Genomic DNA, 56427 nt, shown 5'->3' on the forward strand with positions numbered 1-56427 from the left:
GAATCGCGCGGCCGCGTCCTCGTCTACTTTCTGGCGATCGGTTTCGGCTTCATGTTCATCGAGATTGCGTTCATCCAGAAGTTCGTCCTGTTCCTGAGCCACCCGCTCCATGCGGTCGCGGTCGTGCTGTCCGCGTTTTTGCTGTTCGCCGGAATCGGCAGCCGCGTTTCCGGGCGCCTGGCAGAAGGCACCAGGGCCATGCGGCACCCGGCGGCAGTGGCGGGCGCCATTTGCCTGTCGGCGGTGCTTTGCCTGGCCCTGCTTCCCTGGCTGTTCCGGCACGCGATGGGGCTGCCGGACGCGGCGAGAATCCTGATCTCGGCCGCCCTCATCGCCCCGCTGGCGTTTTTCATGGGCATGCCGTTCCCCCTGGGTTTGGCCAGGGTGGAGGCCATCAATGCCCGGCTCATTCCCTGGGCTTGGGGTATCAACGGCTGCGCGTCGGTCATCGGAGCGGTGCTGGCCACGCTGTTCGCGATCCATGTCGGATTCACCGCCGTGGTCATGGCGGCGCTGGTTCTGTATGGGGTTGCGGCGGCGACCCGTCCTTGACACGTCATGCGCGCCACACGCCGTTCCGCCACGGTAGAACAGCAAAGCGGACCGTCGCGATTGAAAGCCTGCCCGACTGCGGGGTCAGCTCCCGTTCCTCCGAATCAATCAGGGCGGGAATATCGTGTTGGACAAGGCATGGATGCTGAACATGCGCCGGCCAGGCCAGCGTCAGGCTACGGCCTCCGGGTTCTCAGGTCAACAAACTCACCGCCGCCGAGAAGCTGAAAAACGCCAGCACCGTCGACAGCAGAATGATCCGCGCAATGCGCCCGTTGTCGGCGCCGAAACGCTCGGCCAGCAGGGCGACATTGCTGGCACTGGGCAGGGCGGCCACCAGGATCACCACGGTCAGGGCGAAGCGGTCCAGCGGCAGGCCGGCGGCAATCGCCCCGAAGCCGATCAGCCCGACCAGCACCGGATGGATCACCAGCTTGATGAGCGCCACCGGCACATAGTCTCGCAAAGGCACGGACTCCGCGGTGTTCATCTGGGAGCGCGCCAGCACGGCACCGATGGTGAACAGTGCCACCGGCGAGGCGGCATCGGCCAGCAGCCCCAGTGTCTGCATCACCGGCGCGGGCAGGCTGAGCCCGAAGCCCGACGACAGGGCGCCCAGCACAATGGCCCATGGCATCGGATTGAGCGCCACGCCGCGCAACGCTTTTTGGGCGGCCACCTCAGCGCCGTGGATATCGGCCGAGTCCAGCCGCGACAGCGCAATGCACAGCGAGCTGGTGACCAGCAGGTCCACCACGATGGTCACGATCGCCGGGCCGGCCGCCTTGACGCCGAGCAGCGCCACCAGCAGCGGCACGCCCATGAATCCGGTGTTGGGGAAAGTGGCCACCAGCGCGCCGAAAGAGGCATCGTTCCATCCGATACGGCCCTTGGGACGGTCCCGTGTGACCGCAATCGTGAACGTCACCAGCAGCAGCGCGCACAGCAGGTACACGGCGACCAGGCTGGCATCGAGCAGCTGGGCAACCGGCGTGCTCGCGCCAAAGCGGTACAGCATGCATGGCAGCGCGAAATACAGCACAAAGGTGTTGAGCCCCGGAATCGCGAGCTGCGGCAGCAGTGCGCGGCGGGCGGCGGCATAGCCGCACAGCACCAGGGCAAAGAAGGGAAAGGTGACCAGAAGAATGCTTAACACAGGGCGTATTGTCACCGGCCAGCCGGGCATGCCGGTGACTGGCTATGATTCCCGCTGCCTTGTGCTTTTTTTTCGGTCCCCTGATCCAGATTACCGATTACCGATTCCTTCACGCCAATCCCCGCTTACCCCACGCCGCTTCCCATTTTCTCCACGCGTCCTGCCTGCATGTCGTCCCCCGCCCCTGTTTCCCCCATCTCCACTGCTGCGCCGTCTGGCGCTTTTCCCGCCAGTACCGGGCTCAACCTCGCGCAGCAGGAAGCCGTCAACTACCTGCACGGCCCCTGCCTGGTGCTGGCCGGTGCCGGCTCGGGCAAGACGCGGGTGATCACGCACAAGATCGGCCGGCTGATCCAGTCCGGGCTGAAGGCCGAGCAGATTGCCGCCATCACCTTCACCAACAAGGCGGCCGCCGAGATGCGCGAACGCGCCAAAAGCCTGATCGGCAAGCAAGCCAAGGGCGTGCTGATCTGCACCTTTCACGCACTGGGCGTGCGCATGCTGCGGCAGGACGGCCAGGCGCTGGGCCTGAAGCAGCAGTTCTCTATCCTGGACAGCGATGACGTGACCAGCATTTTGAAAGACGCCGGCGGCAGCACCGACGTGGCAACGGCGCGCCAGTGGCAGTGGACCATCAGCGCCTGGAAAGGCCAGGGCCTCAATGCCGCCCAAGCCGCAGCCCAGGCCAGCAACGACGAAGAGCGCCTGGTGGCGCGCGTCATGGCGCACTATGAAGAGCGCCTGACGGCCTACCAGAGCGTGGACTTTGACGACCTGATCGGCCTGCCGCTCAAGCTGCTGCGGGAGCACGAAGCGGTCCGCAACAAATGGCAGCAGTCGCTGGGCCATGTGCTGGTCGACGAATACCAGGACACCAACGCCACGCAATATGAGGTGCTCAAACTGCTGGTGGGCACGCGCGGCCGCTTCACGGCGGTGGGCGATGACGACCAGTCGATCTACGGCTGGCGCGGCGCCACGCTGGACAACCTGAAGAAACTGCCGGAGGACTACCCCAACCTCAAGGTGGTGAAGCTGGAGCAGAACTACCGCTCGACCAGCGCCATCCTGCGCGCCGCCAACAACGTGATCGGCCCCAATCCCAAGCTGTTTCCAAAGACCCTGTTCTCGGAACTCGGCGAGGGCGAGCCGGTGCGCGTGGTGGACTGTGACAGCGAAGAGCACGAGGCCGAGCGCGTGGTGGCCCGCATCCAGAGCCTGCGCGCGGGCGGCGAGCTGCAGGCGGTGGGCAGCCAGTACAAGGAATGGAAAGATTTTTGCGTGCTCTACCGCGCCAATCACCAGGCCAAGCCGCTGGAAAAAGCCTTTCGCAAGGCGCAGATCCCGTACAAGGTGTCGGGCGGGCAAAGCTTTTTCGACCGCGCCGAGATCAAGGACCTGTGCAGCTGGATGGTCCTGCTGGTCAACAACGATAACAACCCGGCCTTCATGCGCTCGGTGACCACGCCCAAGCGCGGCATCGGCCACACCACGCTGGGCACCTTGGGCACCTTTGCCGACCAGTACAAGCTCAGCCTGTTTGAAGCGCTGTTCAGCAACTCATTGAGCTCGGTGCTGCCGGCCAAGGCGGTCGGTTCGCTGCAGGAATTCGGCCGCTACCTGAACGAGCTGGAATACCGTGCCAGGCGCACCGTGGGCGCGGAAGATGCGCGCACGTTTCTGAACGACTGGCTCAAGGAAATCGACTACGAAAAACACCTCTACGACGGCGAAGACAGTGAAAAAGTCGCGGCCGCGCGCTGGAGCAATGTGATGGATTTTTGCGACTGGATGGCGCTGCGCTGCGGCGGCCAGATCGACGACACCTCGGGCGCCGTGGTTGAAAGCGAAAAGAAAACCATGCTCGAAGTGGTGCAGACGATTGCGCTGCTGTCCACCATCAGCGAGCGCGAGGGTGACCAGAATGTGGTGACACTGTCCACCCTGCACGCCTCCAAGGGCCTGGAGTGGCCGCATGTGATGCTGGCCGGCTGCAACGAAGGCCTGCTGCCCTTCAAGCTCGAAGAAGACGACGGCAGCAACACCGACAACATTGCGTTGCGCCTGCAGGAAGAGCGCCGCCTGATGTATGTGGGCATCACCCGCGCCCAGCGCACGCTGGCGGTCAACTGGCTGCGCCGGCGCAAGAAGAACCGTGACACCATCGCCGGCATCCCGAGCCGGTTTATTGCCGAGATGGCGCTGGACAAGGCCACGGTGAAAGAAGACCCGCGCGAAAAGCTCAAGGCCCTGCGGGCCGAGTTTGCCAAAAAATCAGCCGATGGACTGGCCGCCGCGGCGGCCTCGGAACTACGTTAGTGCAGTGTTGCAGTGCGTAACTCAGGCCCGTGCCGTCAAATGCTCAGCCACTTGCCCAAGCCGATCAGGGCGGCCTGGTCGGATACCAGAAAGCCCTGGACATTCAGTGCGGCCAGACGCTTTTTGCCTTCGGAATTTTGGTCCAGCTCGATGAAGTAGCTGGTGAGCTGGGCGCGCTGCGCTTCAGACAGCTTGCTGCTGGCAATCATGTGCTTGATGGGGACCGGCTTGCTGCTGGCCAGCACCTTGCCGCCTTTGTCCTGCCAGTTTTTCACGACGGCGCGCGATGCGCTGACGCCAGCCGCCACAAAGTTGTTTTCAATCATGAAGGGGACCGCCTCCTGCAGCTTGACATAGGTGGCGGGCAGCGGCTGCGCGCCCAGTGCGTCACGCAAAGTGGCGCGCATGATCACCGAGGTGATGGAGTCTTCGTCGGGCGCGCCGATCTTGCCCGACTTCAGGTCGGCCAGGGTTTTCAGCGTCGAGTCGCCGCGCACCATGAACGAGGCCTTGTACTCGGTGAAGCCCTTGGTCAGCGCCACGAGGTGGTAGCCGCCGCTGGTCATGGCGCGGATGGAATGGTGCGCCGGATGCACATAGGCCAGGTCGTAGCGCTGCTCGGCCAACCCTGCCGCAAGCTCCTTGTAGTCGGTGACAGGCTGAACCTTGACCGGCCGCTTGAGCAGTTTGCTCAGGTCTTCCGAAATCTCCCGAAAACGCTCGACGGTGGCGACGGGGTTGACGCGGTAGGTCACGCCCTCGTTCACCGCGAACAGCAGCGGACCGCCCTGGGCCCAAGCCGACCCGGCCACCGCACCCAGCCAGAGAGCCAGCGCACACAGACACTTACGAATGCTCATGAAATTCTTTCGGATAATAGGAACGTCCGGCGATTATCACGTTACAAATTCTTGCACTCCCTCGGGTTAACCTGCATACCGCGTTGCCGCCACGCCCGCGCTTGCTCTTGATGCCCTTGCCCGTGAAATAGTGCACAAGTTCATCCAAGCTCAACCCACTGCGCGTTGTTTTTAAACTCAAACCGACTTCGCGCATTGACAACTTAAATCCTTATTCCAACCGCGATCCTTCGTCCCCTTCGTCCCTTTGCGCGGCCGGTGCCGCCGGCATGCAGCCCTCGCCGCGGCCTGGCGCCAACCTTGGGCACGAATCCATCACTTTCATTGTGTGCCGCTACGCCCTGGTTGCCGTACCAGCGCCAGAGCGGTCTAACCAGGACATTTACCCAGTCATGACGTCAAAGATGCTCCGACTCACGCTCTTGTTCATCGCTGCCTGTACCCATTTTTCCGGGGTCAGCGCCCAAAACACGACGAAAGCCGCATGCCCGCCCGCCCACGCCCTGAAGGCCGAGCAGCTGCACGGCCTGTGGGCTGTGCGCTTCAGCCAGCCGCCTGCCGGCTTGCCGGCCCGCGCCACCATGCGGCTGGAGCGGCATGCGGAATTCACGGAAAGCCTGGCCGGCACGGTCAGCCGTGAACTGCGCGGAACCAAAGACGCGCCTAAGGCTGCCGGCCACGCCGCGAAAGCCGCGCTGGCAGGCGATCTGGAGGATGGCCTGCTGCTGCTGGATGAGTCGTCCGACAACATCAGCATCACCGGCACCTGGAATGGTGAAGCGGTGGAAGGCTCCTGCGGCCGGATGTTCCGGGGCACCTGGAAAGACACCAGCAGCAGCGCACCGGCCAACGCGCCCGACGTGCCCTTCACCCTGACCCGATTACCTTGAGGATTTCACCCGCCGTGATGACTGACGCCATGTCCCTCCCCCTGCCTCTCCAACGATTCACTCCGGCCCGCCGCCTGCCCTGCGCCCTTATGCTCGCCGGCCTGCTGACCGGCGCGGCGCAGGCCCAAGCCGTGCCGGCGGCCGGTGTGCCGCTCCAGCGTCCGGCCAGCGAGGGCTGGCAGGCTTGCCAGGCCCTGAAAAACGATCCCGCGGCGCAGCTGACGTGTTTTCAGCAATGGGCGGACTCGCAATCGCCCGCCGCAGCGCCTGCGGGCACGGCAGCCGGCAAGCCGGCACCCACGCTGACCACCGCACCGGCCAACCCGGACACGGGCCAGCCGGCCATGCCGGTGCTGGTGCTGCCCGCCATGAACAGCGATGCACCGGACGGCAAACCGCTCGGCTGCAAAAACGACCAGTACGGCGTGCTCTCCAGGTTCTGGGAACTGCAGCGCGGCACCGACTGCGATACCTTTTCCCTGCGCGGCTACCGGCCCACCTCGCTGGCCGTCTCGGCCTCCGACAGCGTGAACACCCAGCCGTCATCGACGGCCGCCGGCCACACGGCCCTGACGGCGCAGGCCTATGGCCGCACCGAGAACAAAATCCAGCTGTCGGTCCGCACCAAGATCGCCAAGGGCCTGCTCAAAAGCGGCCCTGCGGACCAGGACGACCACGACTCGCTGTGGTTTGGCTACACCCAGCAAAGTTACTGGCAGCTGTTCAACGGCGGACTGTCACGCCCGTTTCGCAATACCGACCATGAACCCGAGCTGATCTATATCTACCCGCACCAGATTCCGCTGGCCGGTGGCTGGAACTACCGGCTCTCCGGGCTGGGGCTGGTGCACCAGTCCAACGGGCAGTCGCTGCCGCTGTCACGCAGCTGGAACCGCGTCTACCTGATGGGTGCGGCCGAGAAAACACTGGCCGGCGACTCCAGCCTGACACTGCAGGGCCGGGTCTGGGACCGGCTGCGCGAGTCGTCCGGCAATGACGACAACCCCGGCATCGAAAACTACGTGGGCCGCGCAGAACTGACCGGCGCCTGGCAGATCAACAAGGCCCACAGCCTGGGCCTCACGATGCGGCATTCGCTGCGCAAGGAGGCCCGTGGCTCGGCCCGCCTGGACTGGATGGTGGGGCCCGCGTCCTCATCCAGCTACACCGGCCTGCGCTACCACGTGCAGTTGTTCAGCGGCTATGGCGACAGCCTGCTGGACTTCAACAGAAAGCGCACTGTGTTGAGCCTGGGCCTGAGCGTGGTGGATTGGTAGTCCTCCTTCGCTGCAGCTTCAGGGCGCCCCGATCTTGCCGTGCGCCCGCACCAGGCAATCGTGAAAGGCCTGTACCACGCGCGACGGCTGGGGGGAACGCCTGAGCAGGCTCACAAAAGTGCAGGGGTAGCGGAACACGGCGGGCTGCACCGCCCGCATCTGGCCGCGTCGCTCAAACCCCTCGGCGTAATGGTCTGGCAGGAAGCCGAGAAATTTCCCCGAGAGAATCAGGGTGGCAATGGCCTCCTGGTCAAACCCCGTGGCCTTGCGCGACAGGCCGGCGCTGTGGCTTAAGGCCATGTTGGGCGAGTGATAGCCCAGCCCCGCGAAATGATAGGCCTGCAGCCCGTCCCAGGTCAGCGAAGACCCCGGGTCGGCGCCAAACAGCGGATGCTGCGCGCCGCAGTACAGCAGCATGGTCTCGCTGAACAGCTCGGCATACAGCAGACTGTGAGAAGTGCGGTGGGCCGGAATGATGCCCACCTGGTAGCTGCCATCCATCACGCCACGCTCGATGGCGTTGATTGAAGCCACATGCAGTTGCAGGTGCACGTCGGGCGCCTGTTCGGTGAATTCGGCAATCGCCTCACCAATGTGGGCCCGCGGATTGCTGGCGGTCTTGTCGAACACTGCGACCGCCAGCGCTCCCCCCATGCGTGAGTGGATATCGTCGATGCTGTTGCGGAAACCCTCCACCGAAGCCAGCAAGCGCAAAGTCTCTTCGTAGACCCGTTGCCCCTCGGGCGTGAGGGCAAAACCGGCCCGGCCACGGCGGCACAGCACCAGGCCCAGCCGGGTCTCCAGGTCCTTCACATGGCGGCTCACCGTGGACGTGCCGATGTTGAGCTCCAGCTCAGCCGCGGCCATGCCACCGCAATCCACCACGCTCTTGAACACCTGCAGCAGCCGCAGGTCCATGTCGCTCAACTGCCCCAGCACGGCGCGCTTCACTTGCATAAAACCTCAAGTAAACATTGATATTGCATGCTTTTAGAGGTTAACAGAACACTCCAGAATGTCCTCATCGCCTCGCCAAAGGGCTCGCGGGCTCTCGGGCTCTCGCGAGAGGCCGCTCCCCACCATTTCCTGACCCTAAACACCGGAGAAAGCACATGCGCTTCACTGACCTTGAGCAACCGACAACGGCCGCCGGCCCCCGCATGGATGCCGCCTGGCTCGACGCCCACTGGATGCCCTACACCGCCAACCGCAGCTTCAAGGCCAACCCGCGCATGGTGGTGGAGGCCAGTGGGGCCTACCTGACGGATGCCGGGGGACGCAAGATTTTTGACGGCCTTTCGGGCCTCTGGTGCTCGGGCTTGGGCCACTGCCGGCGCGAAATCACCGAGGCCGTGAGCCGCCAGGTCAGCAAGCTCGACTACGCACCGGCCTTCCAGTTCGGCCACCCGCTGGCCTTCGAGCTGGCCAACAAGATCAAGGAACTGACGCCCCAAGGGCTGGACTACGTGTTCTTCACCGGCTCGGGCTCCGAGGCGGCCGACACCTCGCTCAAGATGGCGCGGGCTTACTGGCGCGCCAAGGGCCAGGCCGGCAAAACGCGCCTGATCGGCCGCGAGAAGGGCTACCACGGCGTCAACTTCGGCGGCATTTCGGTCGGCGGCATCGCGGCCAACCGCAAGCTGTTTGGCCAAGGGGTCGAGGCCGACCACCTGCCGCACACCCAGCCGCCGACCGGCTCCTTTCACCGCGGTATGCCGCCCACCGGCGCCGAGCTGGCCGACCGCCTGCTCGACGTGATCGCGCTGCACGACGCGTCCAACATCGCCGCCGTGATCGTCGAACCCTTCTCCGGTTCGGCCGGCGTGGTGATTCCGCCGCAGGGCTATTTGCAGCGCCTGCGCGAGATCTGCACCGCGCACAACATCCTGCTGATTTTTGACGAGGTCATCACCGGCTTTGGCCGCTGCGGCGCCTGGACCGGCGCCGAGGCCTTTGGCGTGGTGCCCGACATCATGAACATCGCCAAGCAGGTGACCAATGGCGCGCAGCCGCTGGGCGCCGTGGTCGCGACAAAAGACATCTACGACACCTTCATGGACGCGGGCGGCCCGGAGTACATGATCGAGTTCCCGCACGGCTACACCTACTCGGCCCACCCAGTGGCCTGCGCCGCCGGCGTGGCCGCGCTCGATGTGCTGCAGAAGGAAGACATGATCGGCCGCGTCAAGGCGCTGGCGCCGCATTTCGAGAACGCCGTGCACAGCCTCAAAGGCAGCAAGCATGTGGCCGACATCCGCAACTACGGCCTGGCCGCCGGCTTCACGATTGCCGCGCTGCCGGGCGAGCCGGCACGCCGCCCCTACGAGATTGCGATGAACTGCTGGAAGAAGGGCTTCTACGTGCGCTACGGCGGCGACACCATCCAGCTGGCCCCGCCCTTCATCAGCGAAAAGGCCGAGATCGACCGGCTGATCAACGCGCTGGGCGATGCGCTGGCCGAAACGGCATAAGCAGCCCCTCACACTGCACACATACTGCACGCGCACTGCACGCGCAGCGTTCGCTGCGGTAATTCGCTATTGTTTTTAGCATCTCCTTCGCATACCCTGATCAGGCGGGCTTCGCCGGACGCTGTTGTTGCACAAAGCGCCGGTCGTGCCTGCCCAACCTGGTGCGCAAGGAGACGTCATGACCCGCAAAACACCTATTGAACGCTACCGCAACATCGGCATCAGCGCTCACATTGACGCCGGCAAGACCACCACGACCGAGCGCATCCTGTTTTACACCGGCGTGAACTACAAGCTCGGCGAGGTCCACGAGGGAACGGCCACCATGGACTGGATGGAGCAGGAGCAGGAGCGCGGCATCACCATCACGTCCGCCGCGACGACCGCCTTCTGGAAAGGCATGGCCGGCAACTACCCGGAACACCGCATCAACATCATCGACACACCGGGCCACGTCGACTTCACGATCGAGGTCGAGCGCTCCATGCGCGTGCTCGACGGCGCGGTGATGGTCTACGATTCCGTCGGCGGCGTGCAGCCGCAGTCGGAAACCGTGTGGCGCCAGGCAAACAAGTACAAGGTGCCGCGCATTGCCTTCGTCAACAAGATGGACCGCGTGGGCGCCGACTTTTTCCGCGTGCAGCGCCAGATCGGCGAGCGCATGAAAGGCGTGGCGGTGCCGGTGCAGATTCCGATCGGCGCCGAGGATCACTTCCAGGGCGTGGTCGATCTGGTGAAGATGAAAGCCATCGTCTGGGACGACATCAGCCAGGGCCTGCATTTCGAATACCGCGACATTCCGGACGAGTTACTCGCCACCGCCAGGACCTGGCGTGACAAGATGATCGAGGCCGCCGCCGAAGCCAGCGAGCCCTTGCTGGAAAAGTACCTCGCCGGCGAAGCGCTGAGCGAAGACGAAATCCGGCAGGGAATCCGCCAGCGCACCGTCGCCAACGAGATCGTCCCGATGCTGTGTGGCAGCGCCTTCAAGAACAAGGGGGTGCAGGCGCTGCTCGATGCCATCATCGACTACCTGCCCTCACCGGTCGACGTGCCGGCCATCCTCGGCCACACCGAAGACGACAAGACCGCCGAGCGCCACCCCGGCGATAACGAGCCATTTTCGGCGCTCGCGTTCAAGGTCATGACGGACCCGTTTGTCGGGCAGCTGATCTTCTTTCGCGTCTACTCGGGCGTGGTCAAGACGGGCGACACCGTGTACATCCCGGGCAAGACGCGCAAGGAGCGGCTCGGGCGGCTGCTGCAGATGCATGCCAACGTCCGCCAGGAAATCAAGGAAGTGCACGCCGGTGACATCGCGGCGGCGGTCGGCCTGAAGGACGTGACCACCGGCGACACCCTGTGCGACCCGGACAAGGTGATCATGCTGGAGCGCATGGTCTTTCCGGAGCCGGTGATCTCCCAGGCCGTCGAGCCCAAAACCCAGGCCGACCAGGAGAAGATGGGGGTGGCGCTGCACCGGCTGGCCCAGGAAGATCCCTCGTTCCGGGTGCAGACCGACGAAGAATCCGGCCAGACCATCATCTCGGGCATGGGCGAGCTGCACCTGGAGATTCTGGTCGACCGGATGAAGCGCGAGTTTGGCGTCGATGCGACCGTCGGCAAACCCCAGGTTGCCTACCGCGAGACGATCAAGCAGGCCGTCAAGGACGTTGAAGGCAAGTTCATCAAGCAGTCGGGTGGGCGCGGCCAGTACGGCCACGCCGTGCTGAACGTCGAGCCGCAGCCACCGGGCAAGGGCTATGAATTCGTCGACGCCATCAAGGGCGGTGTGGTGCCGCGCGAATACATTCCGGCGGTGGACAAGGGCATCCAGGATGCGCTGACGGCAGGCGTGCTGGCGAGCTACCCGGTGGTTGACGTGAAAGCCACGCTGGTCTTCGGCTCGTCGCACGACGTTGATTCGAATGAAAACGCCTTCCGCATGGCCGGCGCCATCGCGTTCCGGGAGGCCCTGCGCCGCGCCAGGCCCATCCTGCTCGAACCCATGATGGCGGTCGAAGTCGAAATGCCGGAAGACTTCATGGGCCATGTGATGGGCGACCTGTCCACGCGCCGCGGCATGATCCAGGGCATGGAAGACATCGCCGGCGGTGGCGGCAAGCTGGTGCGCGCCGAAGTGCCACTGAGCGAGATGTTCGGTTACTCCACGACGCTGCGCTCCCTGACGCAAGGCCGGGCCACCTACACGATGGAGTTCAAGCACTACACGGAAGCCCCCGCCGATGTGTCCGAAGCCATCATTCGCGGAAAAGGAATGGGCCGGCAATAAGCAGGGTCGCCGCGGCGGGCGCCGCTGTGGGTGCAGGCCTGGCTGAACCACAAACGGGTTTGCTTTAAGCTGTGCCAATGACCAACACAGCATTTTTCGCAGGCAGGCGACGGCAGAACCCGGCCCCACCATCCCGCCATGCTTGAGCCGGCCGATTTCACCCTGGGCTGCATCATCGTCGGCGCGCTGCTGATCGTGATGACCCTGAGCGGCTCCTTCATTGCACGCCTGCCGCTGAGCGCGGCGATGCTCTACCTCGGTGTGGGCGTGGCCATCGGGCCGATGGGTCTGGGCCTGCTCAAGCTTGACGCGCTGAAGAACGTGGCGCTGCTGGAACGGCTCACCGAGGTGGCCGTGCTGATATCGCTGTTCACCGCGGGCATGAAGCTGAAACTGCCGCTGACAGACCCGCGCTGGCGCATCCCGGTGCAGCTGGCCACGGTGTCGATGTTGGCCACGGTGGGCGCCATCACGGCACTCGGCGTGTGGGGACTGGGCTTGCCGCTGGGGGCGGCCGTGCTGCTTGGCGCGATTCTGGCCCCCACCGACCCGGTGCTGGCGTCTGACGTGCAGGTGGCCAATGTGGGGGACCGGGATCGCCTGCGCTTTGGCCTGACCGGCGAAGGCGGCCTCAACGACGGCTCGGCCTTCCCCTTCGTCATGCTGGGGCTGGGCCTGCTGGGCCTGCACGAACTGGGCGACGGCGGCTGGCGCTGGTGGACCGTCGACGTGCTGTGGGCGGTGGCCGGCGGCCTCGGCCTGGGCTACCTGATGGGCACGCTGATCGGCCGCGTCATCCTCTACCTGCGCATGCGCCATCGCGAGGCGCTGGGCTCTGACGAATTCATTGCCCTGGGGCTGATCGCCCTGACCTACGGCCTGGCCCTGGTCAGCCAGACCTACGGCTTTCTTGCCGTGTTCGCGGCCGGGCTGGCGCTCCGGCGCATTGACGAGTTGCCGCAAGTGCCGGTCGCCCCGCCTGCGCCCGAGCTGAGCGCCGCAGAACAGCATGCCTCTGGCGCCGAAGCTCCCGCCCACATGATGAACGAGGTGCAGCGCTTCAACAGCCAGCTGGAAAGCTTTGTCGAGGTGGCCATGGTGCTGACCGTGGGGGTGCTGGTTGCCACGGTACGCTTTCACAGCGAAGTGCTGTGGTTCATCCCGGTGCTGTTCCTGGTGATTCGCCCGCTGGCCGTGTACCTTGGCCTGCTGGGCACGCCCGTGAAGGGCGCGCAGCGCCGCCTGATGGGCTGGTTCGGCATTCGCGGCATTGGTTCGCTGTATTACCTGCTCTACGCGATCAGCCACGACATTGAAACAGCACTGGCGCAGCGCCTGCTGTCCATCACGCTGGCCGTGGTCATTGCCTCGGTCATTGCGCACGGCATTTCGGTCACGCCGCTGATGAAGCGCTATGAGGCGCGCAAGACATCGCGCCGGGGCCCGGACGCCGACCGGCCGGCGTCCGGCACGTCACCTGAGTAACAGCCGCAGCGCTCCGCACAGGGGGCCGCTGCAACGTGTATCAAGTTATTCGTAACCAACCCCCGACTCCCCGACTGCTGAAGCAAGAGGGCGCAAGCAGCCATTGTTTTGCAGCAACTGCCACGCAGTCCCCGACCGTACCTGAGCGATTTTTGCAAGGGCCTGGACGATCTCTGCGCACCCACCACATACAAAGAAAAAGGCCCCGGAACCTGTTACGGCGCCGGAGCCTTTGCGTGAGTACACCGTACACCGGGGGTGCCAGCCTGGAGCGGGCACCTGCCGTGTCTCACTGGCGTCGCTTATTGCTGGACGGACTTCACGACGCCGACAGCACCTTGGGGCGCAGTGCCAGACGTGTCGCCACTGGACGCGCCCGGGTTTTGCTGGGTCGTTGCACCGTTGGAGCTGGAACTGGCCGTGGCCCCTCCACGCTGCCCCTGCAGCACTTCGGCCTGGACTTCGGCACGCGTGCGGGTCGACGGCGCTTTCATCTGATCCCACAGATAGGAATTGAAGGTTTCAGCCGATGCGGCTACGGAAGTCAGGGCGGCGACAGCAAGCACAGCGCTGGCGATCAATTTCGATTTCATGATGAAGTCCTCTCAGAGTTTTTTTGACGTTTCCGGGCATGGCGGGCTCATCCATCCCGTCTGTCCAGCCTCGGTGAGTCGCCTTACAGGGGGGCTCCGGCTCATCGATGGACGAACTTTATTCCACTCAAGCAAATCAAAAAACAGCAAAATTAACAATTTATTGCTGCTAAAACAGCAATAATGAAGCGAAAAGCAAGGGTATTCCATGGACCGGCTTCAATCAATGCGCGTGTTTCAACAGGTGGTGGACGACGGCAGCTTTGCCGCTGCCGCCCGTAAATTCGACCTGTCGTCGGCCGTGGTGACCCGGCTGGTCAGCGACCTGGAAGACCATCTGGGCGTGCGGCTGCTGCATCGCACCACCCGGCGCATGGCACTGACGGATGCAGGTGTTGCCTACCTGGCTCGCGTGCGCCACATCCTGAGCGACATCGACGAGGCCCACGCGGCGGCGCAGGCGCATGCCCAGGAGATGTCCGGCGTGATCCGCATCCTGACGCCGCCCATCTTCGGTGTGCATGTGCTGGGGCCGCTGGTGGCCGAGTTCGGGCGACGCTATCCCAAGGTCGTGCTCGATATTTACGTCGACTCGCCGCTCGTGCCGCCGGTGGAAGACTACGACCTGACGCTGCTGGGCGCGACCGATACCTTTGACGCCAACATCATTGCGCGGCCGATTGCCTCGTCGGACGGCATCCTGTGCGCCTCACCCGACTACCTGCGCCGCAATGGCATTCCGCAGCAGCCCGAAGACCTCGCCCGGCACCGCTGCCTGCGGATCAAGGCACCGGCGAACCGGCACCGCGTCTGGCGCCTCATCAATCCCGACGAGAATAGGCGCGAACTGGAAGTGCCGATCGAGCCCGCCATGCTGGTCAACCATTCCGACACGCTGATACGCGCCGGTGTCGACGGAGCCGGCATCATCAGCCAGTCGATCGACCTGGTGGCCAACCACCTCCACAGCGGCGCGCTGAAACGAATCCTGTCGCCCTGGATCACGGGCACCAACACCCTGTACGCGGCGCTGCCCAGCCGCAAATTCATTCCGGCAAGAACCAGCGTGTTTCTGGAATTCATGACCGAGTACACGCGAACTGTGATCAAGAAAATGGACGCGCGGCACGACTGAGCTGAGCCTTTACCGCGCACACAAGGCCATCGCCCCGCGGCCGCGGCCGGTATGGAAGACCGGCCATCAGTCCCCATATGGCATGAGGGACTGGCACGTCCTTTCTGCAGAGAATCCGGCATCGACCGATTTCGCGATGTGCAATCAACGTCGCTGCAACGTAGCTGCGCTTGATGAGGCAGCGACGCAGAACTTTTAGCGCGTCAAAAAGTTCCAGCATCTCGCGCTTTCATTGTTCCAGTTTTGACAACGGAATGTTCTGCCAAAGCACACTTGTCTATCGACGATGCGGAACAAGGTTCAGTACATCGATGAGCCACCAACCTAACAGCGACTCAGCGACGAAGGCCTCTCGGGCAGACAGCCCGTCCGACCGGATATTTCAAAAACATTCTCAAGGAAATTCATCATGAAATCGAATCTTGTCTCTGCCGCCACTCTTGCCATCGCCGCGCTTGCCACGTTTGGATCAGCCAGCAGCTTTGCTGAAGGCCGCGACCCCTATCCGCTGGATCGCCTGGAGCAGGTAAGCGCCGCCAGCACCAAAACACGTGCTGACGTTCAGGCCGAGTTGCTGCAGGCACAGCGCGCAGGCTACAGCGTGAACATCGCCCGCACCTTCCAGGACCCGACCTTCGACAGCAAGCCTGACAGCGCCAGGACCCGTGCAGAGGTCAAGGCCGAAGCGGTGTCAACGGGATCCGCCGTATCGGTCAGCGCCCTTGAGCATGCCTATCCTGCTGCTCAATAAACAAGCACCCTGAGCACCCGGCTTCGGCCATTGGCGGTGCGACAGCCACGCACCCCGCTGCGCAAAAGCGCAGCGGGGTGCACTCATTGGGGTGCCTGCATTGCGCGGTTGTCCTAACTCGTTCGCCTTCCGGCAAAGTCTGTCCAGCATTGCCGCTCGAAATCGTAGAGCTTGCAGCGCCGGGCCGTCTGGAAATACCATGCCCATGAAAACGGCTGGATCACGATCCGGCCCGGCAGTTTTTTCTCGAGCAGCGCCTGCGCTTTCTTGAGGCGATACAGCGGCAGGCTCATGTCGACATGATGCGCCGTGTGTTCCATGATGTGATGCAGCGCGGTGCCGATGCCTGCACCGAATGTCAGGTGCACCGTGGTCGAAACAAAAGGGCTGGCCGCCGACCAGTCGTTTTTTTGCTCGTACCAGGCAACGCTGGTATGCGTGTGATGGACATAGACGACAAAGCCCATCAAGGCGTTCCACACAATCAGCGGCAGCAAGAACGCGACACCGAGCAGCCACGCCACCGATTGACCGGTAGCGGATGCCGCATAGACAAGCGCGGCAAGCCAGGCGGCCGCCACCGCCGTGACCAACAGACAGTCGGCCGTGAAAATGCCGCGGCGTGTGGGCATCACCGCCCTGGACGGGAAGTACATCCGCTTCCACCAGATTTCAACGCCGTAGTAAAGCCACGGTGCCCAGCCGCTTCGGTACATGCGCTCGCACATCCTGCGCCAGGCGGGCATGCGCCGGTAGGCTTCGATCGAATACGGTTGCCACACAAAGTCGAAGTCCTTGAGGTTGGTGTAGCCATGATGGACCACGTTGTGGCCGACGTCCCAGAGGCTGTAAGGCGTGAGGGACGGCATGAACACCAGACGCCCCAGCCACCGGTTGAGCCTGCGGTGCGGGGTCAGGCTCTGGTGGCAGGCGTCGTGGCCCAGGATGAAAAGACGCCCGATGACCAGGCCGCTCAGAATGGCCGCCAGCACCTGCAGCACTGGCTGGTCCAACAGCACGGTGGCCGTGATCGCCAGCGCGAACAGGACGAGATCCGACACCACCAGGAACAGGGCATACGCGGTGTTTTTGGTGGCAATGGGTGCAAGCCAGGAACGGATGATTTTTCGGTGCGGGATAACTTCGGTGAGATCAGCAGGCATGAAATTTCGGCAGGTTGTGGTTGATGCGGAAAAAGTGCAGGACAGCAGGACGTACAGGAGATATCGGCCAGATTCAGACGTCCGGTCCGCCCGGCGCCGGCGACGGCTGCATTGACGCAGAAGGGATGAGTGGACGGTCAGGCAGGCACCCGCCCATCAGGCCGCGGCAGGGTCGTGGGTCAAAGCGTGTCAGCTTAGCGGGCCTGCCCCGGCGGCGCTTTGATTCACATCAACCGCCCGCGCTTCAATGACCTGCGAAGCACTCAATGCACATGCATCTCGAACGACCGCGTCAGACCGTCCGGATCGGTAATGCGGATGTGGCGCTTGTCGACCTCCAGCAGGCGTTTCTGCTGAAAAGCCGAAAAGGTCCGGCTCACGGTCTCCAGCTTCATGCCCAGGTAGCTGCCGATTTCGGCCCGGGACATCCTCAGGTGGAACTCGTTGGCCGCGTAGCCGCGGGCCCTCAGCCGCTGCGACAGGTTCAGCAGGAAGGCCGCCAGGCGCTCCTCGGCATTCATGCTGCCCAGCAGCATCATGAGGCTGTGCTCGCGCACGATTTCACGGCTCATCAGCCGGCTGACCAGATTCTGCGTGCCCGCATTGCCCGCCGCCAGCTCGGTGAGATGCGCATAGGGAATGGCGCAGATTTCGGTGTCCTCCAGCGCCGTGGCGCTGCTCGCGTGTGTGCCGTGGGCCACCCCATCCAGACCCATCAGTTCACCCGCCATGTGGAAGGCGCTGACCTGCTCGCGGCCATCCGCCAGCGTGAGGCTGGACTTGAACGTGCCGCTGCGCACAGCGTAAATGAACTGGAAACGGTCACCCTCGCGGTAGAGGGCCTCCCCAGTCCTGACCTTGCGCCGGCCGAACATCAAACTGTCCAGGCGGGCCACATCGATGCCCGTCATTCCGCAGGGCAGGCACAAGTCACGCAGATGGCAACTGGAGCAAAGAACTTTCAGCGGTGCGACAGCCCCGGACCGGGCGGAAGGCTGCCGGGATACAAAGCGGATCGGGGAAACGGGAGTTTCAAGGGTCAGGCCTGACATGCATTTCTCCTGCGGGTCGGTTGGTTTCATTGCACAGCCCTCTCAGACGCGGACGCCACGGTCTGCGCGAGCTGGTCGAATTCGGTGCTCTTGTCGAGGAAACGGTAGGCGCCCTCGTCGAGATAGCGCTTGCGGTAGGCCAGGGCCGAGTTGTTGCTGAACACGACGAAGGCAATGCCGGGAGCCGCCAGGCGAACGGCCCGCATGACCTGCATGCCGGAGCCGCCCTCGAGCTGCACATCCAGCACCACCACATCGGGCCACGCGGAAAGAATCCCGTCGATCGACGCCTGCGGCGTGGCGGCCTCACCCACCACGGTAATGGCGGCCGCGCCCAGCAAAACGGCAATCCGCTCGCGGATCATGGCGGAGTCCTCGGCGAGGAAGACTTTGATGGCGGAAGCGGGGCGCTGAAGCATGCCTCTACTGTGCCCGCGGCACGAATGCCAGACCATCGGCGCCGGTGGAAAATGCCCCTCGGCGCGTCCCTAAAATCGCCTCGGCCGGCGCCTCAGTGCGCCTAGGAATTTTCCGAGCGGGCTAGGGCTCGAACTGGTCGGTCAGGCCGTGCCGCATCGCGTAGCGGATCAACTCGCTTTGGTTATGCAGGCCCATCTTGTGCATCAGGTTGGCCTTGTGCGTGCTGACGGTCTTGACCGACAGGTTGAGCCGACCCGCAATCTCGGTCACCGACACCCCCGCGACCAGCAGGCGGAACACTTCGAATTCACGGTCCGACAGGCTTCCGTGCGCGGCGACCTCGCTGCCCGGCATGGCACCCAGGGCCAGCTGCTCGGCGACTTCGGCACTGATGAAAGCACCGCCGGCGGCGATCTTGCGGATGGCCTGCTCCAGCTGCGCCGGCGCGCTCTCCTTGGTCAGGTAGCCACTGGCGCCGGACTTGATGGCGCGCACGGCGTACTGCAGCTCCTGGTGCATGCTCAGCACCAGGATGCGCAGCTTGGGCTTCTCAGCACGGACCAGCTTGATCAACTCCATGCCGCTGCGCCCCGGCATGGACAGGTCCAGCATCAGTACGTCGAAGGCCAGTTCGCGCACGCGCTGCATGGCCTCGGCGCCATTGGCGGCTTCGCCCGCCACCTCCATGTCGTCGGCCGAGGAAATGATGCGTTTGAGACCTTCCCGCACAATGGCGTGGTCATCCACAATGACGATCCTGATCAATCCGCAGCTCCCACTTCCCGTATCGGGATCCGCACATCAATACGGGTTCCCTGCCCCGGCTGGCTGTCAATGGTGACCGCCCCCTTGAGCAACTGTGCGCGCTCGCGCAAGCCCAGAAGTCCCAGGGAGTTGGGGTTGCGCGGTGCGGCCAGCGAAAAACCCCGGCCGTTATCGGCGACACGCAGGGTGACCGCCTCCACCGTCCGCTCGATTTTTACTTCGACACGCGAGGCTTCGGCATGCTTGGCCACATTGGCCAGCGACTCCTGCACGATGCGGAACACCGCGGTGGCATAAGGCTCGTGCAGTTCCACCTCGTCATCCACCGAGAGCGTGCAGGCCACGCCGGAGCGCTGGCTGAAATTTTGAGCCAGCCATTCGATAGCCGGCCCCAGGCCCAGGTCGTCCAGCAACAGCGGGCGCAGGTCCGAGGCGATGCGGCGGGTGGCGGCGACCGTGGTGTCCAGCATAGCCAGCATGTCACCGAGCTTGGCTGCGGCCGCCTGCGCTCCCTCTGGCAGCTGGTCGCGCACCCAGATCGCGTCCATCTTGAGGGCTGTGAGCGACTGGGCCAGCTCGTCGTGCAGTTCCCGCGCAATGCGGGTCTTCTCGCCTTCGCGAATGGTGTGGGCCGCAGCGGCGAAGGCGCTCAGTTCTTCCTGGGCGCGCACCCGTTCGCTGACATCGCGCAGGATCACGGTGAACAGCTTGCCGTCCGCCGTGTCCAGTTGGGAGATGGAGGCCTCCATCGGGAATTCTTCACCGTTGGCGCGCTGCCCGTAAAGCACGGTGCCGTCGCCCATGCGCCTCGACGTGATGCCCGTGGCGGTAAAACGGCGGATATGCCCGGCATGGCTGGTGCGAAAGCGCTCCGGCATCAGCTTTTCCAGGTGTTCCCCCATCGCCTGTGCGCTCGGCCAGCCGAAGATTCTCTCAGCCGCACGGTTGTACAGCACGATGCGCTGTTCTTCGTCCACCGTAATGATGGCGTCCATGGCCGAGTCGAGCAGGCCCGCCAGCCGGGCGGCGGTGGCGTCCATTGCACTTGCACCTGCGGGACGCTGGACAGCTCCGCCGCCGGCACGGGCCAACTCGGGCGCGGCGGCCACCGACGGCAGGGACACGGTGGCGTCACCGACCCGCTCACGGCTGGTTGAGCTTGCTTTTCCCGGCGTTGTTTGGTTGAACACACGGTGATCTTACAACTCATGTCCGCCGAGCCTCCTGCCGCCGGGCTGTCGTCAGGAGGAAAAGAGGATGCTGAACGCATGCACAGTACCCCGCAGCCTCCCGGCGGCGATCCGGCCAACAAAGTATTTCCCCGCTTGATCGACATCAACCCGGCCCGACGGCAAGCGCTCCACACTGCAGGCATCAGGCCATCACCAGCAAAGGAGCCCCACCATGTACAAACGCATTCTCGTGCCCGTCGACGGTAGCGAAACCTCCAACAAGGCCCTGGTCACCGCATTGCAGTTCGCCAGGGACTTCGGCGGCCGGGTGCGGCTGGTCCATGTGGTGGAAGATCTGACCTACGTCACCGGCAACGACCCCTCTGGCTACTCGGGGGAACTGGCCACCGTCATGCGCGAAGCCGGCGAAAAGATCCTGGCCGGCGCCCTGGCCATTGCCCAATCGGCCGGCGTGGAAGCCGACTCCATGCTGTTCGACAAACCCGGCGAGCGGCTGGCGGAGACCGTGGCCGATGCGGCCAAGCGCTGGAACGCAGACCTGATCGTCGCAGGCACCCACGGCCGGCGCGGCCTGGGCCGCGTGCTCATGGGCAGCGGCGCGGAGCAGATTGTCCGCCTGGCACCGGTGCCCGTGCTGGTGGTGCGGCTACCTGAGAGCAGCCCGCCGTCACCCGCCTGAACCCCGTGACCCGGTGAATATCACGGCTCCTCAGCGACAGGGCAGCACGCCCTGCCTGCCGACCTGCTACTGCAGCTACTGCTGGGGGCAGCCGTCGGGCCGCTCGCCCGACGCCAGCGGGCAGCAGTTGACCTCGGCGGGCGGCATGCCCAGCAGCGCCGTCAGGGCACACGATGCGGCCCCCACTGCCCAGAAAACGAAGAAGCTCGCCGTATAGACGCCGGTGCGCGACCAGCCCAGCGCCGCCCCGGCCCAGCGCAGCTCGAACGGATCCACCACCGCGAAGACCAGCAGCTCCAGAATGCAGGCCGACAGGAAAGCGGGCCAGGCGACCCGCATGAGTTTCTGACTCCACATGGCATGTCTCCTTTTATTCCGGTCTATCGCGGTGCCGGGGCCGGCGGCGTGGCCGCATGGTTGCGCCCCTGCAGGGCCGGCATCAGGGCCTTGTCCCTGGCGAGGGTCTTGTTGATCTCCACGCCGCGCCGGTAGTAGTCCTCTGCGACGACCGGGTCAGGGCTGCGCACCGCGATCCACACCGTGACCAGGCCGGCAACGACCACCGCCACGGGGCCGGCGATCACCAGCCAGACAAGGCCGTGCCTCCACCAGGGAGGAGGAATGGCTTGGGGCAGGTCGTTCATGAAATATCTCCTAGCGGGGCACAAGGAACACGGACTTCTCGCTCACATGGGCATCACCCGCGATGTCGCCGATGCTGAACTGGATGGGGTGCGAGCCGGGGGTGGCCGAGCCGTAGGGGATTTGCAGCCGCACGGCGACCCAGCGGGATTCTGCCGGGCCGACCACGACCTCGGCATCCGAGGCCAGCGCCAGGCCGTCAAGTCCGTCGGCGGCAATGCGGTAGTGCTGCGGCTGCTCGGTGGCGTTCATGATCTGCAGCCGGTACACGTTCTCCAGCTTGCCGCCAGCCACGATGCGTGACAGCGCCGCGCGGTCGCGCACCACGTCGACCTTGAGCGGCATGCGGGCGACCAGGCTCCACAGCAGGCCCACGCACAGGGCCAGCAGGATGGCGCCGTAGACGAGCACGCGCGGACGCAGGACCTGCCGCCACATCTGCAGCCGGTTCCAGTGTTGGGCCAGCGCGTTCTGGGTGGTGAAGCGAATCAGGCCGCGCGGGTAGTTCATCTTGTCCATCACGCCATCGCAGGCGTCGATGCAGGCGGCGCAACCGATGCACTCGTACTGCAGGCCGTTGCGGATGTCGATGCCGGTCGGGCAGACCTGCACGCACAGGGTGCAGTCCACGCAGGCACCCAGCGACAGGGCGGCGAGGTCGGCCGTGCGGGAACGCGCACCGCGCGGTTCACCCCGGCCGCCGTCATAGCTGACGATCAGGGTGTCGCGGTCGAACATGGCGCTCTGAAAGCGCGCATAGGGACACATGTACTTGCACACCTGCTCGCGCAGGAATCCGGCATTGCCGTAAGTGGCCAGGCCATAGAAGCACACCCAGAACACCTCCCAGCCGCTCATGCGGGTTTGCAGGAACTGCATTCCGAGCTCGCGGACCGGCACGAAATAACCGACGAAGGTGAAACCGGTCCACATCGCCAGCCCCAGCCACAGGATGTGCTTGAACCACTTCTTGACCAGTTTTTCCAGCGACATCGGCGAGCCGTCCAGCCGCATCCGCAGGGTGCGGTCGCCCTCGACCTTGCGCTCTATCCACAGGAAGATTTCGGTGTACACGGTCTGGGGGCAGGCGAAGCCGCACCACAGGCGTCCGGCGACGGCGGTGAACAGGAACAGCGTGAGTGCGCTGACCACCAGCAGCCCGGTGAGGTAGATGAAATCCTGCGGGTACAGGACGTAGCCGAAGATGTAGAAGCGCCGCGCGCCCAGGTCAAACAGCACCGCCTGCCGCTGGCCCCACTCCAGCCAGGGCAGGCCGTAGAACACCAGCTGGGTCAGGATGACGCAAGCCACGCGCCAGCGAGCGAACAGGCCCGTGACCGAGCGCGGATAGACCTTCTTCTGCGCCTCGTACAGCGACTCCGTCTGCCCATGCGCCGCTTCGGGCACGATGGGTATGACTTTGCGACGTGTGGAAGATTGCAAGCGAAACTTTCTCTTCAGGATCTTTTCAGGGTCTCTTCAGGGTTTGGCCGGAAGGGGCTTGTTGGACATGCCCCAGATGTAAGCCGTCAGCACATGAAGCTGCGCTTCAGTCAGCTTGCCGAGCTGGGCCGGCATCTCGCTGGTCTTGCCCTTGTTGATCATGTTGATGATGGCCTGCTCGCCCCATCCGTGCAGCCAGACGTCATCGGCGAGGTTGGGCGCGCCCAGGGCCGGGTTGCCCTTGCCATCCACGCCGTGGCACGCGGCGCAGGCGCCGAACTTGCTCTTGCCCAGGGCCCCGCGCACGGAGTCGTGCGGGCTGCCCGACAGGCTCAACACATAGTTGGCGAGATTCTTCACATCGTCGGGCGTGCCCACCGCTGCCGCCATCGGCGGCATCTGGCCCTGCCGGCCGCGCGTCAGCGTTTCGGTGATCTTGTCCGGCGTACCGCCATGCAGCCAGTCGGCGTCGGTCAGATTGGGAAAGCCCTTGCTGCCGCGTGCGTCGGAGCCGTGGCACTGGGCACAGTTGTTCATAAAGAGGCGCTCGCCCACCGCCATGGCATTGGCATCACCGGCCAGTTCCTCGGTGGGCTTGGCGGTGAACTGAGAATACAGGGGGCCAAGCTCCTTGTTGGCGCGCTCTACTTCGACGGCGTACTCGCCCCGGGTGCTCCAGCCGAGCTGACCCTGATAAGCGCCCAGGCCGGGATAGGCCACCAGGTACGCCAGGGAAAACACAATGGTCAGCACGAACAGCCACACCCACCAGCGCGGCATGGGGTTGTTCATTTCGCGCAAATCGCCGTCCCACACATGGCCGGTGGTGTTGTCGGCGCTGGAGACAATCCGCTTGCGCGCAGTCACCCACAGCAGGACCAGGCAGGCCACGATACCCAACAGGGTCAGCGCCGCCACATACAGCGACCAGAAATTGCCGGTGAAATCACTCATCTAAAAACTCCCGGAGTCAGTCTTGTTCAAATGGCAGGCGCGCCGCTTCGTCGAAACGCTCGCGGTTGCCCCGTGAATACGCCCACCAGACAATGCCCAGGAAGGTGACGAGCGAGGCCAGGGTGGCCACGATGCGCAGGCTGTTGACGTCCATTTGTATTGCTCCTTATTTCAGGGCCAGGCCCAGCACCTGCAGATAGGCGACCAGGGCATCCATTTCGGTCTTGTCCCTGACGTCCTGCGCCGCCTCGGCGATCTGCGCATCGGCGTAGGGAACACCCACGCTGCGCAGGGCCCGCATCCGCGGCGCCATACCGGCGGCGTCCACCGTATTCCGTTCCAGCCAGGGGTAGGCCGGCATGTTGGACTCCGGCACCAGGTCGCGCGGGTTGTTCAGGTGAATGCGATGCCATTCGTCGCTGTACTTGCCGCCCACGCGGTGCAGGTCCGGCCCGGTGCGCTTGCTGCCCCACTGGAAGGGATGGTCATAGACAAACTCGCCGGCCACCGAATAGTGGCCATAGCGCAGGGTCTCGGCGCGAAACGGCCGGATCATCTGGGAGTGGCAGTTGTAGCAGCCCTCGCGCAGGTAGACGTCGCGCCCTGCCAGCTGCAGCGCCGTATAGGGTTTGACGCCCGTCACCGGCGCGGTGGTGGAGGTCTGGAAGAACAGCGGGACGATCTCCACCAGCCCGCCGACGGCGATGACCAGCAGGATCAGGACGATCATCAGGAAATTGTTGGTCTCGACCTTCTCGTGCGAGAAGCCGGCAGAGGCAGGGGCGGAAGCGGAAGAAGAGTGGTTATCGCTCATGTTGTGGGCTCCATCAGGCGGCTTGAGGCAGGGGGACGGCGGTGCGGACCGATTGCCCCTGCGCCACGGTCATCCAGGTATTCCATGCCATCACCAGCATGCCGCCCAGGTAAAGCAGTCCGCCCATGAAGCGAATGACGTAGAAGGGATAGGTGGCCTTCACCGACTCGACAAAGGTGTAGGTCAGGCTGCCGTCGGCATTGAGGGCGCGCCACATCAGGCCCTGCATCACGCCGGCGATCCACATGGCGGCGATGTACAGCACGATGCCGATGGTGGAGCCCCAGAAATGCACCTCGATCGCCGGGACGGAGTACATCTTCTTCTGGCCGAACAGGCGCGGAATCATGTAGTAGAGCGTGCCCATCGTGATCAGGCCCACCCAGCCCAGCGCGCCGGCGTGCACATGGCCCACCGTCCAGTCGGTGTAGTGCGACAGGGCGTTGACGGTCTTGATGGACATCAGCGGCCCCTCGAACGTGGCCATGCCATAAAACGACAGGGCGACGATCAGGAAGCGCAGGACCGGGTCGTCGCGCAGCTTGTGCCAGGCGCCGGACAGCGTCATGATGCCGTTGATCATGCCGCCCCAGCTGGGCGCCAGCAGGATCAGCGAGAACACCATGCCGACCGACTGCGTCCAGTCTGGCAGCGCCGTGTAGTGCAGGTGATGCGGGCCGGCCCACATGTAGGTGAAGATCAGCGCCCAGAAGTGGACGATGGACAGGCGGTAGCTGTACACCGGCCGCTCGGCCTGCTTCGGAACGAAGTAGTACATCATTCCCAGGAAGCCGGCGGTGAGAAAGAAGCCCACCGCGTTGTGGCCATACCACCACTGGATCATGGCGTCCTGCACACCGGCATAGGCCGAGTAGGACTTCATCCAGCCGGCGGGCACGGCCGCGCTGTTGACGAGGTGCAGAACGGCCACCGCCAGAATGAAGGAGCCGTAAAACCAGTTGGCCACATAGATGTGGCGAACCTTGCGCATACCGATGGTGCCGAAGAAAACGATGGCATAGGACACCCAGACCAGCGTGATCAGGATGTCGATGGGCCACTCCAGCTCGGCGTATTCCTTGCCCGAGGTATAGCCCAAGGGCAGGCTGACGGCGGCCGCGACGATGACGGCCTGCCAGCCCCAGAACGTGAACGCGGCCAGCTTGCCGGCGAACAGCGGGACATGGCAGGTGCGCTGCACCACGTAGTAACTGCTGCCGATCAGCGCACAACCGCCGAAGGCAAAGATCACGGCATTGGTGTGCAGCGGCCTGAGCCGGCCGTAGCTGAGCCAGGGAATGCCGAAGTTGAGTTCAGGCCAGGCCAGCTGGGCGGCAATGAACACGCCTACCAGCATGCCCACCACCCCCCAGACCACGGCCATCAGCGAGAACTGCCGCACGACCGTGTCGTTGTACTGGGCAGCGGAAGTTGGTTGATCGTTCATGGAGCACCTTTTTCTGGACGCTCCAAGTGTCCCCGCCGGGGGTGAAGGCCGAATTGATGAAAATCAATCCGATCGCAAAATGCGCTCGGCCTCCTGGTCGAGCGCCTCGAACTGGCCACGCCAGACAGCCCAGCCCAGCGCGCCGAGTATGAGCAACGCCAGCACGACCGACAGCGGAATCAGCAGGAAGAGGATGTCCATTCAAGCGGCTCCGGGAATACGCGCCAGCCGTGCCGAATTCAGCACCACCAGCAATGAACTGGCCGCCATGCCCAACCCGGCCAGCCAGGGTGGCATGAATCCGAGCACGGCCAGCGGCACGCAGACCGCGTTGTAGACGGCGGCCCACAGCAGGTTTTGCCGCACGACGGTCCGCGTGCGGCGCGCCTGCAGCAGCAAGGCAGGCACATCGGACAGCCGGCTGCCCAGCACCACGAAGTCGGACTTCGCCTGTGCCAGCGGCACGGCGTGCCCCATGGCCACCGACAGGTCTGCGCAGGCCAGCACCGGCCCGTCGTTCATGCCGTCGCCCACCATCGCAACGCGCCGGCCGCGCAGTTGCAGGGAGCGCACATGCGCCAGCTTGTCCTCCGGTGTGCGCTGACCGTAGGCCTCATCGATACCAGCGCGGGCGGCCAGCCGCAACACGGCACCACCCTGGTCGCCCGAGAGAAGCAGCACCCGCAGGCCCATCGCCTGCAGCCTGCCGACCGCAGGCCTGGCATCGGGCCGCAACGCCTCCTCAAATTCGAAGCTGGCCAGCCAGCCCCGCTCGTCGGCCAGGTGCACCTGCGGGCCATGGGCCGGCGTATCCTGCAGCGGCGCGCCGCAAAATGCGGCCGAACCCAGCCGCAACACGCGCCCTGCCGCACCCCCGGCGATCTGGCCCTGCAGTCCATGGCCGGCTATCTCCGTGATGTTCTCCGCGCCTGGTACTGCGCCAGCAACGGCCTGCACAATCGCGCGAGACACCGGGTGGTGCGAATGCTGCGCCAGCGCGGCCGCAAGATGCAGGGCCTGTGTCGGGTCTGTGCCCGGGCGGACCCGGCGCATGAGCACCGCCATACGGTCCTCGGTCAGCGTGCCGGTCTTGTCGAACACCACCGTGTCCACCGATGCGCCGGACTCCAGCGCCTGCAGGCGGCGCACCAGCACGCCGCGGCGCGCCAGCGCGCCTGCCGCGGCCAGCGTGGCGGCCGGCGTGGCCAGCGACAGCGCGCAGGGGCAGGTGACGATGAGGACGGCAACCGCCACGCTGATGGCATGCGCCGGATCCACCGGCCACCACCACAACGCCGCAGCGGCGCTGGCCAGCAGCACCCCCAGCAGGAAGGGGTTGGCAATGCGATCGGCAACCTGGGCCAGCCGCGGCTTTTGCACCGAGGCCTGCTCCATCAGCGCCACGATGCTGGCATACCGCGTCTCAGCACCCACGCGCTCCACCCGCACCAGCAGCAGGCCCGAGAGGTTGTGGCTGCCGGCGATCACCGCGCCACCGGCGCACCGCTGCAGCGGCGTGGATTCACCCGTCAGCAGGGCTTCGTCCACCCGGCTGTCGCCCGCAGTCACCGTGCCGTCGGCGGGAATGACTTCGCCCGGCAGCACACGGATCAGATCGCCCACGACGAGGCGCCGCAGGGCCACGCGCTCATACTGGCCGTCGGCCCCTTGCCGCTCCACACTGTCGGGCAGCCTGCGCATCAGCGCCTCCAGCGAGCCGGCCGTGCGGTCACGCAGGCGCTGCTCCAGCAGGCGGCCGGACAACAGGAAGAACACGAACATGGTCAACGAGTCGTACCAGACCTCGGCACCCCACGGCCCGGAAGCATCGAAGGTGGCGGCCGTGCTGGCACCAAAGGTGATGAGGATGCCCAGCGCCACCGGCACATCCATGCCGATGCGCCGGCCGCGCAGGTCACGCAGCGCCGTGGCAAAGAACGGCCAGCAGGAAAACAGCACGACCGGCAACGTCAGCACCCAGGAGGCCCAGCGCAGCAGCGCCTGCACATCCGGCGTGATCTCGCCGGGGCCGGCCACGTAGGCGGGCACGGCATACATCATCACCTGCATCATGCAAAAGCCCGCGACCAGCCAGCGCCAGAGCATCAGGCGCTGGGCCTGCAGCCGCGGCGCGGCCAGCAGCATGTCGCCCGCCGGCAGCGCCGTGTAGCCGGCCCGCTGCAGCGCGGCCATCCAGGCCGAGGGGCGGGTGCGCCCGGGCCGCCACACGAGGCGCGCCATCGCGGTCGCCCCATTGACCTGTACGCCGTCGACGTCCGGCAACTGGCCGAGTGCTTCCTCCACCGTGAGCGAGCAGGCAGCGCAGTGCATGCCGTCAATCGCGAGGTACGTCTCCCACCAGCCATCGCGCCCGGCCACGGGCCGGCTGAAGCCCTCCCATTCGGCGCGCTCGTCCAGCGCAGCCCAGGCGGCATTGATCGGGGCAACAGGCTCTGTGCCCAGGGCAAGGGTGGCAGTTTGCATGGGGCAAGGTTAACCAGCGCATCGAACCGTCCCGTTGATCTGGATCAATCCGGAACCGGACCCGTGCGCCTAAGCTGAAGGCGCTACCCAAAAAAAAGGAGAAGAACATGTACCAACGCATTCTTGTCGCAACCGATGGTTCCCCCCTCTCGAAAAAGGCCGTCCGCAGCGCGATCGGGCTGGCCACCGCGCTTGACGCCGAGCTCGTGGCGCTCAATGTCGTGCCACGCTATCCCATGAGCTATTTCGAGGGCAACGTGTCGATCTCGCTCCAGGAGGTCGGCCGCATCGAGAAGCAATGGGCCACCGAGGGCCAGGCCATGGTTGATGCGGTGCAGCAGGCCGCGCAGGCCGAAGGGCTCCGGGCCAAGGCCGTCGTCACGCGCTCCAACCTGGTGGCCGAGGCCATCATGGCCGCCGCCAGAAAACACAAGTGCGACCTGATCGTCATGGCCTCGCACGGCCGCAAGGGCATCAAGCGCGTGCTGCTGGGCAGCGAAACGCAGCATGTACTGGCGCACAGCACCACGCCCGTGTTAGTGTTGCGTTGAATTTGGTCCACCTGGAGGAGAAAAAAAATGAAAGTCCTGTTCGCCGCTGATGGCAGCAAATACACCAAGAAGGCCCTGGCCTTCCTCGTTACCCATGAAAGCCTGACCGGCCCCTCCGACGAGGTGGTCGTGCTCAATGTGCAGGCGCCGGTGCCGGGCCGCGTCAAGACCATGGTCGGCGCGGCCACGGTCAGCGCCTACCACAAGGACGAAGCGCTGAAGGTGCTGGATCCGATCGAGCGCTTCCTCAAGCGCCACAAGCTGCAGTACCGTGTGACCTGGACCATCGGATCGCCGGCGGCCGAAGTGGTACGCGCAGCGCAGCGCGAGAAGGCACACATGATCGTCATGGGCACCCACGGCCACGGCCTGATCGGCCGCGCCGTCATGGGCAGCGTGGCCCAGCGCGTGGTCACCGAAGCCGACATACCGGTGCTGCTGGTCAAGTAGACCGTTCAGCAATTGCCGCGATGCCGGCGGCTTGCTGATCTTGCCGATTCGTTTGAAGGGTCACCCTGCAGCAAAACAACGCTCGAAGTTCATTCGCGTGTTGAAGCGTTGCGGTGACGCCGTAGCGGGAATCCAGGATATCTTCAAGGGTCAAACGTGAAAGAGTTTCGCCTCTTCGCCCTCAAGCCCTAAGCGGTTGATCCGCCTGAGCCCAATCAAAGACTTGGGCTCCAACCTGCAGCCAGTCGTCCCAGTGTGCAGATGTCTTCATGCGCTCAATCTGTTTTGGAATACTGATGATGTCGCAATAGTCGAGAAACCGTTGAAGAACTAATGGGCCGATGCCTGGAACGATTCTGCAATCGCAAGGATGACTTGCACACTCATCGCCGCAGACCCTATCTTCAACGTCGCACTCGTTAACAACCTTGGACCAGAAACTTCTACGCTCTAAATTTGACTCGCGCGGTGAAGCTATCGAACCTGAAGTTCCTTGCTTCATGTCCATGTATTTCAAGATGTCTGGCCGCTTCGCTGCTGCAGAGGCAATTTCACCCAGCGGTTCAAACAAGCTAGCGTTCTCATTCGATGCCATGATCGAGTCGTACACCAGGTTGAACGGAAGCAGATTTTCCATTTCCCTAGAGGGCAGATCGAAGTGCATGCAAATCCAAGTTGCAGCGGCGGATTCGGCTGCGCATTCCCGACTTATGTGGCCGGGGCCCGCAGTGGGATGATCTCTGTCAGAGTCGGTAACCGCACAAGTGAATTTCTCGCGGGCGCTCAAAGTTTCTTGAAAGCAGTTCAATATTTCCGAGCCGCCTCCGTTGTGCGACATCAATGCCACTTCAAACGCGGAAAAATCGTTGGTCTTTCTATAGTGCAGCGCTGCATACTTCAACGCCGCGACATCTCTCGTGTTCTCAGCGAGAACCTCTGCCCGGAGCATCGGAACACCAGTCATGCGTTGAATTGGAGCGTGCCAGTTACCTTGATCGTCTCTGAACACTTGACTGCCTGAAGCTTCAATGATCAGCTTGGTACGAACAGATTGACGAACAGAACCTTTCACTGCGGAGTTAGAGCGAGCTCGTCTAACGGCTGCCTTTGCAGGCCCACTTAAATCTTGCTTAAGAAGCCAGGACAAAGTCCCGTTTGAGCCGTAAAGCACATGCCGTCCGTGAAACGACGCATCGGCAACCGCCTGCAACACAGAGCATGTAAGCAAATCAGGCTGAGGAAATGCCTCTGGTAACGAGTCAGAAAGTTCAATCCACATCACTCGATCTCCGGTTCAAAAAAACCGTAGGGCCAGTTTTGTAGCACCCCCTCAGCTGAAAAACTTGAGATTCTGACTTTGGTTGACGGTGAAGGTCCGCCGCTGGACTCGAAAAGAATGATTGAAACATCCTCTGCAGCTAGCCGCCCACTCTCCACAAGTTGACCAAGCCTGTTGACCAAGTGTTGACTGTGCGTTTCAACCAGGATCGATGGGGTTCTTGGTGATCGTGGGTTGGTTGCGCCGATAGTGCCCGCAAATACGTCGGCCAGTCTGGCCTGCGAATCAGGGTGTAGGTGCAGTTCAGGCTGCTCAAGAACAACCATCGAGGTCAACTGAGTCCAGCTCCCAGGCCGGGTTGTAGCCCAAAGCTGAGCGGCTATGGGCAGTACCTGAGAAATACCGAAACCCATGTCCGCAATATTGAATGGCTTGGGATCATTTTTCCCTTGGGCCATCACCATAACTTGATCACCTTGACGCTTAGGGAAGGCATCAACGTCGAGAAAAATTCTCACCCAGCTCCGAAAGTTCTTCAAGTCCGCTTCGCTAAGACTGTCGAGGAACATGGGAAGATTGCTGCCGTCCGCTTCGATCTCCGAGACGGAAAGGTCCAGCTTGCGGTAGTAGCGCTCGGCTGTCGCCCGCAATGGCTTTAGGTACCGAACTCCTTGAAAATAAGATCGCAGCGCGGCGTCTACTTGCCGGAATATTTCATCTGTGTGAGATACCAACAACGCGTGATGTAGCTGTGCAGCAATACTTTTTGTATTGCCTGACTGTGCAACCGCTCTCCAGCTGGGCGGCCCCGGAATTTCTACTAAAGCCTTTTCAATTTCCTCAACTGTACCCACTGGCACACGATTAGCGATTTTTCTGCATGTCACAGCGCTCGTATTCGAATGCACATGACGTCGGATGACTTGGGTAGGAAGGTCTTCCCAATGGTTTGCGGACTGTACCCAAGAGGCTGTACCCTTTGGGTCTTTTTGGTACAAATAAAAATAAATGAGAGGAAGAATGTCGCCTTGGAAAGTGACGGTGCCATGATCCTTTGTGATTGGGTCATACCTCTTACCGTTCACGAAAAACGGCGTGTTCATTGAGACTTCCTTACTCGGATCGATCGAGATTTCACCACCAAGCAACTTCACAGTCACATTCTTCGCGTGGCCGGTCTGCTGGGTGTCCTCCACCAGGGTGATCGATACCTCTGCCAAGGTCTTTCCGCGGCGTTGATGCCAAGGCACCGTGCCTTTTTTGGTCGGTCGCTCCACGTCAATGTGAAAAGTAAACCCGATCTCTTTTTCACCCTCGGTAACTGAGCGCTCCAAGGACCCGAAGTCCACTAGGTCGCCGAACCATAGAACGGGGGACTTTTTCTTCCGCTCAGAACTCTGGCGGAACAATGGAAAGATTCTGGCGAAGGTGCTTTTGCCAACACTGTTCCGTCCTAGCAGCACTGTGATCGGTGCAATACGCACTGCGGGCACGCAGCGCAGGCTTCGCAGATTCTTAACGCCTAAATGGCTTAACCCTCCCATACGATTCCCCTTTTTTCGCCATGTTACAGGATGTCACCGGGAAATATTGATGCGTGGATCCACTAGGTTGGTGCCAAATTCAAGGGCGCCACTGGCGGGGCGATGAATGAAGGCTGCGTGTGTGCAATCGGTTGTGACGGTTAGTGGGAGGGGTAAAAGCTCGCTACGACACTCCGCCCACTGGACTTACCCCCCACGTCTACCCCCACAAGATGCGAGCTTTGAAGACGCTATACCAATCCGCGTGAGACACAAAAAAGCCCCAAGTCATTGCTGGACTTGAGGCTCTGAATCACAGGAAAACGTCCTGAGACATTTGAGCGATGGCTGGGGCTGGATCGAAAACCACCTCGGAGGCCGCACCACCGCTAGTTCTCTCCCGCCGTCCGCCTCTAGGGGTACACCAAACTAGCGATTTCGCGGCATCAATGCGGCCGCAGCGTGATTCTGCCAGTGGCTGCAGATTTGAACAGCTCCAGATATTGCTCGCATTGACTGCGTTACGCCCAATTTTCTCTCTGCGGCTGGGACGCATCAACGGTGCTCTACCGGGAGGAACTGATAGTGCCGAAGCCGATGTCCGCTTCCGACCCAAGCAGACATCCTGAGCTAGCCGCTGGTAAGCACTGTGTCCCCGGCGGATGTGGAAATGCTCGCACGAACGTGAGGTGTCGAGGCCGGGGCGGAATCGCTGCTGGATCCATTGCTGCGGGCCCAAGAGACTGGCGCCCCCTCATTCCTAACTCGGAATGATGCTGATTTGCTATCGGCCTATGCTGAGAATGTCTGCTCACATACCGCATCGGCGAAGCTCACCACACGCCAAGTGGGTCTTTGCCGGGTCCACGGAAATGTGCAAAGTCCTTCACCAACAGGTCCACAAGGGCGTGGATCTTCGCCGGCAGTTGATTCATCGTCTGAACGACGACGTAGATGTCTGCCGAGGGTGATGTCGAGGCGCTGCGCGCGCGGCGTATCGCGGGGGCCTACCTGGATGCTTTCGCGCACGAGCGCCTGGCGGAAGATTCGCCGCTGTGGGCGCTTTCGAATGTGATCGTCACACCCCACAGCGCCGGCTTTTCCGACGGCAACGAGGAGCGCGCGGAGCCCTTGGTGAATCTGGCAGGCGGTGCCGTGGCGCGGCCCTGAGCTCGCGGCTACCGTGCGGGCGGCACTGTGCCGCGCTGCCCCGCGCGCATGGCCGCGCGTTCGAGTTCGCCGTTGCCGCGGACTTGCTCCGTAAAGGCCCGCAGGTAAGGCATGCCGGCGTCGCGGCCCTTGGGGATGGCCGGCGCGAGATGCTCCGTGCCCCAGCGGCCCTCCAGCACGCGCGCACCTGGCACCCGCTCCGCCAGCTCGAACAGAATGCCCTTGTTGGTCGCGTACGCATCGACCTCTTGGGCCTGAAGCGCCGCACGCGCGGCATCCAGCGTCGGGAAGCTACGCAGCCTGGCCTGCGTCAGGCGGGCGCCGAGCACCCGCTCGGAGGAGCTGCCCTGGCTGACGCCGACTGTGACACCTGGCTGGTCCAGCCGCTCGACCGCCGTGACGCGCGACGTGGACGGCACCAGCACGCCGAGTTCGAGGTCCACGAGTGTCGGCGCGAAATCCACCATGCGCGCACGTTCAGCCGTGGCGTTGGTGATCGTGAAATCCGCATCGCCGCGCTGCAGCGCAGCCAAAGCCTCCGCCAGGCGCGGGTAGACGGCGATTTGCACGGGCACGCCGAGCCTGACTGCCAGCGAGCGGCCGAGATCGACGCTGACACCCCGCATGCTCGCTGGCGGCGCCTGTTCGACCAGGGACGTGGGACTGCCCGGATAAACCGCAACACGCAGCGTACCGGTGGGCGCAAGCGCTGCGCGCGCCGCCGCCGTGGGCTCGGTCGGCGCTGGCACTGCTGCGCAGCCGCTGAGGGACACTGCAACGGCGAGCACAGCTGCCAGCAGGCGCCGACGGGAGGGATCCTCGCGGCGCTTCGAGAAAGAAGGCATGGTGAAACTCCGCATCGCTCAGTCCGGCTTGATCTGCGCTTCGCGGATCAGCCTGGCGTAGCGCGCGCTTTCGTCCTGCAACAGCTTCGTGAACTGCGCCGGCGAACCGGGCAGCACTTCACCGCCCGCTGAAGAGAGCCGCTGGCGGACGTCATCGGAGGCGAGCGCCTTCTGGACTTCCGCATGCAGCCGCGTGGCAATCGGCTGTGGCAGGCCGGCGGGTGCGATGACGCCGTACCAGACCGAAGCTTCGAAGCCCGGAAAGCCGGATTCCGCCACCGTCGGCACCTCCGGGAAAATGCCAGCGCGTTGCGGCGTCATGACGGCCAGCACGCGCAGCTTGCCGCTGCGCACATGCGGCTGCACCTCCAGCGCGTTGACTGCGACGGCCTGCACATGGCCGCCCAGCACGTCAGTAATCGCCTGCGAGCCGCCCTTGTAGGGCACGTGCGTGAACTTGATGCCCGCGACCCGCTCGAACAGTTCGATCGCCAGGTGCGGCGTCGAGCCGTTGCCGGGGGAGCCGTAACTGACCGGCGGATTGGCTTTGGCGGCCGCAATGAACTGCTGCAGGTTGCCGACCGGGGAAGTCGCTGCTACCGCCAGAACGACGGGGACACGCCCCACCAAGGCGATCGGCGTGACGTCCCTGGACAAGTTGTAGGGCGCCGGTTGGTAGAGCGTGACATTGGCCGCCAATGCGTTGGCGGCAAGCATCAAGGTGTGGCCGTCGGCCGGGCCCTCGATCAGGGCACGCACGGCCACATTGGTGCCGGCGCCGGGGCGGTTCTCCACCATCACCGGCTGCCCGAGGCTTGGCTGCAGCTGCTGCGCGATGGAGCGTGCAATCAGGTCGACCGCGCCGCCGGCGGTGTAGCCAACGATCATGCGAAGCGGCCTGGAGGGAAACGCGGGCTGGGCCGTCACGCCAGCAACCCCAAGGGGTCCGGCAAGAAGGGTCGCCAGGGCTTGTCGTCTATTCAACATGCAAGTGCCTTCTAAAGAAAAAAATGAAGCCTGGTTGCTTGTGCAAGAGGCTTCAAAACTGGAGAGCCTGGGGAGTACAGTTAGAACGCGTGCGTAATGCCCAGACTGACGCCATTGGACGTCGACTTGTTACCCGCCCCCAGGTAATTGCCCTTCCAGCGCGTTGTATCCAGCTCCAGGTACACCTTGCTGCGTCGCGAGAGCTTGTACTCGACGAAGGCGAGCAAGCGCTTGAAGCCGTCGTCGGGCTGCGCAGTGCGGCGGCGATCCACCTTGTAGTACCCGGCCAGGAGATCGATGGCGGGTGCAATGGAATAGTTGACGCCGCCGGCAACGATGCGGTTGGTAGCCTCGGCGGTCGCTGAGGTGAAGCCGCGGTTGTAACCCATGTTCGCCATGACGCGCAGCGACGGAAGTGCGAGCCAGCTGGCGCCCACGTTCGCGGCCGTCAACCGCCGGTCGTTGGCATCCTTGAAGCGGGTGTACGCCGTCGTGATCTTCAGCTCTTCCGTCAGGTAGTCGACTCCCAGTCCTGAAGTGCTTTTCCTGGAGGACGACTGCGCCACTTCGCCAAAGCTGTGCATCGCGCGAGCCACCACGGGGCCGATCGGAACCGAGTACTTGATCGAGTTGTTCTGCCGGTTCGACGCAGTACTGGAGCCCGTGGTGCCGTACTCGACACCGAGCTGATGGCCCGTGAGACTGACGTTCTGAATGTTCGGGTTCAGACCCGCGAACCTGAGCCCGATCGGGTCGGCAACGCCAGCGGAGTCAGCGAGCAATGTGTTCTGACGACCCACTGTCGTCGTACCCCACGCTCCGGCGAGTCCGACGGTCGAGGCGCGGTCAAAGTAGGTGACCGCATTGGCCTGAGTGCCCGTATCGACGTTGATTCCAGATTCCAGATTGAACGTCGCGCGCAGCCCGCCGCCAAGATCCTCGGTTCCGCGAAGGCCCCAGCGGCTCGTGGGGCCCACGCCGCTCGCAACAACGGTGGTGTCAACCGGCGATCGCCCGTAGGTACTCGTCAGGCCAGTCTGGGAGCGGACAGCCACATTGAGGATCCCGTACAGGGTCACCGAGGAAGCGGTTTGCGCCATGACTGGCATGGCAAGGGATACCGCTGCAGCGGCCAGAATTTGTCTCTTCGTCATCTTTCTTTTCCTTCTCCAAGTGGTTGTTGGGTTCTTCTGCAACGGTGATCGCTGCAGCCCGCCACACGCGGCACGGGCAGCTATGTCTGATGGGTTTGGTTGGCGCGGGTGTGCGTTGGGCGCAACACTACTGGCGCGGCACGTTGGCACGCGCAATCACCGCCGACCACCTCCGGATTTCGGAGGCGAGCAGGTCCGCCAACTGTTCCGGCGTTCCGCCTGCAGGCGTGACATTCAATTCGGCGAGTTGCTTTCGCAGATCCGGATTGGCAAGCGCCTTTCCCAGTTCGCGATTGAGCAAGGCAATGACCTGCGGCGGCGTGCGAGCGGGGGCGGCCAAAGCGTTCCAGGAAGCAACGTCGAATCCGCGAACGCCGCTTTCCGCCACCGTCGGGACCGCCGGCAACGCAAGCGCGCGCCTGGCGCCCATGACAGCCAGAGGCCGAACCGCTTTCGAAGCGATCTGCCCCATCATCGGCCCCAGGATTTCCACAGCCACGTCCACCTGCGCGCCACGCAAAGCGGTTAGAACGGCCGGTGAACCATTGAACGGGATGACCTGAACGTCGACCCCGGCACTGGTCTTGAGCAGCTCGGCCGCCAGGTGTTGCGTACTGCCGATATTGATCGTCGCCACATTCAGCTTGCCAGGGTTGGCCTTCGCGTACGCGAGAAGCTCTTGCATTGAACTGAACCGCCCGTTGGCCGCTGTGAGGATCGCGAGGTCGAAATAGCCCAGAGTACTTACGGGCGCGAAGTCCTTTTGGGGATCGAACGGCAGCGACTTGAACAAGCCTGCACTCACTGCCGTGCCGTTGCTCATGAGGAGCAGCGTGTGGCCGTCCGGTTCCGCCCTCGCCACCGTTTCACCGGCAACGATGCCTCCGGCGCCCGGCTTGTTCTCGACAATGACGCTCTGGCGCAGGCCTTCTCCCAGTTTCTGGGCCACAGCGCGCGCCGTGAGGTCCGCGATTCCCCCCGCGCCGAACGGCACGACGATTCTGATCGGCTTGGACGGGAATGTCTGTGCTGCGCTCAGCCTGGGAAGCACCGCACCCAGAGCTCCGGCCGCAAGCAGGTGTCTCCTGTCAATCATGTGCGCGCTCGAATGTTCGCGCCCGATGTCGTACGGCGAGCTGTTCGCTAGCTTCATCCAAGTCTCCTTTGATCTAATGCTGCGAGCGTCTCCTATCGGGCAACATAGAGCAATCCGGCTACTTCACTAGCTGATAGATGAAAAAGGCATAGCTCATCCTGATCGCCTCGGTCAGCGGTCAGCGGTCAGCGCAGTGCACTATTTGCAGGATTGACTTGATGCGCCGCTCTACACCTCGGTAGCCAATGGCGAGCTATCGTTCGCACTGGGCTCCAGCGGAAGCACCGGCTCGCTGTACCGCGCCGGCAAACTCGGCTACCTGGCCGTGGCCGCGCCCAAGCGGCTCGCGGCCTTCCCGGATGTTCCGACCTTCGGCGAGGCGGGCGGCCCGCCAAACTTCGAGGTCAGCGGCTGGACCACGCTGGCGGCCCCTCCCAATCTTCCTCGCGCGGTGACAGACAAAATTCGCCGCGACATCGAAAAGGCCTTGTCCGAACCCAGCGTGCTGGAGAAGTTCGCCAGCTTCGGCTACGAGCCGTTTCCCACCACGCGCGATGGCTTTGCCCGCTACATCAAGGATGAATCAGCCGCGATGGCTGACGTGATCCGCGCCACCAGGTCATCGCTTGATTGAGGTAACTCTTCCTCGAGCTTCGCTTGTACCAACCCTTGAGATTGGCGGCCGGGCGGCACTCATTGGGCCAGCAGCTTCAGAGCCATTTTCTGGATCAGTTCCAGCATCGCCTTTTGCGTGAGTGTCGCCGGGCGCCGCGAGCTCATCGCCATCACCAGCTTGGTACGCAGGCTGGGCGCGCTGATCGGCCGTGTCACGAAAGCCTGCGGTCGCGCGGCGGTGGCGACGGCATTGCGTGGCAAGATGGCACTGCCCGCGCCGTCCTCGACCAGATCGAGAATCGCTGCAACGCCATCGATCTCCAGAGCCACCTGCGGCCGGCAACCCAGGTGGGCCATCTCGGTTTCCACGAGCATCCTGATCGCATTGGGGCGGCTCGGAATCACCAGCGGCAGGCTGGCTACTTCGCGCAGCGATATCGCCCTCGCCTTCGCCGCGGGCAGTGCCTTGCCGGTCCTGCGCTGTACCACGAATAGTTGCTCTTCGAGCAAGGGGGTAAGTTCCACGTCGGGCGTCTGGACGGCGTTGTACAGCAATGCGATATCTAGCCGACCGTTGATGAGCGACTCATGCATCGCCACCGATAGGCCCTCCGTGACGGACAGTGCGGCTTCCGGCATGCGCTTTCGAACTTCGCGAAGAAGCGGAACAGTGAGCGCCTTGGCCACACTGGGCGGCAGGCCGATTGCAACCCGGCCGGCGAGAGCGCCGCGTACGCGGCCCAGTTCCTCGCGTGCACGCTCGACCTGATGCAAAATGCCGCGTCCGTGCTCCAGCAGAAGCCTGCCGGCATCGGTAGGCACGGCACCCCTGCCGTTGCGGGTCAGCAGACTCTGGCGCAATTCCACTTCGAGCAGCCGAACCTGACGGCTGAGCGCTGGCTGCGCAATATCCAGTGCGAGCGCGGCCCGCGTAAAGCTGCCCAGCTCGGCGACACGAACAAAGTACTCCAGCTGCCGAAGGTCCATGAATCACAGTTTAGCGACAAAGCGGGCGGTCAGGTATAACCGATTGTTCTAGCTGATAGTGCGGCTGATGGCTTCCATGTGAGATGCGGTGCGAAGCAAAATTGCCGCATGGCATCGATCAAGGGAATTTCGTCCATGGCCACCCGCCTGGTGCTTGGCGAATTGGCTGCGGCATATACGCATCGTTCAGGCGACGCCGTCGACATTGAATCTGTCGGCGGCCTCGACGCGGCTCGCCGGGTCGAAGCCGGGGAGCCATTCGACGTCGTCTTTCTGGCGTCCAGCGCGATCGACAAACTCGTCGCATCGGGCTGTGTGGTCGAGGGCAGCCAGATCGACCTGGTCCATTCGGATGTCGCCGTCGCTGTGCGTGCCGGCTCACCAAGGCCGGACATCGCCACCGAGGGCGCCGTGCGTCGCGCGGTGCAAGAGGCCGAGACGATCGGCTACTCCACGGGCCCAAGCGGCGTGGCGCTGACACAACTCTTTGAGCGCTGGGGGATCGCCTCCGAGATCCAGCCACGCATCGTGCATGCGCCGCCTGGCGTTCCGGTCGGCGAATTGGTCGCGCGCGGCGAGGTGGCTCTGGGCTTTCAGCAGCTGAGCGAACTGATGCACCTCGAGGGCATCGACGTGGTCGGCCGATTGCCCCCCGCCATCCAGATCACCACCACCTTCTCCGCGGGCCTTTGCTGTGCATCGACGCACGGCCAGGAAGTGCGCCGCATGCTCGACTTCATGGGTTCACGTGCCGCTGCCGAAGCGAAGCGCCGTCACGGCATGGAACCCGCCTGAATCACAAGGAAAACACAATGATCATCGATTGCCACGGCCACTACACCACCGCGCCCAAGGCGCTGGAGGAATGGCGCAACAGGCAGATTGCGGGCATCAAGGATCCGTCAATGATGCCGAAGGCGTCGGACCTGAAAATCAGCGACGACGAACTGCGCGAGTCCATCGAGAGCAACCAGCTGCGCCTGATGAAAGAGCGCGGCAGCGACATCACCTTGTTCTCGCCGCGCGCGAGCTTCATGGCCCATCACATCGGTGACTTCAATGTGTCGTCGACCTGGGCGGCGATTTGCAACGAACTCTGCTTTCGCGTCAGCAGGCTGTTCCCGGACCACTTCGTGCCGGTCGCCATGCTGCCGCAGTCGCCCGGCGTGGACCCCAAGACGTGCATTGCGGAACTGGAGAAATGCGTCAAGGAATACGGCAGCGTCGGCATCAACCTGAACCCCGATCCTTCTGGCGGCCACTGGAATTCTCCGCCGCTTTCGGACAAGCACTGGTACCCCATCTACGAGAAGATGGTCGAGTACGACCTGCCGGCGATGATTCACGTCAGCACCAGCTGCAACGCGTGCTTTCACACCACCGGCGCGCACTACCTGAACGCGGATACGACGGCCTTCATGCAGTGCCTGACCTCCGACCTGTTCAAGGACTTCCCGACACTTCGCTTTCTGATTCCACATGGCGGCGGCGCAGTACCCTACCACTGGGGGCGCTTTCGCGGCCTCGCCCAGGAGCTGAAGAAGCCGCTGCTGTCCGAACACCTGCTGAACAACATCTTCTTCGACACCTGCGTGTACCACCAGCCGGGCATCGACCTACTCAACACCGTGATCCCGGTGAAGAACGTCTTGTTCGCGTCCGAAATGATCGGCGCCGTCCGTGGCATCGATCCGCAGACCGGCCACTACTACGACGACACCCAACGCTACATCCAGGCCTCGAAGATCCTGAGCGATGAAGACAGACACCAGATTTACGAAGGCAATTCGCGGCGAGTCTTCCCGCGGCTCGATGCGCTGTTGAAAGCGAAAGGACTCTGACCATGACGACACTCGGAATCGTCAAACGCAACATCGTTCGCGCAGACCGCGGCGCCATTGAAACGCTGGGCCGCGTCGGCTCGGCCACATCGCACGAAGCCATGGGCCGGGTCGGCCTGATGAAACCCTATATGCGGCCCATCTATCCCGGCGCGCAGGTCGCAGGCCCGGCTGTGACGGTACTGCTGCATCCGGGCGACAACTGGATGATGCATGTGGTTGCCGAACAGATCCAGCCCGGCGATGTCGTCGTGGCCGCCATCACGGCCGAATGCACCGACGGCTATTTCGGTGACCTGCTCGCTACCTCGTTCATGGCGCGTGGCGCAGTCGCGCTGGTCATCGACGCGGGCTGCCGCGACATCAAAACGCTGAAAGAGATGGGCTTCCCGGTCTGGAGCAAGGCGATCAGCGCCAAGGGCACCATCAAGGCCACGCTCGGCTCCGTGAACATCCCCGTCGTTTGCGCGAGCGCGCTGGTCAATCCCGGTGACGTGATCGTTGCGGATGACGACGGCGTCACCGTGGTTCCCGCGGATTGGGCCGTGAAGACCGCTGAAGCCGCCGCGACCCGCGAAGCCCTGGAAGGGGAAAAACGGGCCAAGCTCGCCGCAGGTGTGCTGGGCCTGGACATGTACAGGATGCGCGAGCCGCTTGAGAAGGCCGGCCTGAAGTACATCGATTGAGCCCTGCATGAAATTTGAAAAAACACCCGGTTGGCTGGATTGGTACGCCGGCCCCAGCCAACCGCAATTCAAGCTGCCACCCGGTAGCGTCGATGCGCACTGCCACGTCTTCGGGCCGGGCGCGCAGTTCCCCTTCGCACCCGAGCGCAAGTACACGCCATGCGACGCCAGCAAACAGCAGCTGTTCGCCTTGCGGGACCACCTTGGCTTCGACAAGAACGTGATCGTGCAGGCGACGTGCCACGGCGCCGACAACAGCGCACTGCTGGACGCGCTGGCGCATTCCGCAGGCCGCGCGCGCGGCGTGGTGACGGTCAAGCGCAGTGTCACCGACGATGAGCTGCATGCGATGAACGCGGCCGGTGTGCGTGGCGTGCGCTTCAACTTCGTCAAGCGTCTGGTCGATTTCACGCCCAAGGATGAGCTGAAGGAAATTGCCGAGCAAATCGCGCCGCTGGGCTGGCATGTGGTGATTTACTTCGAAGCGGTCGATCTGCCGGAGCTGTGGGACTTCTTCACTGCGCTGCCGACGACTGTGGTCGTGGACCACATGGGCCGGCCGGATGTGAGCAAACCCATCGATGGCCCGGAGTTCGCGCTGTTCGTGAGATTCATGCGCGAGCACCCGAACGTCTGGTCGAAGGTGAGCTGCCCGGAGCGACTCAGCGTCGCCGGCCCCCCGGCACGCCATGGCGAGCGGGACGCCTATCGCGACGTCGTGCCATTCGCACGGCGCATCGTCGAGACTTTTCCCGATCGCGTCCTTTGGGGTACCGACTGGCCGCATCCCAATTTGAAGGACCACATGCCCGACGACGGGCTGCTGGTCGACTTCATCCCGCACATCGCGACGACCGCAGAGCTGCAGCGCAAGCTGCTGGTGGACAACCCGACGCGCCTGTACTGGGGAAATTGATACGCCGTTCCTGATCTTCGCGGGCATGCATTCATATCCAGTCACTTTTTTACACAACATCTCCATGACCATCAACCCCCATCGACGTAGCGCCGTTGCCCGCATTGCCGCGGGACTACTGGCCATCCCGGGCTTCCAGGTCCTCGCGCAGGCATTCCCGGCCAAGCCCATTCGAATCATCGTCCCGTTCACGCCCGGCGGCTCGAGCGACGTCCTGGCGCGTGCTATCGGTGTGGAGCTTGGGCGGCTCCTCAATCAAGCCGTCGTGGTGGAGAACGTGCCGGGCGCGGGCGGCTCGCTCGGCGCAGAAAAGGCCGCGCGATCAACCGCCGACGGCTACACACTGCTCATGGGGCATATCGGCACGCTGGCGATCAACCCCTCGCTGTATCCCAAGCTGGGGTACGACCCGGTGCGGAGCTTCGCGCCCGTGGCCTGGATTGCGCGCGTGCCGAATCTGCTGGTGGTGCATGACTCTCTGCCGGCGCGCAGCCTGAAAGAATTGGTTGCGCTGGCGAAGACCAGGCCCGGGCAGCTTGCCTATGGCTCCGGCGGCAATGGCAGTGCGGCGCACACCACGATGGAGTACTTCAAGATGCAGACGGGCACCTCCTTCCTGCACATCCCCTATCGTGGCACCGCACCTTCCGTGACCGACTTGCTGGCGGGGCAGGTGCAAATGCTCTTCACCGGCGTCCCGGCGCTTCTGCCGCACATCAAGGCCGGCAAGATCCGCGCGCTGGCCGTCTCCAGTTCGAAGCGCCTGGCGCTGTTGCCTGACGTGCCGACCGTTGCCGAGAGCGGCGTGGCAGGAACGAAGGGCTTCGAGGCCGACCAATGGTACGGGCTCGTGGCGCCAGCAGGCACGCCCCCGGACATCGTGGCGCTACTCAACCAGAGCGTCAACAAGGCGCTGGCGAGCGAAGAGGTTCGGACACGCCTGGCCGCCGAAGGCGCTGAAGCAACACCTCCCTCGCCACAGGTCTTCAGCCAACTGATCGGCAAAGAGATTCCGCGCTGGGAGAAGGTGATCAAAAGCGCCCAGATCAAGCTCGACTGATTTCAAAAAGAGAGTGCAACCGATGAGGAAACTGCTCCGTGTACTTCTTGCCTGTCTCGCGGCGCCGCTCTTGCACTGCGCGTGGGCGCAACCGGCAACGGGCAAGACCGAGGTGCTGTGGCTGGGGCAATCCGCCTTTCGCATCAGCACACCGGGCGGCAAGGTCATCGTCACCGACCCCTGGCTGAAACTGAACCCGCTGACGCCCGCCGAGTACAAGAACCTGCAGGCCTTGGGCAAGGTCGACGTCATCCTCGTGACGCACGGCCACTGGGACCATTTTGCCGACGCGCCGGAGCTCGCCTTACTCAATCAGGTTCCGATGCATGCACCGGGCGACATGAACCAGACCGTGGGTCTTCTGGGCATTCTTCCGCCCAACCTGGTGCCGCGTTTCAACAAGAGCGGCACCATCACGCCGGCGCCAGGCATCAAGGTAACGGCAGTCAAGGCAGAGCACTCCTCCGTCATTGTCTGGAAAAATCCTTCCACGGGTAAAGACGAATCACACCCTGGCGGAGAACCGGTCGGTTTTATCATTGAGCTGGAGAACGGGTTTCGCATCTACCACATGGGTGACACTGGCCTTTTCAGCGACATGCGTTTCATCGCCGAGTATTACAAACCGGACCTCGTACTGATGCCGATCGGCGGCCACTTCACCATGGGCCCCGCCGACGCCGCCTACGCCACCCGCGAATGGCTCAAGCCCAAGACCGTGATTCCAATGCACTATGGCGCCAATCCGCTGGGCCGGGGAACACCGACGGAATACATGCGCGCACTGGGCGATTCCGGAACGCGCGTGCTTCCACTCAAGCCTGGCGAAAAGGCGGAGTTCTGAAGCACTCCGCTGCAAGCAGTCTTTCAAAGCTTTCCGTGTTGTCGTCAACCAATTAATGCCTGCTTTTGCTGATTTCCGGCTGCGGAAAAAACCGACACATCCAGCGGACCGCCGGTTTGAAAGGCGCATGTCCCAGTGCGGGACATTCAGGAGTTCAGCGGGTACGCCGCGTCCTGAATGGCAGAACGTCGGCGCCGCGCCTCAGGCTGTCCGGGTAGTCCGCCCACGCCTGCGCCATGTGACGGCGCTCGGCCTGGAACTCTGTGCGGCTGGACACATCGCACCCGGTTAGCATCCGCAAGCTCCGCTGTTCACATGTTGCTGTTGCAAGTCAATTGCCGACAAATGCCTATACATTGCAACATACTCAAGCGATGAAGCTGCCTTCCGATCCGACCTGCGAGCAAGCCACTCTAGCACTTCGACACAGAGGTATCGGAACACAATGAAGGCGATGGATTCGGGCCCAGGCCTAGGCGCAAACCGCAGACATAGCCGTAGCTATGGCGAGGATTTGCAACGACGGCATGGGGTCGAAGGCGCGCTTTCATGTTTCGATATTTCTGGGTCGGAGTACTAGCGCTGGCCAGGCAGCGCCCGCCTGAAACAGCGCGCAGACACAGCAAAGCCGGACTTCAACCTGACGTTCACGCATTAGGGTCTGGCGCGGCTGCTGTGCCGGCTGCCCATCTCCGCCCACGCCCAGCTTCCTGCTCAAGCGCGCGCTGCTGTTTTCGCTCTGGCAGGTGACGACGATGAAATCGAGGACGTCACGTCCTTTCCGGGAACGCTGAGCGACGGCAGGCGGCGCCCGTCAGATCACCCCATCCACGGCGCTACGGGCGGGGTCCCCGTTCTTCTTCAGCCCGCCGGCGTTGCTCCTCAGCTCTTTTCGCCTCGCTCGCCGCCTCTCGCCTGTCGGCTGCCCTGCCCACTTCGGGACGTTGCCGCCGGCCAGGCGTATCCCCAACAGCGGCTGGTTGTGACGGGGGCGCAGCGACCGGGCCGCTCGCCCGAGGGGCTGGCGGGACGGGCACGGGCTCGGGTTTCAGTTCTGCGGGCCTTTGTACGGGCGCGGGCACATTGCGAGGCGCGATCGCAGGCGGTCGCGAGGGCCTTGCTTCTTCCGCGGGCTTGGTGGCGTCAGGGACTGGTGCTACAGGGACTGGTGCTGCAGGCGCGGCCGCCGGCGGGGATCCAGGCCGGGGCACTTCGGGTCGCTGTGGGAATCCGGGCTGGCGCGCGCGCTCCTCTTGCGCCGACGGGCCTGCGGGCACATTGCGGGGCCCGATCGCAGGCGGACGCGAGGGCTTTGCTTCTTCCGCGGGCTTGGTGGCGTCAGGGACTGGTGCTGCGGGGACTGGTGCTGCAGGCGCGGCGGCCGGCGGGGATCCAGGCCGGGGCAGTTCGGGTCGCGGTGGGGATCCGGGCTGGCGCGACCGCTCCTCTTGCGCCGACGGCTTGCGCTCGGCACTGCCGGCTCCGGGTGGCACAGACGGCACTGGCGTTCCCGGCATGGGCGCTTGAGCCGCACCCGGCCGCGTTCTCTCTGGCGCGGCGGCACCAGGCGCCCTGGGCGTGGGCGGAGGCGGAGGCGGCAACGCTGCTGACTGGGGCGGCGTCACAATCGTTACCGTAGTTGCCGGGGGCGCCGCGGCGGGTCTCAGGGCACTCACGGCTGCCGCGTCAAGCGGCTTCCCGGGATTGGCCGCGAGGGCACTCTGCCGGCTTGCAAACGACGGTGGTGCCGGCGGCGGGGCGGTCTTGGCCACCACGGGTCGAGCTGTCGCCGGCTCCGGTGGCTTCGCACTGGGCGCAGCCGCGCCCAGGACACTGGTGCGCACAGGCGCCAGCGGCGCAACCGCCATCACAGGCGAAGTGGCCACCATGTCCTGCGTCACACGCACCGCCTCGCGCGCGACTGGCCTGGATTGCACGAAGGCCGTGGTGGGAACGGCCACCACGGCTCCGGGCACCTGCTGGTTGACGTAGACCACGTTGGTCACGTTGGTGTTGTTGTACACATTCGTGATGTTCGTCGTGTTGATGATGGTGTTGCTGGTGTTGACGCTGGTGAAATACTCGCGGCTGACCGGATAGGATGGCCGGTAGACGTCGCGCGGCCCGAGCGGAAACCACGCAACCGCGCCCCCGCCGCCAAGGTTGAGCGAGATGCTGAAGTTGCTGCCGCCGACAAAGACTACCAGTGCCGGCGCGTAGACAGGCCGGGCCGCGACCGGCCCGGGCACCCAGGCCCATGCACCGCCGATGTTGGCCCAGCGGCCGTAGTGCGACGGCGCGAATCCCCAGGGTGCGTCATCCACCCAGGTCCAGCCCCAGGGTTCGACCCAGGCCCAGTGCCCGTCGCGATAAGGTGCCCAACCGACGGCGACACGCGCGGGTGTCCACACGTGACCGTAGCCCGCCACCTCCCGCCACGTTCCATATTCATCCAGGTCCTCGTAGCCGATCAGGTCGCGCGAAACGTAGCGCGCGGATGCCGAGTTCTCCCAGCGCAGGTCACGCGCGCTGGACCAGCGGTCGAAGTCATCGGCAGGAGCCAGCGCGAAACTGTCGTAGTCGCGCAGGCCGGTGCCGAAAAACTCAAAGCCCTGGCCGGCCCTGATGACAAAGGCCCGCCCCTCGCCGTAAACCTCGGCCTGGCCGGCCCGGACCATCACGACGGTCGAATCACCGTTGGGATCGACGTGAATGCGATAGCTGCCGGGGCTGCGGATGGAATAGGCGAGATTCGGAGTGTTTATTTCGAAGGCGTGATTGCGGTCGAATCGCCAGATGCGGATGTTCAGGGTGCCCTGCGTCAACTGGACTTGCGCAATGCGGTCATCGACGTTCAGCAAGGTCACGCTGGTGTGGGAGCCCATGCGGATCGCGGCGCCGCCCAGTTGCAGTTCGCTGCGCGAACCGGCATCGGCCCACAACCTGTCGCCCGTGATCAACGGCCGATTGACGGTCGCTCGGACCCAGTCGTTTTCGCCACCGGGCGAAAAGCTCACGGCGCCACTGACATAGGCCAGCCGCGCCACACGCGATGGCGGGTCGGCATACGCCCATCCACTCAGCGCGAAGGCGCAGAGGCCCAGAAAAAAAATTCCGAAGAGTTTGCGCAGCGATGGCCTGTCCATGATGAATCCCTGTTGGAGGCTTTGCGTTCGACTGAAATGCGCCCTGCGATCGCGGTAGCACTGAGGAAGTGTCCTTGGTTGGACCAGGGCCTGTTCACATAATGCGAAGTCAATGCTGCTGAGGTAGATGGTGAGGGTCTCACGGCCGGGCCACTGTAGGACGGTGCCGGATTATGGGGAAGGCCTTGGAGCCAATCCAGCGGTTGTAGTTGGAGAGTTCGGTGCAACCGCTGGCCGGCAGGAATCTCAGCCGGCTGGGCCAAAGCCGTGCCCGTCAGTCCCAGTCGCGGCCGCGCGATTGGGGGGATTGGTACTGATCCCAATCATGGTGGCTCCTCCAGTGCCGATGACGCCATTCAGCCCGTCTGCGGGCGCGCTCATCTTCGTAGCCGTACTCGTAGGCTGGCGTACAAGCCGGACCCGGGTACTGGTGATCTGGCTCATTCGCAAACGCTGCCAGGACACAAAAATCGAGCAATGACGGAACACTATGTTCGTAGCCATACACCAGACCTCGAGAACATATTTTGGCGGCGCTTTCTAGTCATGGATGCTACGCCGGGAATCTATCCCGGCGCAGTTCCGGTCAGTTTGGTGCACGCAGGGCAAGGCGTTTCTGCCTGAAGTCGTGCCGACTCCTGGAATTTGCGCTGCTTCAGTTAAGGACGGCGCGGAAAAGTTGACTCAAAAAACCCGCTGCCCCTGGCAAGTGCTGACACCGACGTGGGGGCTGCGTGCTCGCAGATGCGCTCGACCCATGCTAATTGCGGTACGGATCGTCCGGGAGGCGGTCGTAGCGGTTGCGAACGCCGTCACCGTCACGATCGCGGTCGTCCTGGTTCATGATGCCGTCGCGGTCGAGATCACCGTAAGGGCCGTAAAGGCGTGCATGGCGCCGCTGGTTGCGCGGGCTATCCGGATCGTAGACGTTGGCGATGCCATCGCGGTCGTGGTCGCCGTAAGGGCCGCGGCGTTCCCAGTTCTGCCTGTCATAGCGCCCATAGTGGCCCGGCGCGGGCGTGTAGACCGGCTGGGGCTCCACGTACACGGGGCGAGGTGCCGCGTAAACAGCCCGGGGCTGGACGTAGACCGGCTGGGGCTGCACATACACAGGCGCCGGCTGCACGTAGACTCCCGGTGACTGCACGCCGACAGAAAAATACACGTCGCTACGGGCGTGCGCCGCAGAAGCCGCCGCGAAAGCGCCCAGTGCGACCGCAACTGCTGCGAGCGATTTGGTGGAAATGAGAGGTTTCATGAAAGCTCCTTGGGTTGGCATGGATCACATCTTGCGCGTCCGTGTATGAACGCAAGCTGAACCGATTCAAGAAAGATTCTGAGCAGGCTGGCAGTCAAGCGGCCGGCAGGACAATGTCCACCTGCGCCCCACCCTGCTAGTTTTGAAAGCAGGGAGAAATTAGGAGTGATATCCGATCGGTGTTCCTGGCGGCTATGTGGTCAATAACAACGAAGTGGCTTGCGAAGCTGCGTGCGCCGGTATTGGTTTGGTCCAATTGCCGGGCTATATCGCAGTACCCGAGATTCGCCGCGGACGGTTTTCAATGACGTGCCGCCTGATGCGATTGCGCCTGTGTGAATTCGCGGTGAACTCGCCAAGTTCAGAGCCTATCGCAATGGACAGATCTACAGGCAATTTGGAAAATATGGAGCGGGAAAAGAGTCTCGAACTCTCGACCTCAACCTTGGCAAGGTTGCGCTCTACCAACTGAGCTATTCCCGCGCATGACCGCTGCTGCGATCAAAGAAAAACCCATCTGCCGGGCAAACCATATTTTCGACATCATTCTAGCCATAAGTCCGCACAAATCAGGCGACTCACGTCGGTTACATGGCTAAAAAATGGACCAAAGACAGGCTTGAGAAGGTCCGGGCCTTAGCTGCATATGCATAAGTTTGCACAATCGCGAGTTTTTGAACAATAAGTTTGCACTATCTCATGGGCAAAAAAAATACGCTCAAAGCCGCGAGAGGCAAGCGCAGCGCGAAGACTATCCAAGCAGCCCGCCCGTGCGGCCAGTGCTGAATTCGGCCCGTCCCCCAATGCGGCACTAAGTTTTTTCTCAGGTCACTCTTCGACTATGAAATTGATCTGGACAATTCAAAAAGAGCGGTGTCTACTGAAGTTAGCGCAATGGTGAGCGCAAAAATGCTGCAGAGCGAAAGACAAGGCAGCCCATCATCGTTTCGTTGGTATCTGGAAATCCCCAAAGGCGTTTCAGCAATGTTGCATCCGATAAAACCCAAAATCTATCTTGCTTCCCAAGAAGATAGCTTGCCTCATGTCGCTCCGACTTCTTCAGTCAAGCGCTCGGTGCTCGCCATGAGCATGCGCTTCACCTATCACGCCAATCCGCCCTCATTTGCGCAGAATGGTCCGGCGCGGAATTAGATCCAGCATCATGAATTCCCAGTCTGTCCAAACCTGCAAAGCCAGCTTCCTCTTTAAATCAGAGGGGTTCGGGCATATAGAGCTTGCGGATGACTAGTTAAGGCAAGTGGCTCGGACTCCTCCCCCATCAGCAGGAGTCCGAAATGAGTGACGATGACATGGATGAGAAGCCGTCAGGCTTCGAGAAGATACGAAGAACCGTTCGCGGTGAAAGCCTTGACAGCCAAAGTTGCAGCATTGAGATTTTTCTTCCCCAGCACCTGGTGGATCATTTCAATGACGAGGCAAGAATGCTGGATGAGGCAAAACGTAAAGTAGCCAGGGAAGGCCGGGAAAGGCAGGCCTCCCGGTATGAAATGGCCGATCGCGCGAGCGAAGAGAAAGCGGCGGCCGCGCCGGCCTTGGCTGCGGCGCCGGTTCCGGCAAAAACCGCTCCCCCTGAATCGCTTGTGCCCGGCATCGATTTCGACCCCCAGCTCAAACATCTGGTCTACGCCACAACGGAGCCCGAGGCGGTGGTTCTCCGGACCAAGCTGATGGCCGATGAGGAGATCAGGGTGCGAGACCTGGAGATCGTGGATCGACTGAAGGCCAAGGGGCCCTTGCGCAGGATCATCAATCCCTTCCAGTGCGATCCCAGCCTGGCGCCTTTCGACAGGCTGGCGGGCCGGCATCCCCATTTTGGGCCGGTGATTGATTTCGTCAAAATCCAGGTCGTCCGATGCCGGGCGAATGCAAAACCCCTGCGGATACCCCCTATCCTGCTGTTCGGCGGACCGGGGCTGGGCAAGTCACATTTCACACGCGACCTGGCGGCCGCCCTGGGCACCGTCTGCCGCCGCTGCGCCTGGGATGGCGCGGTCTCCAATGCCACCCTACTGGGCTCGGACAGAAAGTGGTCGAACTCGGCCATAGGCGTTTTGTTCGATCTCCTGTGTCTGGGCGACTGCGCCAACCCGGTGGTGCTGCTCGATGAGCTGGACAAGGTGGGTCGGGACACCAAAGACGATCCCCTGGCGCCCTTACACAGCCTGCTGGAACCCAGCACGGCCACGCAGGTTCGCGATGCCTCCCTGGATTTCGTCTTCGACGCCAGTCTGGTGACCTGGATTGGCACCGCGAACAGCGTGATGCTCATCCCCTCCTCGCTGCGGTCGCGGTTTAGGGAGTTTCACATCGGCCACCCCACGGCCGAGCAGGCCCTCACACTGGCGTTCTCGGTGGCGGCTAACGCGATTGAGAAAACGGCATCCCCGGACTTTGCACCGCCCAAACGGGAGGTGGTACTGCGGATTGCCCACCTGACCCCCAGGGAAATCTACCAGGTCGTCGAGGAGGCGGTGGGAAGAGCCGCGCTCAATGTGCGTACATGGCTCGAGGTGAATGATCTGCCTGCGGAGCTGATCCCGCTTGATGGGGACTCACGGCTGGAATGTGAAGGTGGCGTGAGGTATTTGCATTAACGGACGGTCCGTTGTGTACTGCCCAGAACGTTCAGTCCAAGGAGCTTTTAGCAATGGACCCAAGACCTCTTATTGCGCTTGACGGTGATGGGGTCCTGCTGGACTACAACCTGGCCTACGCCAAGGCCTGGGAGAGAGCGACTGGCAGATATCCCGCAGAACTAGACATCCAGGCTTACTGGGCAATAGATCGATGGGATGTCGAAAGGCTTAGCGGAGAAAAGCTGGAGCAGTTCCGGGCTTGCTTCGATGTCGATTTCTGGAGCACGATTCCTCCACTGGCTTCTGCTGTCGAAGCCTGCCATCGCTTACGCGATCAGGGTTACGACCTGGTCTGCGTGACGGCATTAGCAGAAGATCTTGCGGATGCTCGGCTCCGGAATTTACGCCAGCACGATTTCCCGATTGAGAAGGTGTTTGCCACCGCACATTCCCTGGAAGGGCGCAGCCCGAAAGCCGACGTTCTGGAGCAGCTGAAGCCAGTTGCCTTTGTAGATGACTATCTCCCCTACATGGTGGGTGTGGATGGAAGCATTCACAAGGCGCTGGTTCTCCGGGAGCCCAAAGGTAGCCCGAACATCGGACAGCACTTGAGTGCTGTCGATTCCACGCATGCCGACTTATCGGATTTCGTCCGGTGGTGGCTAAGCAGGCATTAAAACGGGCGTCTACGTAACTCGACGGGAAAACCTTATGACACTAGCCATACATTCCGATTAACTAGACGCGCCCAGTGTTCGGCATCAATGTCGTCCCTAAACATCTCGCGCGGCGGCCCAATAAGAATGGCCGTTTCCAGCTCATCGAGCGACTCCCGAGCTAGCACTGGCGCTAGAGCAACGACTAACGGAACGCTGGGCGGCGCGCTTCGTAAGTGAGTTGTTTCGCGGCTATACGGTTTGCTTTGTCGGTTACAGCATCAACGATCCGGTTCTGCGGTACATGATGGATGCGCTGGCGGCGGACCGGTTGCTGGGAGAGTCGCCACCGGAAATGTTCGCGTTTGGCAGCTATACGAACGGAAAAGAGGTAGATAGAGCCAACGAGTGGAATGCAAAGAACGTTACCCCGATTCTGTATCGGGAGCGAAAGGGACACGACCATTCCTATTTGCACAGCACGCTTCGCGCGTGGGCTGAGACGTATCGGGACGGGGTTCGCGGCAAAGAACGAATTGTTGTGGAATGTGCGATAGGGCGCCCCCTCGCGGCCACGAAACAAGATGACTTTGTCGGTCGCATGTTATGGGCGCTGAGCGATCCGCGTGGCTTGCCCGCCAAGCGATTTGCGGAACTGGACCCGGTTCCGTCACTTGACTGGCTAGAGCCGCTGAGTCAGGACTTCTATCGTCATGAGGACTTGGGACGTTTTGGCGTGCCGGCATTGGCTGACGCCGACAAAAAGCTCGAATTCAGTTTTACCCGACGCCCTGCACCTTACACAAAGGCGCCGTGGATGGTGCTATCTGATAGCGGGAACCGGACCAGCGAATGGGATGCGCCAATGCATCATCTCGCGTGCTGGCTAGTGCGGCACCTGGACGATCCGAAGCTGCTATTGTGGCTCGTAAAACGCGGCGGCAGGTTGCACCACCAGTTGACATGGCTCGTAGAGCGGCGCCTCGATGAGTTGGCCAAACTTGAACGCACGGGTGATGCGAAGGCGCTTGCGCGTATTCGCGACAACTCTCCCAGAGCGATTCCGCGAGCCGCAATGCGCACGCTGTGGCGCCTGTTGCTGAATGGGCGGGTGAGAGCCGGGGCGCGCAACTTCGATCTCTACAGATGGAGGGAACAATTTAAACGGGATGGGCTGACCGCGAGCGTGCGATTGGCGTTAAAGGACGCCTTGGCGCCCTGTGTTGCGCTGCGCGAGCCGTTCCACTGGTCCGACGAGACGGTAGTGAGCGACGAAACAGATCGAGTCAAGGCTATTGTTGATTGGGAGCTAGAGCTGGCATCGGATCATGTGCATTCTGGAATGGGCGACATCCGTGAGGATCGGCGTTGGCTGGATGCTCTCCCTCATTTACTACTCGACTTCAACGTGCTTCTGCACGATGCACTTGATTTGATGCAGGAGTTGGGCGACGCGGATGGACGGGGGGATCATAGCTACGCTCACCAACCCTCTATATCCAAGCATCCGCAAAACAGGAACTTTCATGACTGGACTGCTCTGATCGAGTTGGCTCGTGATGCTTGGGTTGCGACTTCGTCTCGAGCACCTGAGCAGGCTCGAGCTGTTGCTGAGGCATGGGCGTACGGGCCTTATCCTGTTTTCCGCAGATTGTCATTTTTCACTGGTACGCACATCGATGTCATCCCACCGACGACAGCTTTGCGCTTCCTCCTCGATGGTGAGAACTGGTGGCTGTGGTCGGTGGAGACTCAGCGTGAAGCCATGCGCTTAAGTACGCTAAACCGAAGTCCCCGCTAGAAATCACCAAGCGGTCCAACTCTGCGGGCTTTGGCGCGGCTGATAACAGGCCATGCAGGTAGACCAAGCCGTCCCACCTTGCTTTGGGCACCGGAAGCAGTGGGGCTTGATAGGTTTGCAGCGAGAGCGACTGGGAGTCGATCAAGTGCTCAAAAAGACGGTCGAAGTTTGTTGTGATGAGCCGCGTCCGGCCACTCCGGTTCTGGCTCAACGTTAGCAACGCTTCATGCGTAGCGGTGGCGTTCGGCGCTGCAAAATCTGGCTTAAGTACTGAAGCCATTGCACGGCGCACCGTCTCTCGCCCGCCCATCACCCCGGCCTCTAACAGCCCAACAGCCGTGTCGAACTGCCCCACCTTTATCGCCGCCAACTGCACGGCATTTGGGATGACGGATAGCTCCCCATACAGCATGTCCACCAATCCACCGAAGTCTGGGAGCCGCGCCGGGTAAGAGATTCCAGCGCCACAAAAAAATACTACTCGCCCATCCTCATGCAACTGCAGTAGGCGTTCAGGAATATCAGGCCCGTAGCGTACGAATTTCATTCACTGACCCCCTATTTGTTGTCTGTTGTTGACTCGCTGACTCAGTTCGCTTTCAGGGGCATTTAATCACGGGGGACGGCCTTGATGCCTGGCTACGGTGATCAAGCGTATGCGTGCCAGGCAGTTAGTTCTGCGGCCGATCAACATGGTTCGACGAGATGCGGGATTTTCAGCTAGCTATCGATAACTACATATTGTCGATAGTCAGCAAACCGAAATACGACTCAACCATCCATAGCTGAAGGCGGCCTAGGCGAGAGCTTCTCGCCTATTCACCACAACGCCCCATTACGATGAACCAAATCCTACGAACTGGCCCGATGCCGGCTTCGCAGCGGTCTATAAAGTATGCACAACCTCGTTCTTTGATGCATTTGCAGAAGACTTGACGCCAAGGCCCTTGTAGTAGTGTCCCACCTCGGTAGAGAGAAACTCTTCAAGAGGTGCCTGCTCCTGGCCGACGAAACCGGCAAGCGGAAGCTTGCCCTGCTGCAGCAACTCGAATACGCCGACCACGCCGGCAGCGGTCGTGAGTTCAATAGCCGTACGATCTTTGCCGCGCAAGGGAGCGCCAAACACGCGGCCAACACGCGTCTCCTGTTCGAACCTACCGTCCCGAAGGCCCGATGCGGAGGCAAACAGGATCACAACGTCTTCACGGCTGTGTGGAACTGCATGCTCAAGCACTTGACGCAGCAGGTCGCGACGCTCGATCAGGCGCAAATCGTGCAGAAGAAAATCCATCGCGTCGCGGTGGCCGGGATAACGAATAGTCTTGTAGTCGAGATTGCGAACCTTCCCCTTCAGGGTCTCGCACAGCGTGCCCAGGCCGCCCGATGTGTTGAAAGCTTCAAAGGCTTCTGCGTCGAGCGTAAAGGTTTCGTGCCCTTCCATTGGCTGAACCGATAAGAGTTGGCCGTTGACGATAGCATCACATGGGTTGCAGTATTCGTTAATAACGCCGTCGATGCTCCACGTGAAGTTGTACCGAAGGCTGTTCGTTGCGTTGCGGGTGAGTGCACCAACGCGAAGGCGCAGGTCGTACAGCTCGTCGAATCGACCCGCCAGATAGCCGCCAAGCATGCCAATTACGCCTGGTGCGAGCCCGCTCTGTGGCATGAGCACAGAGGTAGCCGTCTTCGAAATGTCCCTGATCGCCTTCGTCGCGGCCACGTCCTCGGTGAGATCGAAATAGTGGACGCCGCATTTCGCAGCTTGGGTCGCAACGCGCGCAGCGAGGTAGAAAGGAAGAGCGTTAATGACAACCGAATGTGCGGAGAGCGCCACATTCAAATCTTCCGCGCTCTCCACGTTAAGAGATACTCTGCGGACCAGCGCATCGCTCTCATCGCCGCGACCTGGTTTCAAATCCGCAAGGGTGACGGGCAAGCCATGGTACTCCGCGACCATGTCCGCCACGGTGCTGCCGACCTTGCCAGCACCAAGAACTAGAACATTTTTGAACTTCAACTTCGTCATTTGATTTCTCCTGTGAGCACAATTGCCCGCTGGAAGAACTATAGAAGTGAGTGTTGGCAGATGGTAGAGAGCAGATCGCTGAAAAAACGCCTCACTTCGTC

The 56427-nt window shown here is 62.8% G+C and carries 54 protein-coding genes and 1 tRNA gene (1 of these 55 running past the window's edge); 24 read left to right on the forward strand and 31 right to left on the reverse strand.

Features of this window, described 5'->3' with window-relative positions; translation table 11 throughout:
* Positions 1–552, forward strand: partial view of a spermidine synthase gene (locus BPRO_RS21390; RefSeq protein WP_041389000.1) — the 3' portion only. Its footprint begins 1899 nt before the window's first position; 552 of the gene's 2451 nt are visible here — the last part of the coding sequence; its start codon lies beyond the left edge, outside the window; the stop codon is at positions 550–552.
* A 193-nt stretch (positions 553–745) separates the two neighbouring features.
* Here BPRO_RS21390 and BPRO_RS21395 read toward each other — a convergent pair whose 3' ends face one another.
* Entirely contained in the window at positions 746–1708 is a 963-nt protein-coding gene (locus tag BPRO_RS21395) for an AEC family transporter (RefSeq protein WP_041390120.1), read from the reverse strand.
* A gap of 168 nt (positions 1709–1876) precedes the next feature.
* Between BPRO_RS21395 and BPRO_RS21400 the strand changes: the two genes are divergently transcribed.
* Positions 1877–4027, forward strand: a complete 2151-nt coding sequence (locus tag BPRO_RS21400; protein WP_011485162.1) for a UvrD-helicase domain-containing protein — start codon at positions 1877–1879, stop codon at positions 4025–4027.
* Positions 4028–4062: 35 nt separating this feature from the next.
* Here BPRO_RS21400 and BPRO_RS21405 read toward each other — a convergent pair whose 3' ends face one another.
* Entirely contained in the window at positions 4063–4887 is an 825-nt protein-coding gene (locus tag BPRO_RS21405; protein ID WP_011485163.1) for a phosphate/phosphite/phosphonate ABC transporter substrate-binding protein, read from the reverse strand.
* Positions 4888–5279: 392 nt separating this feature from the next.
* Between BPRO_RS21405 and BPRO_RS21410 the strand changes: the two genes are divergently transcribed.
* Entirely contained in the window at positions 5280–5777 is a 498-nt protein-coding gene (locus BPRO_RS21410; protein WP_157045844.1) for a hypothetical protein, read from the forward strand.
* A 29-nt stretch (positions 5778–5806) separates the two neighbouring features.
* Positions 5807–7054, forward strand: a complete 1248-nt coding sequence (locus BPRO_RS21415) for a phospholipase A (protein ID WP_011485165.1) — start codon at positions 5807–5809, stop codon at positions 7052–7054.
* 18 nt (positions 7055–7072) lie between these two features.
* Here the strand turns inward: BPRO_RS21415 and BPRO_RS21420 are convergent, their stop codons facing one another.
* Positions 7073–8011 (reverse strand): LysR family transcriptional regulator, encoded by a 939-nt coding sequence (locus BPRO_RS21420; protein ID WP_011485166.1) that lies wholly within the window; start codon positions 8009–8011, stop codon positions 7073–7075.
* 155 nt (positions 8012–8166) lie between these two features.
* Between BPRO_RS21420 and BPRO_RS21425 the strand changes: the two genes are divergently transcribed.
* The 3 genes from BPRO_RS21425 (at position 8167) to BPRO_RS21435 (ending at position 13303) form a co-directional block, all read left to right on the forward strand.
* The gene (locus BPRO_RS21425) at positions 8167–9525 is read left to right on the forward strand and encodes an aspartate aminotransferase family protein (RefSeq protein WP_011485167.1); all 1359 of its coding nucleotides are present in this window, start codon (positions 8167–8169) and stop codon (positions 9523–9525) included.
* 178 nt (positions 9526–9703) lie between these two features.
* Entirely contained in the window at positions 9704–11818 is a 2115-nt protein-coding gene (gene fusA, locus BPRO_RS21430; protein ID WP_011485168.1) for an elongation factor G, read from the forward strand.
* Positions 11819–11956: 138 nt separating this feature from the next.
* Complete coding sequence (locus tag BPRO_RS21435) at positions 11957–13303, forward strand: cation:proton antiporter (RefSeq protein WP_011485169.1); 1347 nt, start codon at positions 11957–11959, stop codon at positions 13301–13303.
* 302 nt (positions 13304–13605) lie between these two features.
* Here the strand turns inward: BPRO_RS21435 and BPRO_RS21440 are convergent, their stop codons facing one another.
* A complete protein-coding gene (locus tag BPRO_RS21440; protein WP_011485170.1) occupies positions 13606–13896 on the reverse strand; it encodes a DUF4148 domain-containing protein in 291 nt (96 codons plus the stop codon).
* A 208-nt stretch (positions 13897–14104) separates the two neighbouring features.
* On the opposite strand from BPRO_RS21440, the gene BPRO_RS21445 reads away from it, so the two are divergent.
* Entirely contained in the window at positions 14105–15031 is a 927-nt protein-coding gene (locus tag BPRO_RS21445; protein ID WP_011485171.1) for a LysR family transcriptional regulator, read from the forward strand.
* A 409-nt stretch (positions 15032–15440) separates the two neighbouring features.
* Positions 15441–15782 carry a DUF4148 domain-containing protein gene (locus BPRO_RS21450; protein ID WP_011485173.1) on the forward strand — a complete coding sequence of 114 codons (342 nt, stop codon included), beginning with the start codon at positions 15441–15443 and terminating at the stop codon, positions 15780–15782.
* Positions 15783–15895: 113 nt separating this feature from the next.
* Here BPRO_RS21450 and BPRO_RS21455 read toward each other — a convergent pair whose 3' ends face one another.
* The 5 genes from BPRO_RS21455 to BPRO_RS21475 form a co-directional block, all read right to left on the reverse strand.
* Positions 15896–16945 carry a fatty acid desaturase gene (locus BPRO_RS21455; RefSeq protein ID WP_011485174.1) on the reverse strand — a complete coding sequence of 350 codons (1050 nt, stop codon included), beginning with the start codon at positions 16943–16945 and terminating at the stop codon, positions 15896–15898.
* 263 nt (positions 16946–17208) lie between these two features.
* Positions 17209–17997, reverse strand: a complete 789-nt coding sequence (locus BPRO_RS21460; protein ID WP_157045845.1) for a helix-turn-helix domain-containing protein — start codon at positions 17995–17997, stop codon at positions 17209–17211.
* 26 nt (positions 17998–18023) lie between these two features.
* On the reverse strand, positions 18024–18416 hold the full coding sequence (locus BPRO_RS21465) for a response regulator (RefSeq protein WP_041389001.1): 393 nt from the start codon (positions 18414–18416) through the stop codon (positions 18024–18026).
* 121 nt (positions 18417–18537) lie between these two features.
* Positions 18538–19182, reverse strand: a complete 645-nt coding sequence (locus BPRO_RS21470) for a response regulator (RefSeq protein ID WP_011485177.1) — start codon at positions 19180–19182, stop codon at positions 18538–18540.
* Entirely contained in the window at positions 19179–20372 is a 1194-nt protein-coding gene (locus BPRO_RS21475; protein ID WP_232291442.1) for a PAS domain-containing sensor histidine kinase, read from the reverse strand. The genes BPRO_RS21470 and BPRO_RS21475 overlap by 4 nt, the downstream gene beginning before the upstream one ends.
* Before the next feature lie 214 nt (positions 20373–20586).
* Here BPRO_RS21475 and BPRO_RS21480 point away from each other — a divergent pair, with 214 nt between their 5' ends.
* Positions 20587–21054: a universal stress protein gene (locus BPRO_RS21480; protein WP_011485179.1), complete on the forward strand. Its 468-nt coding sequence runs from the start codon at positions 20587–20589 to the stop codon at positions 21052–21054.
* 75 nt (positions 21055–21129) lie between these two features.
* Here the strand turns inward: BPRO_RS21480 and BPRO_RS21485 are convergent, their stop codons facing one another.
* The 9 genes from BPRO_RS21485 to BPRO_RS21525 form a co-directional block, all read right to left on the reverse strand.
* Positions 21130–21411: a hypothetical protein gene (locus tag BPRO_RS21485; protein ID WP_011485180.1), complete on the reverse strand. Its 282-nt coding sequence runs from the start codon at positions 21409–21411 to the stop codon at positions 21130–21132.
* A 23-nt stretch (positions 21412–21434) separates the two neighbouring features.
* A complete protein-coding gene (locus BPRO_RS21490; protein WP_011485181.1) occupies positions 21435–21698 on the reverse strand; it encodes a FixH family protein in 264 nt (87 codons plus the stop codon).
* Between the two features lie 10 nt (positions 21699–21708).
* Positions 21709–23139, reverse strand: coding sequence for a cytochrome c oxidase accessory protein CcoG (gene ccoG / locus BPRO_RS21495; RefSeq protein ID WP_011485182.1), 1431 nt, complete (start codon positions 23137–23139; stop codon positions 21709–21711).
* Between the two features lie 36 nt (positions 23140–23175).
* Positions 23176–24093: a cytochrome-c oxidase, cbb3-type subunit III gene (gene ccoP / locus BPRO_RS21500; RefSeq protein WP_011485183.1), complete on the reverse strand. Its 918-nt coding sequence runs from the start codon at positions 24091–24093 to the stop codon at positions 23176–23178.
* A 16-nt stretch (positions 24094–24109) separates the two neighbouring features.
* Positions 24110–24247 carry a CcoQ/FixQ family Cbb3-type cytochrome c oxidase assembly chaperone gene (locus BPRO_RS21505; RefSeq protein ID WP_011485184.1) on the reverse strand — a complete coding sequence of 46 codons (138 nt, stop codon included), beginning with the start codon at positions 24245–24247 and terminating at the stop codon, positions 24110–24112.
* Positions 24248–24259: 12 nt separating this feature from the next.
* Positions 24260–24907 (reverse strand): cytochrome-c oxidase, cbb3-type subunit II, encoded by a 648-nt coding sequence (ccoO, locus tag BPRO_RS21510; protein ID WP_011485185.1) that lies wholly within the window; start codon positions 24905–24907, stop codon positions 24260–24262.
* A 13-nt stretch (positions 24908–24920) separates the two neighbouring features.
* Complete coding sequence (gene ccoN, locus BPRO_RS21515) at positions 24921–26354, reverse strand: cytochrome-c oxidase, cbb3-type subunit I (protein WP_011485186.1); 1434 nt, start codon at positions 26352–26354, stop codon at positions 24921–24923.
* Positions 26355–26417: 63 nt separating this feature from the next.
* A complete protein-coding gene (ccoS, locus tag BPRO_RS21520; protein WP_011485187.1) occupies positions 26418–26555 on the reverse strand; it encodes a cbb3-type cytochrome oxidase assembly protein CcoS in 138 nt (45 codons plus the stop codon).
* The gene (locus BPRO_RS21525; protein ID WP_011485188.1) at positions 26556–28838 is read right to left on the reverse strand and encodes a heavy metal translocating P-type ATPase; all 2283 of its coding nucleotides are present in this window, start codon (positions 28836–28838) and stop codon (positions 26556–26558) included.
* Positions 28839–28945: 107 nt separating this feature from the next.
* Here BPRO_RS21525 and BPRO_RS21530 point away from each other — a divergent pair, with 107 nt between their 5' ends.
* Together BPRO_RS21530 and BPRO_RS21535 are read left to right on the forward strand one after the other, a co-directional pair.
* Positions 28946–29389 (forward strand): universal stress protein, encoded by a 444-nt coding sequence (locus BPRO_RS21530; protein ID WP_011485189.1) that lies wholly within the window; start codon positions 28946–28948, stop codon positions 29387–29389.
* A 27-nt stretch (positions 29390–29416) separates the two neighbouring features.
* The gene (locus BPRO_RS21535; RefSeq protein WP_011485190.1) at positions 29417–29839 is read left to right on the forward strand and encodes a universal stress protein; all 423 of its coding nucleotides are present in this window, start codon (positions 29417–29419) and stop codon (positions 29837–29839) included.
* A 181-nt stretch (positions 29840–30020) separates the two neighbouring features.
* Here the strand turns inward: BPRO_RS21535 and BPRO_RS21540 are convergent, their stop codons facing one another.
* Both BPRO_RS21540 and BPRO_RS28095 read right to left on the reverse strand, forming a co-directional pair.
* A complete protein-coding gene (locus BPRO_RS21540) occupies positions 30021–31118 on the reverse strand; it encodes a hypothetical protein (protein ID WP_157045846.1) in 1098 nt (365 codons plus the stop codon).
* The gene (locus BPRO_RS28095; RefSeq protein ID WP_198140956.1) at positions 31118–32452 is read right to left on the reverse strand and encodes an AAA family ATPase; all 1335 of its coding nucleotides are present in this window, start codon (positions 32450–32452) and stop codon (positions 31118–31120) included. Before BPRO_RS28095 ends, BPRO_RS21540 begins: the two co-directional genes overlap by 1 nt.
* Positions 32453–33595: 1143 nt before the next feature.
* Between BPRO_RS28095 and BPRO_RS21550 the strand changes: the two genes are divergently transcribed.
* Complete coding sequence (locus BPRO_RS21550; protein ID WP_041389003.1) at positions 33596–33811, forward strand: NAD(P)-dependent oxidoreductase; 216 nt, start codon at positions 33596–33598, stop codon at positions 33809–33811.
* Between the two features lie 8 nt (positions 33812–33819).
* Here the strand turns inward: BPRO_RS21550 and BPRO_RS21555 are convergent, their stop codons facing one another.
* The 4 genes from BPRO_RS21555 to BPRO_RS21570 form a co-directional block, all read right to left on the reverse strand.
* On the reverse strand, positions 33820–34656 hold the full coding sequence (locus BPRO_RS21555; protein WP_011485193.1) for a transporter substrate-binding domain-containing protein: 837 nt from the start codon (positions 34654–34656) through the stop codon (positions 33820–33822).
* Positions 34657–34674: 18 nt separating this feature from the next.
* Positions 34675–35643 (reverse strand): Bug family tripartite tricarboxylate transporter substrate binding protein, encoded by a 969-nt coding sequence (locus tag BPRO_RS21560; protein ID WP_011485194.1) that lies wholly within the window; start codon positions 35641–35643, stop codon positions 34675–34677.
* 80 nt (positions 35644–35723) lie between these two features.
* Entirely contained in the window at positions 35724–36797 is a 1074-nt protein-coding gene (locus tag BPRO_RS21565; protein WP_011485195.1) for a porin, read from the reverse strand.
* 127 nt (positions 36798–36924) lie between these two features.
* Complete coding sequence (locus BPRO_RS21570) at positions 36925–37893, reverse strand: Bug family tripartite tricarboxylate transporter substrate binding protein (protein WP_041390125.1); 969 nt, start codon at positions 37891–37893, stop codon at positions 36925–36927.
* A gap of 292 nt (positions 37894–38185) precedes the next feature.
* Between BPRO_RS21570 and BPRO_RS21575 the strand changes: the two genes are divergently transcribed.
* Positions 38186–38527: a tripartite tricarboxylate transporter substrate-binding protein gene (locus BPRO_RS21575; protein WP_369794718.1), complete on the forward strand. Its 342-nt coding sequence runs from the start codon at positions 38186–38188 to the stop codon at positions 38525–38527.
* 59 nt (positions 38528–38586) lie between these two features.
* Here the strand turns inward: BPRO_RS21575 and BPRO_RS21580 are convergent, their stop codons facing one another.
* The gene (locus BPRO_RS21580) at positions 38587–39495 is read right to left on the reverse strand and encodes a LysR substrate-binding domain-containing protein (protein ID WP_011485197.1); all 909 of its coding nucleotides are present in this window, start codon (positions 39493–39495) and stop codon (positions 38587–38589) included.
* A 108-nt stretch (positions 39496–39603) separates the two neighbouring features.
* Between BPRO_RS21580 and BPRO_RS21585 the strand changes: the two genes are divergently transcribed.
* The 6 genes from BPRO_RS21585 to BPRO_RS21610 all read left to right on the forward strand — a co-directional run bounded on the left by BPRO_RS21585 (position 39604) and on the right by BPRO_RS21610 (position 44842).
* A complete protein-coding gene (locus BPRO_RS21585; RefSeq protein WP_041389004.1) occupies positions 39604–40290 on the forward strand; it encodes a substrate-binding domain-containing protein in 687 nt (228 codons plus the stop codon).
* A gap of 17 nt (positions 40291–40307) precedes the next feature.
* A complete protein-coding gene (locus BPRO_RS21590) occupies positions 40308–41336 on the forward strand; it encodes an amidohydrolase family protein (protein ID WP_011485199.1) in 1029 nt (342 codons plus the stop codon).
* Between the two features lie 2 nt (positions 41337–41338).
* Positions 41339–42022 (forward strand): 4-carboxy-4-hydroxy-2-oxoadipate aldolase/oxaloacetate decarboxylase, encoded by a 684-nt coding sequence (gene ligK / locus BPRO_RS21595; RefSeq protein WP_011485200.1) that lies wholly within the window; start codon positions 41339–41341, stop codon positions 42020–42022.
* A gap of 7 nt (positions 42023–42029) precedes the next feature.
* A complete protein-coding gene (locus tag BPRO_RS21600) occupies positions 42030–42938 on the forward strand; it encodes an amidohydrolase family protein (RefSeq protein ID WP_011485201.1) in 909 nt (302 codons plus the stop codon).
* A 64-nt stretch (positions 42939–43002) separates the two neighbouring features.
* Positions 43003–43998 carry a Bug family tripartite tricarboxylate transporter substrate binding protein gene (locus BPRO_RS21605; RefSeq protein WP_041389005.1) on the forward strand — a complete coding sequence of 332 codons (996 nt, stop codon included), beginning with the start codon at positions 43003–43005 and terminating at the stop codon, positions 43996–43998.
* Positions 43999–44020: 22 nt separating this feature from the next.
* The gene (locus tag BPRO_RS21610) at positions 44021–44842 is read left to right on the forward strand and encodes a metal-dependent hydrolase (RefSeq protein WP_011485203.1); all 822 of its coding nucleotides are present in this window, start codon (positions 44021–44023) and stop codon (positions 44840–44842) included.
* A gap of 154 nt (positions 44843–44996) precedes the next feature.
* Here the strand turns inward: BPRO_RS21610 and BPRO_RS30185 are convergent, their stop codons facing one another.
* The 4 genes from BPRO_RS30185 to BPRO_RS21625 all read right to left on the reverse strand — a co-directional run bounded on the left by BPRO_RS30185 (position 44997) and on the right by BPRO_RS21625 (position 49729).
* The gene (locus tag BPRO_RS30185; protein WP_198140957.1) at positions 44997–45137 is read right to left on the reverse strand and encodes a hypothetical protein; all 141 of its coding nucleotides are present in this window, start codon (positions 45135–45137) and stop codon (positions 44997–44999) included.
* Positions 45138–45678: 541 nt separating this feature from the next.
* Positions 45679–47988 (reverse strand): DUF6600 domain-containing protein, encoded by a 2310-nt coding sequence (locus BPRO_RS21615; RefSeq protein WP_011485204.1) that lies wholly within the window; start codon positions 47986–47988, stop codon positions 45679–45681.
* 760 nt (positions 47989–48748) lie between these two features.
* Entirely contained in the window at positions 48749–49246 is a 498-nt protein-coding gene (locus tag BPRO_RS21620) for a hypothetical protein (RefSeq protein ID WP_011485205.1), read from the reverse strand.
* 407 nt (positions 49247–49653) lie between these two features.
* Positions 49654–49729: transfer RNA gene (locus BPRO_RS21625), tRNA-Gly, on the reverse strand.
* 411 nt (positions 49730–50140) lie between these two features.
* Between BPRO_RS21625 and BPRO_RS29780 the strand changes: the two genes are divergently transcribed.
* The 4 genes from BPRO_RS29780 to BPRO_RS21640 all read left to right on the forward strand — a co-directional run bounded on the left by BPRO_RS29780 (position 50141) and on the right by BPRO_RS21640 (position 54300).
* On the forward strand, positions 50141–50398 hold the full coding sequence (locus tag BPRO_RS29780; protein ID WP_157045847.1) for a hypothetical protein: 258 nt from the start codon (positions 50141–50143) through the stop codon (positions 50396–50398).
* Positions 50399–50541: 143 nt separating this feature from the next.
* Positions 50542–51861, forward strand: a complete 1320-nt coding sequence (locus BPRO_RS21630) for an AAA family ATPase (protein ID WP_011485206.1) — start codon at positions 50542–50544, stop codon at positions 51859–51861.
* Positions 51862–51914: 53 nt separating this feature from the next.
* Complete coding sequence (locus BPRO_RS21635; RefSeq protein WP_011485207.1) at positions 51915–52520, forward strand: HAD family hydrolase; 606 nt, start codon at positions 51915–51917, stop codon at positions 52518–52520.
* 220 nt (positions 52521–52740) lie between these two features.
* On the forward strand, positions 52741–54300 hold the full coding sequence (locus BPRO_RS21640; protein ID WP_011485208.1) for an SIR2 family protein: 1560 nt from the start codon (positions 52741–52743) through the stop codon (positions 54298–54300).
* Here BPRO_RS21640 and BPRO_RS30945 read toward each other — a convergent pair.
* A complete protein-coding gene (locus BPRO_RS30945; RefSeq protein WP_369794608.1) occupies positions 54182–54847 on the reverse strand; it encodes an SIR2 family protein in 666 nt (221 codons plus the stop codon). The two genes, BPRO_RS21640 and BPRO_RS30945, sit on opposite strands and share 119 nt — an antisense overlap.
* A 339-nt stretch (positions 54848–55186) precedes the next feature.
* A complete protein-coding gene (locus tag BPRO_RS21645) occupies positions 55187–56326 on the reverse strand; it encodes a saccharopine dehydrogenase family protein (RefSeq protein WP_011485209.1) in 1140 nt (379 codons plus the stop codon).
* Positions 56327–56427 lie beyond the last annotated feature (101 nt).

It is taken from the genome of Polaromonas sp. JS666 (assembly GCF_000013865.1).
Taxonomy (GTDB): Bacteria; Pseudomonadota; Gammaproteobacteria; order Burkholderiales; family Burkholderiaceae_C; genus Polaromonas.

Bases quoted from the DNA above. Each gene is read 5' to 3' on its own strand.
- BPRO_RS21400 (WP_011485162.1), top strand. From the start codon at position 1,877: ATGTCGTCCCCCGCCCCTGTTTCCCCCATCTCCACTGCTGCGCCGTCT.
- BPRO_RS21405 (WP_011485163.1), bottom strand. From the start codon at position 4,887: ATGAGCATTCGTAAGTGTCTGTGTGCGCTGGCTCTCTGGCTGGGTGCG.
- BPRO_RS21410 (WP_157045844.1), top strand. From the start codon at position 5,280: ATGACGTCAAAGATGCTCCGACTCACGCTCTTGTTCATCGCTGCCTGT.
- BPRO_RS21415 (WP_011485165.1), top strand. From the start codon at position 5,807: ATGTCCCTCCCCCTGCCTCTCCAACGATTCACTCCGGCCCGCCGCCTG.
- BPRO_RS21420 (WP_011485166.1), bottom strand. From the start codon at position 8,011: ATGCAAGTGAAGCGCGCCGTGCTGGGGCAGTTGAGCGACATGGACCTG.
- BPRO_RS21425 (WP_011485167.1), top strand. From the start codon at position 8,167: ATGCGCTTCACTGACCTTGAGCAACCGACAACGGCCGCCGGCCCCCGC.
- fusA (WP_011485168.1), top strand. From the start codon at position 9,704: ATGACCCGCAAAACACCTATTGAACGCTACCGCAACATCGGCATCAGC.
- BPRO_RS21435 (WP_011485169.1), top strand. From the start codon at position 11,957: ATGCTTGAGCCGGCCGATTTCACCCTGGGCTGCATCATCGTCGGCGCG.
- BPRO_RS21440 (WP_011485170.1), bottom strand. From the start codon at position 13,896: ATGAAATCGAAATTGATCGCCAGCGCTGTGCTTGCTGTCGCCGCCCTG.
- BPRO_RS21445 (WP_011485171.1), top strand. From the start codon at position 14,105: ATGGACCGGCTTCAATCAATGCGCGTGTTTCAACAGGTGGTGGACGAC.
- BPRO_RS21450 (WP_011485173.1), top strand. From the start codon at position 15,441: ATGAAATCGAATCTTGTCTCTGCCGCCACTCTTGCCATCGCCGCGCTT.
- BPRO_RS21455 (WP_011485174.1), bottom strand. From the start codon at position 16,945: ATGCCTGCTGATCTCACCGAAGTTATCCCGCACCGAAAAATCATCCGT.
- BPRO_RS21460 (WP_157045845.1), bottom strand. From the start codon at position 17,997: ATGTCAGGCCTGACCCTTGAAACTCCCGTTTCCCCGATCCGCTTTGTA.
- BPRO_RS21465 (WP_041389001.1), bottom strand. From the start codon at position 18,416: ATGCTTCAGCGCCCCGCTTCCGCCATCAAAGTCTTCCTCGCCGAGGAC.
- BPRO_RS21480 (WP_011485179.1), top strand. From the start codon at position 20,587: ATGTACAAACGCATTCTCGTGCCCGTCGACGGTAGCGAAACCTCCAAC.
- BPRO_RS21485 (WP_011485180.1), bottom strand. From the start codon at position 21,411: ATGTGGAGTCAGAAACTCATGCGGGTCGCCTGGCCCGCTTTCCTGTCG.
- BPRO_RS21490 (WP_011485181.1), bottom strand. From the start codon at position 21,698: ATGAACGACCTGCCCCAAGCCATTCCTCCTCCCTGGTGGAGGCACGGC.
- ccoP (WP_011485183.1), bottom strand. From the start codon at position 24,093: ATGAGTGATTTCACCGGCAATTTCTGGTCGCTGTATGTGGCGGCGCTG.
- BPRO_RS21505 (WP_011485184.1), bottom strand. From the start codon at position 24,247: ATGGACGTCAACAGCCTGCGCATCGTGGCCACCCTGGCCTCGCTCGTC.
- ccoO (WP_011485185.1), bottom strand. From the start codon at position 24,907: ATGAGCGATAACCACTCTTCTTCCGCTTCCGCCCCTGCCTCTGCCGGC.
- ccoN (WP_011485186.1), bottom strand. From the start codon at position 26,354: ATGAACGATCAACCAACTTCCGCTGCCCAGTACAACGACACGGTCGTG.
- ccoS (WP_011485187.1), bottom strand. From the start codon at position 26,555: ATGGACATCCTCTTCCTGCTGATTCCGCTGTCGGTCGTGCTGGCGTTG.
- BPRO_RS21525 (WP_011485188.1), bottom strand. From the start codon at position 28,838: ATGCAAACTGCCACCCTTGCCCTGGGCACAGAGCCTGTTGCCCCGATC.
- BPRO_RS21530 (WP_011485189.1), top strand. From the start codon at position 28,946: ATGTACCAACGCATTCTTGTCGCAACCGATGGTTCCCCCCTCTCGAAA.
- BPRO_RS21535 (WP_011485190.1), top strand. From the start codon at position 29,417: ATGAAAGTCCTGTTCGCCGCTGATGGCAGCAAATACACCAAGAAGGCC.
- BPRO_RS21540 (WP_157045846.1), bottom strand. From the start codon at position 31,118: ATGTGGATTGAACTTTCTGACTCGTTACCAGAGGCATTTCCTCAGCCT.
- BPRO_RS21550 (WP_041389003.1), top strand. From the start codon at position 33,596: ATGTCTGCCGAGGGTGATGTCGAGGCGCTGCGCGCGCGGCGTATCGCG.
- BPRO_RS21555 (WP_011485193.1), bottom strand. From the start codon at position 34,656: ATGCCTTCTTTCTCGAAGCGCCGCGAGGATCCCTCCCGTCGGCGCCTG.
- BPRO_RS21560 (WP_011485194.1), bottom strand. From the start codon at position 35,643: ATGTTGAATAGACGACAAGCCCTGGCGACCCTTCTTGCCGGACCCCTT.
- BPRO_RS21565 (WP_011485195.1), bottom strand. From the start codon at position 36,797: ATGACGAAGAGACAAATTCTGGCCGCTGCAGCGGTATCCCTTGCCATG.
- BPRO_RS21570 (WP_041390125.1), bottom strand. From the start codon at position 37,893: ATGATTGACAGGAGACACCTGCTTGCGGCCGGAGCTCTGGGTGCGGTG.
- BPRO_RS21580 (WP_011485197.1), bottom strand. From the start codon at position 39,495: ATGGACCTTCGGCAGCTGGAGTACTTTGTTCGTGTCGCCGAGCTGGGC.
- BPRO_RS21585 (WP_041389004.1), top strand. From the start codon at position 39,604: ATGGCATCGATCAAGGGAATTTCGTCCATGGCCACCCGCCTGGTGCTT.
- BPRO_RS21590 (WP_011485199.1), top strand. From the start codon at position 40,308: ATGATCATCGATTGCCACGGCCACTACACCACCGCGCCCAAGGCGCTG.
- ligK (WP_011485200.1), top strand. From the start codon at position 41,339: ATGACGACACTCGGAATCGTCAAACGCAACATCGTTCGCGCAGACCGC.
- BPRO_RS21600 (WP_011485201.1), top strand. From the start codon at position 42,030: ATGAAATTTGAAAAAACACCCGGTTGGCTGGATTGGTACGCCGGCCCC.
- BPRO_RS21605 (WP_041389005.1), top strand. From the start codon at position 43,003: ATGACCATCAACCCCCATCGACGTAGCGCCGTTGCCCGCATTGCCGCG.
- BPRO_RS21610 (WP_011485203.1), top strand. From the start codon at position 44,021: ATGAGGAAACTGCTCCGTGTACTTCTTGCCTGTCTCGCGGCGCCGCTC.
- BPRO_RS30185 (WP_198140957.1), bottom strand. From the start codon at position 45,137: ATGCTAACCGGGTGCGATGTGTCCAGCCGCACAGAGTTCCAGGCCGAG.
- BPRO_RS21615 (WP_011485204.1), bottom strand. From the start codon at position 47,988: ATGGACAGGCCATCGCTGCGCAAACTCTTCGGAATTTTTTTTCTGGGC.
- BPRO_RS21620 (WP_011485205.1), bottom strand. From the start codon at position 49,246: ATGAAACCTCTCATTTCCACCAAATCGCTCGCAGCAGTTGCGGTCGCA.
- BPRO_RS29780 (WP_157045847.1), top strand. From the start codon at position 50,141: ATGGTGAGCGCAAAAATGCTGCAGAGCGAAAGACAAGGCAGCCCATCA.
- BPRO_RS21630 (WP_011485206.1), top strand. From the start codon at position 50,542: ATGAGTGACGATGACATGGATGAGAAGCCGTCAGGCTTCGAGAAGATA.
- BPRO_RS21635 (WP_011485207.1), top strand. From the start codon at position 51,915: ATGGACCCAAGACCTCTTATTGCGCTTGACGGTGATGGGGTCCTGCTG.
- BPRO_RS30945 (WP_369794608.1), bottom strand. From the start codon at position 54,847: ATGAAATTCGTACGCTACGGGCCTGATATTCCTGAACGCCTACTGCAG.
- BPRO_RS21645 (WP_011485209.1), bottom strand. From the start codon at position 56,326: ATGACGAAGTTGAAGTTCAAAAATGTTCTAGTTCTTGGTGCTGGCAAG.